The following is a 43,080-nucleotide window of genomic DNA, read 5'->3' on the forward strand; positions in this document are numbered from 1 at the left end:
ACGGAACACTATTCCACGGAAATCCTTACACTACCGAACACCGTTGGAAGTATTTTTGAGTTACTTAGATGAAGCAGTTTTGTCTAGCTTAATTTGACAAATCAAATAATATGATTACTAGACTAATTTTGAGGTGATTTTTATTAAACGCTTTCTACTATTAACATCAATACTCGCGACTCTCATGCCTTATATAAATTCCTATATGCCAAACACGGCAGTACTTGCTCAAGATACTTCGTCAGTACAGGAAAGAAACAGAGTAGACGAGGACGAAACAGAAAAAGATAATGAAGATGACAGCCTGAAACCCGAAGATATTGAAGGTGCGGTCATTCATGAACCAGTTTTACCAACTGACTACGATGAAGAGGAAATCGAATCCTTGCCAGAAGATGGGACAGAAGCAGGCTAAACTGAAGAAAGCTTGAGTGTGAATGGTTATGAGTTTTCTTTTAAAGATATGCGTGGAAACGAAGGCTTCGGAGATGATTTTGATGAATTAAATGAAGTCCTGAATGAAAACCGTGTAGCCTATGTTGGTCAAAATGACATCAATACTTTTTTTGGTCATTATTATGACTTAACGGGTACGGGTGTTTTTAATCCATTAGCGGATCAAGATCTGTTAGAGGTTGGAACAGAAGTAGTCATTACAGACGAAGATGGTTTAAGTAAAGGTTATGAAATTACTCAAACGATTGAATTTCTACATGAAAATCAACAAAAGCAATTTTACGGTGATGATTATATGCCTGATTTAGCTTACTACGGTAATGGTGATGATATGGTATATATTCAATATTGTCGTTGGGATATTCAGACTGGCCTATTAATCACAAATATTGGCTACCGCATTTGGTAATATTGTCATAACCAATATCAGAGGAATGAATCATGTTTTATAACGTGATTGATTTCTTTTTGTAATTCATTATCAATGTGAGACATTGAAATATTTAATTTAAAGTAGGGATATAGATGCATGTACATGTCTTGACAATCACCTTTATAATTAATGATGCTTATTCTTTAAAAGATAAACGCCGCATCGTCAAAAGTATCATTCAAAAGAGTCAAGGTCGATTTAAAGTTTCAGCAGCAGAAGTTGCATTTCATGATATATTAAATCAAAGTGAACTTGCTTTCGGGATTGTTACAAGCGATGCAAAGTTAGGCAAGAAGCGTTTAGAAGATATATTTGCCTTTATAGAGAGTACTTATCCAATTATGGTTACTGAATATAATATTGCAGAAATGTAATTTTTTAGGAGGAAGAATATGGAATACAAAAAATATTTTACTTTATTACAAGATGAGATTGGTGCAGCTGTTTTTTCAACAGTGGACAACGAAGGATTGCCGCAAGCACGTTATATTAATGTAGGCGTAGGGAATGAAAAAGGAATCTTCTTCATGACATCCCCTAAAACTGACTTTTACCAGCAATTAGAAGCGAAACCTGAAGTATCAATTACGGGAATGGCTAAATCTGATAAAGGTATTGAAGTTATTCGAGTCAGTGGATCAATCCGAAAAGTTGGAAAAGAGCATTTAAAAGAAATTCTAAAGGATAATCCATATGTTAATGATGTGTATCCAGATGAAGCAGACCAACAATCTGTTCAAGCATTCCAATTATTTAAAGGACATGGTAAATATCAACATCTACAAAATAAAATCGTCGAACATTTTGAATTTGATGTAAAAGATTAGCTATTCAGGGCGTCACTTTTTAACGAGAGTGACGCCTTTAATATTATAAATTTATGTGGAATAATTAACTTGAATCCATCGACAAAATTCTGTATAGTTTCATAGGTGCGTCTAAGACAATTTTTAATATTTACTTGATAACACAATATATAGTGTTATAATTTGTAAATAGACACAACATGTTGTTGCATGGAATAAAGGAGAGGAGTCGATGGCGATTATAGTTGTTGGTGGAATGATTGGTGCTGGAAAGACAAGTGTAGCAAAATTAATTGGTAATGCACTTGGTTCAGATATTTTTTATGAAAATGTGGATGACAATGAAATACTTCCATTATTTTATACCGCATCAGAGGAAGAACAAGAATTAAAAAGATATTCATTTTTATTACAGTTAGAATTTTTAAGTAGCCGTTTTTATAGTATTAAGGAGGCACTTGTTCACCGTAATAACGTATTAGATCGTTCAATCTATGAAGATTGGTACTTCGCGAAAGTAAACAACGACTTAGGTCGTATTTCAAATCTTGAGTTTAGTATTTACGAAAAGCTTTTGACAAATATGCTTGAAGAATTGGATGAACTACCTAAAAAATCTCCCGATTTAATGATTTATTTAACAGGCTCATTCGATACAATCTTAAAGAGAATCGGCATTCGTGGTCGTGAATTTGAACAAGATATCAATTTAGTGAACTATTATGAAACACTTTGGAGTGGCTACGATCATTGGGTAGATAATCACTACCACGCATCACAAGTAATCAAAATTGATATTGATAAATACGATGTCGTTAATAACCCTGCTGATGCAGAAGTGGTTATTGAGCTAGTAAAAAATAAACTTGTTGAGATGGGTCAATTAGAACCTGCGACAAAATAAATACATAAAAAATCACCTTAAAGAGTTAATCTTTGAGGTGATTTCTTTGTTTAAGGATGAAGTATTAATCAAAAATTTTACCTGGATTTAATCGATTGTCAGGATCAAATGCCAATTTAATTTGTTTTAAGTAATGCAAATATTCGCTACTCATCACTTGTTTAAAGTATGGCTTTTTAACTAAACCAATACCATGTTCTGCAGAAGGTAAACCACCGACTTCAGAGACATAAGCATATAAATTCGTCAGTATTTCATGTTTTTTCTCTTGCCATTCATCTTGGGTTAAGTCGCCTCGTAAGATAGAAGAGTGAATATTACCATCTCCTGCATGCCCAAAACTAATGAAATTTAAACCACTATTTGCTTCGACTTCATGTGTATATTTGAAAAAATTCACAAATTCATTCACAGGAACGGAATAATCTAGAGGCTCTTGTTCAGAAATTGTTAGTATTCCTGCTAATATATTATCGCGTAAATCCCATGCAGTTAAACTATCTTCTTCAGAAAGCACTAAAAACTCAACTGCATTATGATCATGAGTAATTTTTTCTAATCGCTGAGCTTCTTCTTGAATGACCGCTTCTTGCATCCCATCAAAGGTCATTAATAAGTAGGCAACTCCTTTTTCACTTGGGAATGTTTTATTCAAGAGTTGTTCACTATATGCGATGGCACGACGTTCGAAAAACTCAACAGCCGTGATATCCAAACCATTCCGCAAGATAGAAAGTACTGCTTCCGCCGCATCGTCTAAAGAAGGGAAGGCGGTGATATAGGATTGTTTAAACTTAGGTAAGGGAATCACTTTTAAGTAGACTTTAGTAATGATTCCTAAAGTTCCTTCCGAACCAATAAATAGATGATTTAAGTTATAACCTGAACTGTTCTTAATTGCTACACTACCTGTCTCAATAACGTCACCGTTAGCAAGGACGATTTCCATCTTACGAACGTATTCACGGGTTGTACCATATTTAACCGCGCGCATACCACCAGCATTTGTAGCTACATTACCACCGATCGAACCGTGTTTTGCTCCAGGATCAGGTGGGTAGAAATAGCCTTTGGACTCTACATATTGTTGGACGTCACCGTTTGTGACACCAGGTTCTACCACTAAAGTTAATGTATCTAAATCGAAGTCAATAATCTGATTCATCTTGCTGAGATCGATGATTAACTCACCTCCGAACGCTGAAGTCGCTTCAGCTAAACCAGTATTAGCGCCATAAGTAATTATGGCTAAGTCATTTTGGTTGGCATATTTAACTAAGTCGACGACTTCTTGAGTATTTAATGGATATGCCACCGCATGAAGATTAACTTTTATACTGTGCTCATTCACCGAATAGGCTTCAGGAATGCGACTTCCTTGTAGAATGCGTGATGGCTCTGATATAATATTATCTAATTTCATAATTGCCTCCTTTGAAAAGCTTTTCAATACAATAAGAATAACAAATTAGTTAAATATTGTCATCAAAACTACAATGATAAACTTTATAGAAAGTTGGAAAAAATTGAAAATTATTGTAAGAAAAAGAATGATTGGAACCATTCCAGTATTTGAAGTTGTTGAAGATACCGACCAAAATAACCCATTACCAATCATCGTATATTATCATGGTTGGCAAATTAATAAGACATTAGTAATTACCCAAGGTCGCAAGTTAGCGGCTAAAGGCTTTCGCGTTGTGTTACCAGATGCGGAGAACCACGGTGAACGCATCCAAACGGTTTCAACGATACCTTCATTGACCTTTTTTAATAGTATTCATACAAATTTATTTGAATTTGGCTATATTATTGATTATTTCAAAAAACGACATTTAACCACTAATTTCATTGGTGTAGGTGGTTTGTCGATGGGTGGAATGACAACTTGCGCCTTAATGACACATAATCCAGAAATTAATGCTGCTGCTTGTATCATGGGAACGCCCGCATTAACTGATTATAGAAACATGATTCATCGTCATGCGACCAGTCGCAATATTTATTTGCCTCAGGACTATTTTTATCTAACATCTTGGATTCCTAAGTATGATCTATCCCGTCAACCCGAATTATTAGGCGACAGACCTTTCTTTATCTGGCATGGGGATGAAGATGAAAAAGTTCCTTTTAGCCAAACAAAGGCCTTTGTAGAAGAGAATCCAGAGCTGAATATGGAAGTTATCTTCGAACATACTGGTCACCTTGTACAAACACAGACGATGGATCGAATTGCTGACTTTTTTGAACGTAGCCATAATGACCATTTAGAAGAGTTACACAAATGACGCTTGATGAGTTATTACAACAAGCACTCAATTTGCCGGTTAAAAAAAGAAAAAGATTGCTACAGAGTAAACAAGTAACATGTGATGGAAAAATCGTTACAGATAGAATGCTTACGATTGATTCTGGCCTATTTGATATTAGAGTAAAAGGTAAGCGTATAGGTGAAAATCTAGGACATACTTATATCGCTTTGAACAAACCCAAGGGGGTCTTGAGTGCTAAAAAAGATTTGGAATTCACTACCGTTTTAGAATTATTAAAAGAACAAGATTTTGATGAGAGTTTATCAATTGTAGGTAGATTAGACCGCGATTCAACCGGTTTAGTCTTTCTCACAAACAATGGTCAACTTCATTATTTATTTGAACAAGCGCGTTTTGCTAAAGAAAAGCAATATCATGTCACAGTGAATGGCAAGATGGACCAGAAAATGGTGGAGGCATTTGAAAAAGGCTTGCTATTAGAAGGCGGAATTCAACTCAAACCAGCTGAATTACGCATCTTAAATCAATCGATGAGTGAAAGTACTGGGGTAGTTACTTTAACTGAGGGGAAAAGACATCAAATTAAACGTATGTTTTTACAATGTGGGGTTAAAGTCATAGGCTTACATCGCATCATGATTGGTCCCATTTATTTGGACAAGACAACGCAAAGTGGTCAATACCGACATTTATATAAAGAAGAGTTACAAGAAGTAAAAGAAATGATGCAAGAATTAAAACGATCATAATTTGAATATTTATTTAGTACCTAATGAAAAAAATGAAATAAATTTACTGTGATAAAGTTATATTCTTCGTAAATTACGTGTAAAATGGTATGATTAAACCACATAAGATTAGAGGTGAATAGTCATTGCAATTTTTTCAACCAATATTAGATAATTTTTTTAAATTTGATTTTTTAATTATTATTATAGCGATTGGTGCAGCGTTTCTTTATTACAAATGCTTAGAAAGCTGTAAGCAATTATTTAATATTTTAATCCCACGGGGAAATGTGGCTCTAGGTAAAGAAAATCAAAAAAGTATGAACAAACATTACGAGTTATATTTTGATTCAGATGGTGAGCAAGAAATTCTCCAAAAGCGTCAGAAAAGTAATAGTCTCTATGTATTATTTACAAACGTCTGTGCGATATTCCCCTTGATGGGTTTATTAGGAACAGTCATTTCATTAATACCGATGGTTGGTGAATTAGATACAAGTTTATTCTTTATGGCATTGACTTCAACATTTTGGGGGATTGTATTCGCCATTATCTTCAAAGCTTTAAACGGTTATTTACAAGCGAGGGTGGAGGAGAATAATGAATTAGTCCAAACATATTTATTAAGAAAAGATGCGATTGTCGAACGACATGCGCGTCGAAATGACGAGGCCCCTTACGATGAAATTTAAAGAAATGATTGTTGACTTAACTCCTTTGCTTGATGTGATATTAATATTATTATTTATGGTATTAGCGACACAGTCTCAATCAACAGCGGAGACGATTACAGAATTAGAAGAAGAGGTTACCCATTTAGAACAAACACAAATGCCTCAAACGCATTCAGAACAAATTTGGTATCAAACGTATCAACAATCGATTGGGAAAGTAAATATTGTCTTTCCATCCAGCTTGGATAATGATCCCATGTATTTAGTTTTGGAAGATGGATCGGAAGTTCAAAAACCTGAAACTCAAGACTTATATTCATGGCTTTCCTCTCAAATCGAGACAATTGAACAAGAAGTTATCATTGTTTCGTTTACTTATAATAATGAGGAAATATTTTTAAGAGATTATCGAAATATTCTATCAGCAATAACACAAATAGATCAAAATTCGAATAGTACAGTTGTGTATCAGGAACAGTTAATCGATCAAAGTAATAAAATTGAATAAGGAGTGGTAATGATGGCTAGAAAAGACAATAAGAAAAAAAGTAAATTCGGTATTTGGGGTTGGCTTGTAGCAACCTTAGTATTAGTAGGTGGAGGCTTCGGAGTCACGCAAGGTGGCTGGTTAGATGGTGGTTTAGGCGACGGAACCGAAACGACAGAGACTACGATAAATGAAACCAGCAGTGTTGGTGAAGGGAATGAGGAAGCGAAACACGTAAATATAACGATTTCTCAATCTGATATTTTTTGGGATAATGAAGCTGTGACAGAAGATGAAGTAGAATCACGTGTGAGCGATGAGGAAGACTCTACTACTTATACTGTGACAGATGATAATGCGATTAAAGCTACTTATGATTCAGTCATTGAAACTTTAACTGATTCTCAAGTTGATTTCCAAGAAGCTGAGGAACAATCTTAATATAACTAAAATATAGAGAAATCTAGATTCATCAGAATCTTGGCTCTCTATTTGTTTATTCGTTATAATGTCAATATAGAAAACGCTTTATAATCTTAATAATGAAAGAAATTAAACAAAGAAATTACTTAGTTACAGTCATAAAGATTCAAGCCATGTAGGTTTACTTACACCAGATGGTGTTCTTTCACTTGATATCCTTAGTAAATACACGGATAAAGAGCCAAAAGGCTCACTCGAATCATTCATTGAGGAGAAACAATTTCCGTTAATTAAACAAATTATTGAAGAAAATAAAGCATCTTTTATTGAATCTGATTATTTAAAATACGAAGATTTACATATTTTACCGTCAGTAAGTCGACCTGAAAAAATTATTTGTGTCGGTTTAAACTATTTAGACCATGTCTCAGAAGGTCCAGACTTAGATGTACCTGAAGAACCGGTCTTATTTAGTAAATTTAACAACGCTCTTTTTGCGGATGGGGAAGTTATACCTAAATCATTAGAAGGCGAACAAATTGATTATGAATGTGATTTAGTTGTGATTATGGGAGAAACTGCCAAAGACGTGTCTGAAGAAGAAGCGTTGGATTATGTATTTGGTTATACGATTGGGAACGATTTGTCAGTACGAGACTTACAATTTAGATCAGGCCAATGGTTACTTGGTAAAACCCCAGACAAATTTGCGCCCATTGGCCCAGTAGTTGTGACGTCAGACAGTATAAATCCTAATCAATTAAATATTTCTACTACGCGCAAGGGTAAAATCGTTCAACAATCAAATACAGATAAAATGATTTTTAACTGTGCTAAAATTATTTCTTATATATCAAAATATATGACGCTTAAACCCGGTGATTTAATATTTACAGGGACACCCGAAGGTGTTATCTTAGGCTATGATGAAACAGAACAAGAGTGGTTAGACTCTGGTGACGAGATACAAATCGCAATAGAAGGTATTGGAACACTTACGAATCGTATTAGTTAAGGAGTGATTAACGATGTGTGGGCAATATAGTTTTTTAGAGAATAAAAAAGCATTACTGGATCGTTATGAAGGTACAGAATTAGATGCGAACTTACCTGAAGATGAGAGAGAAGTGTACTATCCAAGTCAAAATAACCTCATTTTACTTCCAAATAATAAATTTTATGCGATTAAATGGGGATTTACGCCTAGTTTCGCTAAGAGACCTCTGATTAATGCACGTTTAGAATCAATATTGGAAAAGCAGACATTTATTGAACCTTTTAAACGTAAACGTTGTTTGATTCCGGCCACTTCGTTTTATGAATTTAAGGAAGTTGATTCACAAGAGAAGAAAGAGCGTTGGCAAATTGCCGTAACAGATTTAGATATCTTCTCAATTGCAGGGATTTGTGAGCGTTACGACAATGAAGATGGTTCAAGTACATTGACCTACTCGATGTTAACGAAAGATTCAGTGGGGCAAATGGCTGACATTCATCACAGAGTTCCCGTCATTTTAGATAAGAAAACAGAGAAGGAGTATTTGAATTTAAATACTGATCCAAATCAGCTCCAAGAAATACTTCTCACATTAACTATAGATTTAACCTTTAAACAAGTAACAAATTAAAAGCAAGCTTATGGACTGTTCTTAAACAGTTTATAAGCTTGCTTTTTTAAGAGTTTAATTATTTACGTCTTCAATAAAGAATGTTTCGATGGCAGTAACTTTAGAATCGATGTTTCCACGAGTCGCTTTTGAATAAGCGCAATCACCGTGCGCTTGGTCAGCGATTTCTTGCACTTCTGTTAACGATAAGCCTTCAATACCAACTTCGATATTAGCCACTAGTTTAAAACCGCCGAATTCAGGGTCAGTATTAAGTCCAATTTCAACGCCAACTTTTGACTCACCTTCTGCACCAAACGTCTTCTTGTGGCGTTCTAAAGCTGAATGGAAGCAAGCACTCCAACCTAAAGCGAATAACTGCTCGGGATTGACAGCTTCTCCTGGGCCACCCATTTCTTTAGGCATTGCAACATCCACTTCAAAACTACCATCTACTAAACGACTAATTCCATGACGTCCACCAGTATTCACTGCCATAGTCGTATAACGTCTTTTTTCTGTCATTAATTATCATCCTTCATAAGTTCTATATATATAGGTTACCAATAATTATTTGGGATGCAACTTTTCTGTACTAATATAGTGTGATATCTCAATGTGTATGATTTTACAGTTAAGAGAGATATTGTTACAATTAATGTATTACAAGAAAGAAAGGGGTTTCACTATGATTAAATTAACTGCCTTTCCGGCGAAAGAGTTAGAGAAGGTTGATAAGTTATTCGTGACAATTGCTATGGAGTTGCATGCAACATCTGTCAGCTCTGATCAAGATCGTATTCAATTGAATAATCTTTTAGAAGAGGCTAAAAAGAGAGTTGAAGCAGAATGCGACAAAGAAGTTTCAAACAAGTTTCAAGAACAGATTGAAAGAGCGAAAGTCAATGACGTTGAGTTAGTAACTTATCGAGGAGGACTCGCATTATATATTACAGAAGACGAAGTCTACTATTACCACCTAGGTATTCCGGTTGCTAATTTAGTTAATGTAGGTAAAGCACCAAATTTAACACCACTGATTGAAAATTATCAGTACACGAACCAATATCATGTATTAATTCTAAATCGTGAGGATATTCGTTTATTCGAAGGGGATGCTACTTCTGTTAAAGAAATTGACTTTGAAGATGATGATGCACCAAGAACATTAAATGATGCTCTAGGTTCAGAATTAACTGGTGGAGGAGCCAATTCAGGTGCGTATAGTGCGACAGGTGGAGGAGAACAAGGCTATCATGGTCATAATGATACAAGTCATGAAAAAGACATAGATCGTGAGAATTACTTCCGAGAAGTTGACAATTACATTCATGAAAATTATTCTTCAGCTCGTGACTTACCACTCATTCTATATGCTTTGTCAGAAAATCAAGCTGTATTTCGTGAATTATCAAAAAACCCATACTTAATTGATGGGCGAATTGAAGAGTCAGGTGCAAATGCGAATTTCAATACTGTTCAAGAAAAAGCATTGAACAAAAATATTGAAATTGTTAAAAAAGAACAAGAGACCATGTTCAATCGCTTTAGAGAAACAGCGCCTAAGTTTAGAGTTGATAATCAATTAGATGATTTATCCATGAGTGCTATAGAAGGGCGAATTGAAGAGTTATTAGTAAATAAAGGTTATAGCCAATCCGGGACAATCACTGATAATGGTAGTTTTGAAGAATCAGACAAAGACTTCTTAAAACAACTCATAACAAAAGTGGCAACTGCTAAAGGAAAGATTTATATTGTTCCAGACGATGATATGCCAGAAGGAATTAATGTCTCTGCAAGATTGCGCTATTAAGCATTAGAATATTAAAGTAAAAATCACACCCCATTAGGATTATTTCCTAAAGGGGTGTGATTCTTAAAATGATTAATTTTATTCAAATACGCCTTCTAACCAAGAATCCACAGTTTCGCGATTCTCATCAATCCAGTTCTGGGCTGCTGTACGGTTATCCGTACCATTTTGCATTGCTAATGTCACATTTTCCATGTCATCGATTTTCCAAAAGAAACGATCAACAATTTCGTTAGCTTCAGGATGATCTTCCGCAAAGCCTAAGCGAGTGAAAGTATAAATATCTTCAGCTTCACCATATACGAAATCAGGATCTTCTAACATCTTAATATCATACTCTAAGAACATCCAGTGGGGAGTCCAAGCAACAAAGACAAATTCTTCTTCATTTTGAATTGCTCCATCTAGTGAAGCTAACATTGCTCCAGTAGATGGTGCTTCTAATTCCCAATCCCTTATATTGTCATAATGGCTCATTGCTTCTTCTGTTTGAATCATGGCACCTGCACCAGGCTCGATACCAATAATGGTTTGGTCTGCTTGCGAATCTAAATCAGTAATCGAATCAACGTCCATATAACTTGGAACACCAATTCCTGAAGAAGCACCTTCTAAGTTTGGGCCTAAATCAACCATGTCGTCTTCATATTCTTCAATAATGGTCCCATGTGTTGTAGGTAACCAAGCAGCAGTCATAACATCTGATTCTCCAGTAGAGATAGATTCGAACATGATGGCATTATCAACCGATACAAGATTTACATTGTATCCAACTTCTTCTAAAACTAAGGCTAAAACAGTTGAGGACGCAATTTCTGTATCCCAAGGGTTATGAACTATTTGGATAGTCTCTCCCGTTGAACGTGTTGCAAGTTCAGTATTGTTAACACTATATACAATTTCACCTACGAACAGAACAGCTAGAATGGCTCCGATTATTCTATGTATTGTTTTCTTATTCAAAAATATTCTCCTTTCCGTTCTTAGTCTACGCGACTTTTATTTGAGCTTTGTAAGATACGATCAATAACAATGGCTAGGACAACTAAAGCGAAACCTGAAACAAATCCAGCTCCAACTTGACCACGTTGTAATGCAGTTAATACGTTCGTACCAAGACCTGGTGCACCAATCATTGAAGCAGTTACAACCATTGAAAGTGCAAGAAGAACGGTTTGGTTTGTACCAGCCATAATCGTTGATTTGGCATTTGGTAATTCGACTTTATAAAGTTTTTGCCATCCCGTACTACCAAATGAATCAGCTGCTTCAACTAATTCTTCAGGAACTTGTCTAATACCTAAGTTAGTGAAACGAACAATAGGTGGTAGGGCGAAGATTACTGAAGCAAACACACCAGGCACCATCCCAATCCCAAAGAAAGAAACAGCTGGAATTAAGTAAACAAAGGCTGGCATTGTTTGCATAAAGTCTAGAATAGGTTGAATGATTTTTTCAGCAAGTGAGCTCTTAGCCATCAGAATACCTAAAGGTATTCCAACGATGATTGAGATTAAACTTGCAACAATAATTAATGTTAGGGTGTTCATCATATTACCCCATAGGTTCTGGTTGTGAATATATATTAATCCAATACCAGCAAAAATTGATAGGCCCATTTTTCTATTTGAAACGAAATAGGCAACTAACATCACAATTATGATAAAAGCAAGTGGTGGAATTAACATTAACATACGTGTCATCCATTCCATTGAACTTGTACCAACATTGTTTAATGAATCAAATAACACATTGAAATTGGCAGTTATCCAATCAATAAAGTTAGAAACCCATTCTGAGACAGGCAACTGTGGAAACATATCTAATAAACTACTCATGGTCTAATTCCTCCTTATTAGAATCTTTAATTTCTGTATCATCCTCATTGTTTTCAATAACATCGTATTGAGTGTCAGTTGTCATGGCACCAATAACGTTACTACGGACGATAACACCTTCTAATTCACCTTTATTGCTTGTAACAGCAATTGGCGTTTCAGAATCATGAATTACATCGAATAAGTCATCAATTAAAGCACCAGATTCAACTTCTGGAACATCTGATTGAACAGCACTTGATATATCATCATGACCTTGGTGTAGTAATGATTCCACTTCTTCGCGGGTTACATATCCAATTAATTGCTCATCTTTATCTACAACAAGAATGTTACTCATGCCTTCATCTACCATAATACGTAGTGCTTCTGAAGGTGTCTCTAATTGAGTTGTAACAGCTGTTGGTTCTTCCATAATATGTTGCGCTGTATATATTTTAGTACGATCAATATCTTCTACGAAGCGTTTAACATAATCATTCGCAGGTTTTGATAAGATTTCTTCACCCGTACCAACTTGGACAACTTCACCATCTTTCATGATTGCAATACGATTACCAAGTCTTAATGACTCGTTTAAATCATGCGTGATGAAGATAATTGTTTTGTTTAATGTTTTTTGCATTTCAATTAACTCATCTTGCATATCACGACGGATTAGTGGATCTAAAGCAGAAAAGGCTTCATCCATTAATAAAATATCTGGGTCGTTAGCAAGCGCTCTTGCAAGTCCAACACGTTGTTGCATTCCTCCAGATAACTGATCAGGGAATTGATCCTTATATGGAAGTAAGCCAGCGTTATCTAATGCTTGTTCCGCTTTTTTTTGACGTTCCGCTCTCGGTACGCCTTGTACTTCTAAACCATACTCAGTATTCTCTAGAATAGTACGGTGAGGGAAGAGACCAAAATTTTGAAACACCATACTAATTTTTTTACGACGGATATCTCGTAAATCATTTTTATTCATTGGTGATACATTTGCTTCATCAATATATACATTACCGTTTGTCGGTTCAATAAGACGATTTAACATACGAACAAGTGTAGATTTACCACTTCCTGATAAGCCCATAATAACGAAAATTTCTCCAGCTTTTACATCAAAAGTAGCTTGATTCACTCCAATTGTTGCACCTGTAGCTGCTAATATTTCTTCTTTAGTTTTTCCTTGATTCATTAAGTCTAATGCTTCTTTTTCATTGTCTCCGAAAATCTTTGTTAAGTTTTCGACTCTTAATTTACTCACTAATTTTACCTCTTTTCAATGTAATCTTTTTGTAATAATCACGTTTTTCACAATAACATAGATAATTATGCATGTAAAATGAGACGAAAAGATGAATCTACTTACTAAATTAGATTATCGCTTACAATGCAATGATTTAGCTATCCTAATATTATGATTAGAATTTTCTCATTTTGTATTTTTGTATATAAATCATATAAAATTTCATGGTTCCTAATGTATATATATTCATAGAAACAAACTGAGAATCCTTCTATGGTAATTTTTATTTAAACTAGTTGGTAAGTTCAAGTGATAGATTGACGGATATAATGTAAGGTAAATTTCGTGCGATTTAATAAGTGTAGCGTTATAATATACTATAAGTATTAGAATAAATATAACGATAGGAGATATAAGATGGAAACAATAAAAATGCAACTTCAAGAAAATAGTCCTTTTCCCAATAACAAACTGCCTGTCGTCATATATAAAAAGGCATTAGATGAGATTTTTAAACAAAATGACTATTCTAGAGAGGACGTTCTAGGTTTTCTAGAGAAACATCATTATTCAAATGGTTGGATAAATGGAATTTTATCTAAGCATCACTTTCATTCAATTGCCCATGAGGTGTTAGCATGTATTTCCGGATCAGCGAGGGTACAATTGGGAGGTCCTGAGTCAAAAATTATTACCTTTACTCAAGGGGATGTCGTATTCCTACCAGCCGGAACAGCGCATAAAAAGATGGATTCAACTGAAGACTTCATAATTGTAGGCGCATATCCGAATGGAGATTCATACGACATGCGCTATGGAGAAATAAGTGAGTATGATAAAGTAAAAGAGAACATTATACAAGTTCCCAAGCCGGAACTTGACCCTGTCACGGGACAATCGTTTTTAAAGGATTGATTTCGTATAAATGAAAGTGAGATGTATACTATGAACACAGCAAGCAAATCAGAAAATATCGAAGCCCTAATAGACGAAATTATGCCAGAAAGCCAAATAGATAAAAATTATATTTATGGTTACACACAACCAGGTTTAATGGCTTCAATAATGTATAATAAGTTTCAATTTTTAGTAGCTTCAGATTATTACATTGTGTATTTTACTCCTGACAATCTACTATTTTTATCCGTTACAACTTTAGGAGACTTAAGTGGAGAGTATGCAATTATTCCAACCGAAGATATTGAATTTTTCAAAGCGAAAAAAGGATTAATTCAATATAAAATCACAATCAAATTTTATGGTGAACAAAAGAGCATGATTTTAAAGTGCAATAAGGCTATTCTCAATATGAAATGGCAAAAAGAAAATATAAATCATTTGCTTGAGACCAAATGGAATGGCTTTGTAAAATAAATCTAAAATAAACGCATTAAACTGACTAATTGTTTAATGCGTCTTTTGTTATGAAGCGTATTTACGTCTTAAGGCGGATGGTTTTTATACTAAATTTGTTAAAATATAACTATACTAAAAAATAAAAAACAAAATCAATCTGTAATAAATGAGAGGATAGATTTAATGAATTTAAATACACAATTTTGGGGTGAAGTATTTTCAACAGGAGTTAGAAATATTTGGCTATTTGCAAAAGCTGAAGTAAAAGTCATTGGTATTGTAATATTACTACTCTTTCTAGGCTTTTGGGGAATTGGCTATGAACCTGGTCATGCTATTGCATTTGCGATTGGGATTAGTCTATTAGATTTAATTCCCGTCGTCGGTGCGGGCATTGCATTCATACCTTGGGTAATCATTGAATGGATATTTGGTGATCCAAGTCAAGGGTGGTTATTACTCTTCCTATACATTGGAGTCGAAATTATCGAACAATTAATTGAACCATTTTTCTTAGGAAAAGACTTAGAACTACCATTCTGGTTACCAGCAGTCATTATGATCATATGTGCGGTTATATTTAATGTGCTTGGGATTGTAGTTGCATCTGTATTAATACCATTCATAGCAGCATATCGCCAAGTCCGTAATAAATACCGTAGAGAAGGACAGCTAAACAATTATTATGATTAAATAATAAAGGATCGCAGAATATCTGTGCTCCTTTTGTGTTTTGAGTTTAAAAAATTCTAGTCTAGATGCGCATACAATTGTGGATAATTATTACAGAGAGGGATACGTGGTTTACAGATTTCTCTTCCAAAGTTTATCATTGCTTGGTGGGCATGTCCCCATTTCTCAGGGGGCAGGATCTCTGTTACACGCTTTTCTATATCTTGAGCTGTCGCATCATCGTCAACAATGTTGTGATGCTTACATATTCGCGTTACATGGGTATCAACTGCAAAAGCAGCTTCGCCATACGCGACACTCAAGATAATATTGGCAGACTTCGGACCAATACCGGTTAAGGATGTTAATTCTTTACGTGTAGATGGAACCTCTCCTCCAAAGTTATCTAATAACTGCTGGCTACTCATAAAAATATAGCGCGCTTTATTATGATATAAGCCAATCGTATTTATATACGTTTCAATCTCTTCAATACTCGATTCGACGACCGCTTCAGGCGAAGGATATCGTTCAAATAATTTGTCCTGAATTTTTTCAATGGAAGCATCTGTTGCTTGCGCACTCAAAATGACAACCATTAATAATTGAAAGGCATTCTCATATCGCATGGTAGGTCTTGCATCTGGATATAAATTCATAATTTCATTAAGTACGATTTTGGCATCTGTTCTACTTAGCATCTTATCATTCCTACTATAAGTTTTAATTATATTATAGTATATAATTAAATATTTTACAGGAATAACAAGTTTGAAATTTACTTTTTAACTGTTTCTAACATATTTTTATAGGCTTCGATCATAATTGTAACATCCATTGAGCAAGTAACAGCATCAAAGCCATAGTCTATATAATTTTTAGCTTGATCAGTATTTGCCCCAAAAATTAAAGTGAATTTATTGTTATCACGACATGCTTTATAAATACGAGCCAGAGCCTCTTTAAAAATAGGGTGATCAAATTGAGCGGGAATACCTAAGGCAATCGTTAAATCAAAAGGACCAACAAAGATACCGTCAACACCATCGATCGCACAAATTTCTTCGATATTCTCTAAACATTCAGGTGTTTCACATTGTGGGATGATTAACGTTTCTTGATTACGCTCTTTAAAGTAGGCTGGTAAATTGGAAACTTTATCACTAAAACCAAAATCAGTGACACGAGATAGGGAAAATCCACGGTTACCAATGGGTGCGTACTTCCCCCAATCAACCACTTGTTTAACTTCATCAACAGTTCGAATATTTGGAATAATTAACCCTTGAACACCAACATTTAATGGACGTAATACATTCGATCGACGAATATCTTTTATTCTCATTAAAGTAGACATATCACGTAATTCAGCTGTATGAACAATTTCCAACAGTGATTCCGTGGTAAATGTACTGTGTTCAATATCAACAATGAAAAAATTTAATCCCGTAATACCTAAATATTCTACGATAGAAGTTCCAAACATTTCAAAGAACATGCCAACTACTTGTTCGCCTGCCTGCATTTTCTTTAATATCATATTTTCTTTCATTATTATCCCCCTTAATTCTATGTTAACTGTATCATAAAGGTAATGGGAGCACATTCATCAAAGCCATATAGTGCAACAAACTGTATAATAGGGTATAAAGAATTGAAAATAAAACAACCCACTTCAATTGCATATATAAATAAGCAAAGAACTCTCGAATAAAAGCATTCGCATTGAATACCCAGTTCTTACCTGATTCAGCACCATAGCTCACAGATTTTAAACCTAGTTTTTTAGCAATCAATTCAGCTCTAAACAAATGATACATTGTACTGATAATTGCAAATGAAGCATCTTCAGAGGCAAAGTGCTGACTTGAGAATAAAATATTTTCATATGTATTTACAGATTGATCTTCAATAATAATATGATTTTTTGGGACACCTTGGCTTATTGCATAATTAGCCATGGCTAGTCCCTCTGGAATCATCTCATCATCACCTTGGCCACCAGACATAATTAATATTAAATCAGGGGCTTCTTTGTATACTTGAATTGCTTTATCAATTCGTTTGGCAAGTAAAGGAGTCACTTTTTCTTTATTCAATCCAGCGCCTAGAACGATGAGATAATCTACGCTTGGTTTCTCTTTACTAAATAAATTCATCAGAGCCGAAAGAAGATAGCTGTTAACGACTAGTATACCCAAACAAATACCACAAACAAAGTAACCAATTCCCCATGTAATTAAAGGGAGTTGAAGTATTTCGATGACATTAATTTCGTTCAGATACAATAGAAGAGAAATGATAATACCGACAAACAAACTAATTATTAAGCATTTGAACAATTTTCTATGTTTGCTTAAGAAACCTATAGTCAAAACCACAGGTATAATTAAGAATAGAATAACTAATATTATACCCATAATTAGCGCCAAATTATTAAAGTTAAAAATCAGAAACATAACAACACTTTGAATTGCGACTAAAATCATGACCAGACCTAAAAAAATAGTTCTAGGTTCATATTTATAAATAACAAAACAAAGTACGAATAAAAGAATAAAAACTAACAATGACATTGCCATTTGATCCTCCGGGTGCATTTATTATACGAATTCAAGAAATAATGGTAACATAATCATATCAAGTTTAGGAGGAAATATGTATGACACAATTAAAAGAAGTATTTACATTTTCAAACGGTTTAGAAATCCCTGCGATTGGATTGGGAACATGGCAAATGAGCCCAGAAGAAGCAGAACAAATGACAGCTTATGCGTTAAATAATGGCTATATACATATCGATACTGCCCGCACTTATGGAAATGAAGAGGGTGTCGGTAAAGGGATGAAAGCTTCAGGAGTGAACCGAGAAGACTTTTTCCTAACTACTAAAGTAAGTGCTTTTTCAAAAACTTATGATGAAGCTAAAAAAGACATTGAAGACTCATTAACGGCTTTAGATACTGAGTATCTTGATTTAGTGATTATTCATGCTCCTCGTCCTTGGGACAAAATGCATTCCGATGGACCCATTGAGAGATTATATTTTGAAGAGAATCTGCAAGTATGGAGAGCATTGGAAGAAGCATATGAAGCAGGTAAAGTAAAAGCCATTGGTGTTTCAAACTTTGAAATTGATGACTTAGTAAAACTGCTAGTGAATGTAAAAATCAAACCAATGTTAAATCAAATTAAATACCATATTGGTTTCCGCGATGAGCAGTTAGTTCAATATTGCCAAGAAAATGACATTATTGTAGAAGCTTACTCTCCAATTGGAACAGGAAAATTATTAAATAATCCGGACATTCAAACGATTGCAGATAAATACAATAAATCAACAGCTCAAATTGCGATTCGTTATTGTTACCAAAAAGACTTAGTTGTATTACCAAAATCAGTTCACGAAGAATATGTGGATAATAATGCGGACCTTGATTTTGAGATTTTAGCAACTGACATGGATTACTTAAATCGTTTAGTTATAAACTAATATATATAGAAACAGACTCCAGTAAAAACTGGAGTCTGTTTTTTTGTTATTCACATCCAATGCCGTCGTTATCACGATCTAAATGTGATGCATAGCCAGGTTCACCGCGGTAAATTGGTGCCGCGCCGGCTTCTCGTACAGCAGTACAATTTTTATATGAGACATATTCTTCTACAGGAGCTTCTGTTGCTACTTCAGCAAAACCAGCAGGTTCTATCTCACCTTGACCTTCAGTCGCATCGGAATTGACCGGTTGATTCGAAGAAGAGCTGTTCACAATCGCATTCCCAGTAAAGTATAAAGTAGTGCCAGGGTGATCATTGTTCGCTGGCGCTGTGGTTGCTGTTTGCTCAATATATTCCCCGTCATGCTGACCAGTTCCATAATCAAGCTGAACATTTTTCTGTCTATTTGGAATATAGATGTTAAATTGAAGGGTTTCGCCGCTATCATCAATGGAGAAACCTTCCATAAATGCACCTGAAGCAAGTAAGTTCCCATCTTCAAAGTAGGGTGTCACTCGGTAACGAACGGTCAGCAAATCATTTTCAATGGTACTTGCGACAAAGTTCTCAAAAGGTAACATACCATCCATATTAAACCATCGTGTTCCGGTCATTAGATTTAATTCTGGTACACCTTCACCAATCAATTGATGTCCTATTAAGTGTGATCGATTATAAAGCCAACCCCCACTATCAATTTGCTTGTACTTACCTTGATGCCAACCAGTAGGGTGGATGGCCGAGATATCGTTTCTTGACTCTTGCTCAGCAGGTAAGGTATCTACAGAAAGAACTGCGTTAGCAGCACCCACGCGACCTAAGTCATCTAATTGACTAAATTCCACCCATGTTTTTGTTGCGGTAATATCTTTGTTAGTAAAGTAAGGGATATTATTATTAATCTCGACATAAGTCTCACCTTCAGGCACATTTGGTGCACTTTTCGGCAATTCTGGTGTAATCGAGAAGCCACTGCTATCAATAAATTGTTCGTTAGCATCTGCGGACTTATGATCAATGGGAAATACAAGTAGCGTCAATATAAAGAATATTGACAGTTTATGAAATACATTCTTATTTATCTTCAAATTAAATTCTCCTAATCCAAAGTTTATCCTTATTATATTAATAATTAATTTATTTACAAGGCCTTTATAATATTTAATTATACATATTCAATATATATTAGCGATGTAATATTTTAAATCGATTAAATAAATAATAAATATATAAAATTTTATATAAACGCTTGATATTAATATTAGTTATATGTATAATAAAAACATTCAATAGTGAATGTAATCACAATGTGTGAAAAAGTGGTTTGAGGGGTGATATCATAAACATAGAAAGATTTATCGAAGTTAGAAAGCAAAAGGGCTTAGTTCAAAGTGATCTTGCTGAAGGTATCTGCACCCAAGCAACTTTAAGTCGTTTTGAAAACAACGGTCAGGTACCGAGTTTAAAAATACTTATTAAATTATGCAACCGGTTAGAATTACCACTTAGTGAATTATTTCCTAAAGTTGGAGTAAAATATTCTAAGTTAAAAGAGTTAATGGAAGAAGCCGAATTCTCACTCATCTTAAGTGAGTATGAGAAAGCGGGGAATTTGCTGGAAAAGATCGATTTAAACCTGATTGATAACTCAGAATTAACAATGCGATATCATTATTTAAAGGCATTTGTGATGATTTATAATAAGCATTCAACTATTGATACGTTGTATGAGTTGGATCAGATATTACTTGATAATCTTATCAACGAGTATGAACTATATAAATTACTCGCTTATACAGGCAGTGGTATTATCTTTAAGCAAATAGGCGAGTTAGAAAAAGCAGAGTTTTACTTTGCGAAAGTCTTAAATCGAATTTATGATTTTCCGACTCATCATATGGAAGAAGTTTGGCGTGTGTTACACATCGTCTTTGAATGCAGTAAGTTTTATGCACATATTGATGAGATAGATATTAGTAATGCTTTAGCTGAACATGCCGTTTCTATTTGCTCAGATAACCATGTGACATATTATCTAGCAAGGGCGGCAATCCAGTTAGCAAAAAATGCAATTACCATAAAAGAATCTAAAGATACAATTTTAGCTTTAATTTATGACGCCCGGGCCTATTCAAAAATTAATCGAAATAAAATTGCCTTAAGAGAACTTGATGCAATGGAAAAATATATAAAAAATGAATATTAAATAAGAGGGGATATTTAAATGAAGAAATTATTAGGAATTGTTGGGACTAACTCAAATAATTCAACTAACCGTAAGTTACTACAATATATGGAAACACATTTTTCTGATAAAGTCGATATTGAATTAGTTGAGATTAAAGAATTACCAATGTTTGTCAAAGATAAAAGTATTGAATTACCAGAGAGTGTTAAAGAGTTATCAGATAAAGTTGAACAAGCTGATGGAGTAATCATTAGTACACCTGAATATGATCATTCGGTACCTGCGGCATTAATGAATGCTTTAAGTTGGTTATCATTTAAAACGCATCCATTCGTAGATAAGCCTGTTATGGTTGTAGGTGCATCATATGGAACATTAGGCTCATCACGTGCTCAAATGCATGCCCGTCAAATTCTGGATTCACCTGAATTAAAAGCTAGAATTATGCCAAGTTCAGAATACTTATTAGATCATTCATTACAAGCATTTGATGAACAAGGGCAATTAATTTCAAAAGAAAAAATTGAATTACTTGAGGGCTTATTCTCAGATTTCTTAACTTTCGTTGAGATTACTGGGCAATTAATGGAAGCACATGCTGTTAATGTTAGAGAAGCAGATGACTATACTTGGGAAGATTAATAAAGGAGATAAGATAATATGAAATTAGTAGGAATCGTTGGATCAAATGCTGTTGAATCGTATAACCGTTTATTATTACAGTTTATCCAAAAACATTTTAACAAATTAATTGATTTAGATATTGTTGAGATTGATCAAGTGCCATTATTTAACCAAAGTGATGACCAAACTCAATCACCCGTCATTCAAGATATTGCTAAAAGAATTGAAGCGTCTGATGGTGTGATTATCGCAACGCCAGAACATAATCATACTATTCCAGCAGCTCTAAAAAGCTTAATTGAGTGGCTATCATTTAAAATTCATCCATTCGAAAATAAACCTGTCATGATTGTCGGTGCATCGTACTTCTCACAAGGATCTTCACGTGCTCAACTTTCATTAAGACAAATCTTAGACTCACCAGGTGTCAATGCGATTGTACTACCGGGGAATGAGTTCTTATTAGGGAATGTGAAAGAAGCATTTGACGAAGAGAATAATTTAAAAGACCAAGGAACAATAAACTTCTTAGCATCTTGCTTAGAAAAATTCATCCGATTTATTAAAGTCGTTTCAGAATTAGAAGGTAAAGGGGGAGCAACTGAAGTGGTAAAACCAATCGAGGAAGATTTATTTGCTAATGGAAAGATTGACACAACAATTGAAGGTGTAGAGATGACGGCTCCAGACTGGGTAGAACAAGCAGCTGAAAAAGTAAACCCAGCGACAGGAAATGACTATGTCAAACTTAATAGAGGTATCCTAACAGTGAACCAAATTGATCAATTCTTAAGATCAATGCCAATGGAATTAACGTTTGCTGATAGTAACAACCAATTCTTATACTATAACAGCGTTCTACCTTCAGAAGAAATGTTCGCCAAACGTTATCCAGAACAACCAGGAAACCCTCTTGGTGCATGTCACCCAGACCGTACACACAAAAATGTGAAATGGGTTATCTCACAATTACGTTCAGGAAAACAAGATATTGTCCGTGTTCACGTACCAACACATGGGCCAGATAAATTTGTGGTTCACAACTATCAAGCAATTCGTGATGATGAAGGTAATTACATGGGAATTAATGAATATATTATGGATATTAAACCAACAGTTGATTGGTACTTACAACAAACTGGTCAAGAATTAGTTGGAGGAAAAGATACAGTATCAGGCGCTTCACAAAGCGATAATAAACAAGCTGACACAGTTTCAGGTGCATCACAAAGCAATGCAGCAGAACCAGAAGTGGATACAGTATCAGGTGCATCTTCACATTAATATGATATAATTTAGTAAAAGTTCGGAGGTAAATCTTCGAACTTTTTTGGCTAAATAATGATTTAAGGGGTTTTAAATATGGAAAGTATTACTTTTAAAGCAATGGGTACGACGATTAATTTACAAATCGAACATGAATTTTCGCACTATTTGTTAAACGAAGCTAAAAAACGATTGTTAGATTACGAAAATCGTTTTAGCGCGAATGATGCGAACAGTTTATTGATGAAGGTCAATCAATTTGCTGGTATCAAAGCTGTTGCTGTTGACCCTGATATATTTGAACTCATTAAGATAGGCAAAGTCTATAGTGTAGATTTATCGAATACATTAAATATTGCGATTGGCCCCTTAATCAAACTATGGAAGATAGGTTTTTCTGATGCAAAAGTTCCAACTCAAGCCGAGATAGACGAACGCTTAACACTCATTGACCCTAATTTGATTCAGTTAAATGACGAGAAACAAAGTGTTTATTTAGAAAGAAAAGGGATGGAAATTGACTTAGGTGCATTAGCTAAAGGCTTTTTTGCTGATCAAATCAAACACTTCTTGAAAAAAGCAGGCGTTAAAAAGGGGATCATTGACTTAGGCGGTAATGTCTTATTACTGGGAAGTCATCCAACAAATCCAGACACGTTATGGCGAGTTGGGGTTCAAAATCCTTTCATGACAAGGAATAATTTAGTTGGATTATTGAAGGTTAAAGATAAATCGGTTGTTACTTCAGGTATTTATGAGCGAACATTTGTCTATAATGGCGAAGAATATCATCATATATTTGATAGTAAGACAGGTTATCCAGTCAAAAATAATATCGCAAGTTTAACAATAGTCTCTAAAGAATCTTTAACAGGGGAACTCTATACAACGATGTATTATAAAGCCGAAGCGCATGATATTATAAAACAAATAAATCAAATACAAGATGTAGAAGCGGTTGTTATTACAAAAGACAGTGAAATTTTAATCACACATGGATTAGTGAATGATGTTATAAAAATAGACTAAGTGTACAGCTCTTGCTCTCAAGTAGGAGCTGTTTTTGAATTTTGAAATAATTATGAATGCGATCATTTTATTTTGAGGAGTGTTTAAACGTAACGATAACTAGCTATCATTAGATGAGTCAACTATACTTTAGATAAGATAATAATAAATGACGGTGGAGGTGAATGAGATGACAATGAAGATGATTATGGATTTAGACACGGGTGTGGATGATGCTTTAGCTTTAGCGTATGCACTTAGTTTTGATAAAGTAGAACTTATTGGCGTCACTACAAGTTTTGGTAATGTCACTTTAGAAAACGCAACAAAGAATACAATAAACTTACTTGATTTACTAGGTCATAGTCATATTCCAGTTTTTGAAGGTGCGAGTTCGCCTTGGGGTGAGACGAGCTATGAACCTCAACCACATCTATTACATATCCATGGAGAGAATGGTATCGGAAACGTTGAATTAGGTGAACCGAAAAGACAACCTAGTAAACAAAGTGCAGTGGATTTCATCATTGAATCTGCAAATACATTTGGGGAAGAGTTAATATTATATACGGCTGGACCTATGAACAATTTAGCTGATGCAATTAAAAAAGATAAAGAAGCCATTGAAAAGATTGGTAAAATTGTAAGTATGGGGAGTGCACTAACAGTACCTGGGAATGTTTCACCATATGCCGAAGCAAATATTCATAGAGATTCTAAATCTGCTCAATATGTCTTCGCTAGTGATATTCCAATGACATTAGTTGGTCTGGATGTAACACTCAAGACAATGATTAAAGGGACAGATATCTCGTCTTGGCATCCAATAGGTACAAAAGCAAGCGAGGCTATGGTTGAAATGGCTAATTACTACTATACTAATGAATTTGATAATGCTGAGATTGGTGGCGCTATGCATGATCCTTTAGCAGTGGAAGTCGCACTGAACCCTTCAATTGTTACTCAAACAACAAAAATTAATCTTAAAGTAGAAACTGAAGGTGATGCGAAGGGAAGAACCATTGGAAATCTAGACTTATTAAATCGACCATATAAGTCTATGACAGTGTGTTTAGATGTAGATAGTGAACTTTTTACTCGGCGATTTATTGAAAGAGTCCAGCATGTTTTAAGACAAGTAGATTAAGCCTTTGCATTGTAACCTTATTCAGTTATAATAAAGTATAATTAAATATGACAGTTCGTAACCATCCTGTCATTAAACAAAACTAGGGCTAATTTTAAGTTAAAACTCTAGAGATGTTATATAGACATCTCTATTTTTGTTGCTTTCAATTTGCCGAAAAGGAGAGAAAAAATGCAAGGTAGAAGTAATGAAGACATGGGTAATGTGAGTTTGTTGGGGAATCAAGGAACTAAATATTTGGATAATTATGCGCCAGAAATTTTAGAATCGTTTCCAAATAAGCATTTGGATAATGATTATTTTGTTAAATTTAATTGTCCCGAGTTTACGTCTTTATGTCCAATGACAGGGCAACCAGATTTTGCGACTATTTACATTAGCTATGTTCCAGGGGAGAAAATGGTTGAAAGTAAGTCATTAAAACTTTACTTATTCAGTTTCCGTAATCATGGTGACTTTCATGAAGATTGTATGAATATCATTATGAAAGACCTCATTAAGCTGATGGAACCAAAATATATTGAAGTATGGGGTAAATTCACACCTCGTGGTGGAATCTCGATCGATCCATATTGTAATTATGGTCAACCCGGAACAAAGTGGGAAGATATGGCTTGGGAACGACTTAAAAATCATGATTTATATCCTGAGAAAGTGGATAACCGTTAGGTTAAAGGGGGTATAATGATGAAATTAGTTTTATTAAGTGGTGGAGTTGATAGCTCTACGGCCTTAGCTCTTGCTAAAGCAACCGATCCAGATATATTAGCAATTACTTTTACGTATAATCAACAACATGAACAAATGGAATTACTAGCCGCTCAAAAAGTCAGTGAATATTATCAAGTCAGACATAAAATTATGGATTTAAGTTCAATTTTTTCAGATAGTCAATCTGCCTTGAGTTTAAATAACGATATCCCAATTGCTGAGGGAGCATATGGAGAATCAAATGAACTTAATACAGAAGTAGAGTTTCGAAATGGTGTCTTTTTAGCAATATTAGCTTCATTGGCTAAACAGTATCGAGCTGATGAAATTTACTTCGGTGCACATCAAGACGAGTCAGGAACAGTTTATCCTGACTGTTCGCCTGAATTTATTCAAACAATGAATCAAGCGATTCAGCTTGGTACAAATAATTCTGTATCAATAAAAGCTCCCTTCATGACTAGGTTAAAAAAAGATATTGTAGCCACAGGGATTGAATTGGAGGTACCTTATGAGCTAACTTACAGCTGTTACAAAGGGACTGACCCTGCTTGTGGAGTTTGTGGTACGTGTATTGACCGCAAAAAAGCTTTTGAAGCGAATGGACTGGAGGTAGCATAAAATGCAAAGTATAAAAACAAAAAAATTAGTTAATAATGCGTTGTTAGCATCATTATACGTGGCCTTGACTTTAATTAACCCTATCTCTAGTGGGATATTTCAGTTTAGAGTGTCAACATTATTAGTACCAGTTCCATTTTATCAACCTAAATTAGCACCAGGAATACTTTTTGGTGTGATGATCAGTAATATTTTTAGTCCGTTAGGGCCAATTGATATATTATCGGGTTTTCTAATTCAATCCGTGACTCTTTATGTGTTTAACCGATTATTCAAATCCGCTTACATTAAAAGTATAGCTTATGGAATATGGTGTGGCATCGTGGTTGGGGCGACCTTGCATTATGCAGCGGGCGCACCGTTTTGGGTAAGTGTCATCAGTGTTGCGATATCTAACATTATCGTAGCTTTAATAGGTACATTTGTTGTAGAGAGATATCTCTCTTCTTTCATAAAACAAATGGCACATTAAATGTATTAATTTAATTCATCAATGAGCAGAAATCTAAATAGATTTCTGCTTTTTTTGTTATTTTTGAATTGCAAACACCTCAAATTTAAAAAACAAGTTTTATGCATGAATTAAAAAATAGTAAATCGAACAATCGACTGAATCCTTATACGGAACACTGCTATTGGTAATTCCAGTACAAAAAAATTAATTGCTTTCTAATACGAAAAGATAACCAGGTAAATTGCCTGGGTTTTTGCTTATATATACCGCTTTCTATGTTGATATAGTACAATAAAAATATGGAGAAAAATTACAAGTTTAGAGGAGTCAAATTTATGTATAAAGATAACGAATTGATTATCCGCACGTTGAAAGAACAAGATTTAAATCAATTGTGGGAATTTATATTCAAGGAAGATAATCCAGAATGGAAACAATGGGATGCGCCTTACTACCCACATGCATCAAAGTCATATGAGAATTTTCTAAAGGATTCTAATCAATGGGTTGATCAAGTTGATCGATGGGCAATTGAATATAAAGGAAAGTTGATTGGAACTGTCTCCTATTATTGGGAGCACGAACCATCGCTTTGGTTAGAAACTGGTATTGTGATTTATGATGCATCCAATAGAGGACAACATATTGGTAGGCGTGCATTATCTCTTTGGATTAGTCATTTATTTAATACATTACCCTTAGTTCGTGTGGGGTTGACGACTTGGTCTGGAAATGAACCGATGATCAAAGTTGCTGAGAATTTAGGCATGCAGATGGAAGCGCGAATACGTAAAGTAAGACTATATAATGATTATTTTTATGACTCAATTCGTATGGGGATTTTACGTGAGGAATGGGATAAATTAAATAAATTTACATTGGAGTAGCTAATTTGCTGCTCCTTTTTTTATAAATATATATGTTATTCGTAAAAATTCAACTGTTAGATAAAAACCCTTAAGAATAACTTTACAAGTCTTATGTAAATTTAAATGTTATTTTAAGCCGAACGTTCGACTATAAAGCTTCTGAATTGTTCTCATAAAGATTGTTTCAAATTTTTATAAGGTGTAACTTAAATATGACAAAAAAAGTTTTTTATATAAATATACGAATGGGAGTGGAATGCTTGATGAGAACGATTGAAGGAATGAGCTCAGTAGGAGCGAATTTCCGAGGCATCGATAGTGTCGTAGAGTCTGGTGGATTATTTGGTATTTGGAGTCATCCCTTAGCTAATAAAATCACCTATTTTGGACTTCATGCTTTACAACACCGGGGGCAAACGAGTGCTGGGATAGTAACAAAAGATGAGAACACTTTTACGAGTTTTCGCGGTCGAGGATTAATTTCACATATTTTTGATACAGAAGATAAATTAGAGAAGTTAGTAGGGAACAGCGCCATTGGTCAGGTTCGTTCTGCCACTGTTAGCGATCAGGCAGATGATTCGAATATTCAACCGTTATTATTTCACTTCAATAATCAATCGATAGCCATCACTCATAATGGAAATTTAACTGAAGCCTTGTCTTTACGTCAACAATTAGAGGACGAGGGGGCCGTATTTTCCACAAACTCTGCGGCTGAAATTTTAATTCATTTGATTCGACGTTCAAAGAAGAATAATTTTACAGATGCTTTTCAATCATCCATCGAACAATTAAATGGTGGGTTTAATTTTTGTTTATTAACGGATGATGCGTTGTATGGAGCCGTGGATAAACATGGATTTAGACCACTAGTCATCGGACAGTTTTCTAATGGTGCTTATATCTTAGCTAGCGAAACATGTGTGTTATCAAGTGTTGGGGCAAAATACGTCACAGAAGTGCAGGCTGGGCAATATGTAGTTATAAATGATGAAGGTTATCATATCACAAACTACACTAACTCACAGAAAGCAACACTTGAACCAATGGAATTTATATATTTTTCACGACCTGATTCTGATATTTCAGGAATTAATGTTCATACTGCACGAAAAGAGATGGGGCGCCGTTTAGCTAAAGAACGGCCAACACACGGGGCAGATTTAGTGATTGGCGTACCTAACTCATCACTTTCTTCTGCAAGTGGTTACGCCGAAGAACATAGTTTGCCTTATGAGATCGGATTAATTAAACATCAATATATTGGTAGAACATTTATCCAACCCAATCAAGAATTACGGGAACAAGGAGTTCGGTATAAACTTTCTGTTGTTGAAAGTCTAATACGTAATAAATCAATTGTCCTTGTTGATGACTCGATAGTGCGGGGGACGACAGTGCGCCACTTAGTTGAGTTACTTAAAGGGGCTGGAGCGAAAGAAGTTCATTTAAGAATTGCCAGTCCGCCTATTCGATTCCCAAACTATTACGGCATTAATACAACACATACAGAGGAATTAATTGCTGCGAACTACACAATTAAAGAGTTAAATGAATTGTTTGGTAGTGATTCACTTGGCTACCTGTCAGTTAAAGGCTTAGTTGATAGTATTAATTTTGATAAGAATATCCCGGATCAGGGAGTTAGTTTAGACGCCTATACCGGTCAATACCCTTCAGATATAGGAGATTATCAGAATGAATTTCAAGAAAGTTTAACCCCATTACAAAAGAAAATTATAAAAGGAGAATTTAGTGATGAGTAATGCATATCAACAATCAGGTGTCGATATTGAAAAAGGATACGATGCAGTTGAACGAATGAAAAAGCACGTTAACAGAACAATGCGTCCAGAAGTTATGAACCAATTAGGAAGTTTTGGAGCATTGTTTAAGTTGGACACGAAGCAATACAAAAATCCAGTATTAGTTAGTGGTACGGATGGTGTTGGGACAAAAATATTACTTGCTCAACAGTCAGGTAAATTAAACACCATCGGTATCGATGCAGTGGCCATGTGTGTCAATGATACCTTAGCCCAAGGTGCTCAGCCTTTATTCTTTTTAGATTATCTTGCTGTAGGCAGTACAGTTCCAGAAGATATTGAACAAATCGTTTCAGGTGTAGCGGAAGGTTGTGTTCAAGCCAATGCTGCACTTGTTGGGGGCGAAACAGCTGAGATGCCTGATTTATATGCAAATGGTGAGTTTGATTTAGCGGGATTCTGTGTCGGAGTTGCTGATGAAGCAAATATTCTAGACGGTTCTAAAGTTAAGGCTGGGGATGTGCTCATTGGTTTACCGAGTTCAGGCATTCACTCAAATGGTTATTCATTAGTACGCAAAATATTCTTCAAAGACCATGAAATGAACTTTGAAGATCAACTATCAGATGGACATACATTGATTGATCATTTGTTAACCCCGACTAAGATATATGTCAAAGAAGTCATGCCGTTTGTCGATTCACAAAGTATTAATGGTATAGCGCATATTACCGGCGGTGGCTTCTTTGAGAATCTACCGCGCATGTTCTCAAAGAGTTTGACGGCAGTGGTAGATGTTCATACGTGGACAATCCCAACTATATTTAATGAATTACAGAAATTTGGAGAATTAGACCTTGAGGAAATGTTTAACGTTTTTAACATGGGTATCGGGATGGTCTTAGCAGTTGAAGAAACAAAAGTAGAAACAATTCTCTCAAGTATCAATGAAAGTATGGTTATTGGACGCATCGAGGATCAAAAGAATGAGGGCGAAACTGTTCGTCTAAATATAGATAAGGAGTAGTACTTGACTATGAATCTAGCACTATTCGCTTCAGGAAATGGAACAAATGTACAAGCCATCATTGATGCAGTCAAAGCAGGAGAGATAGCGGGAAATATTAATTGTTTAGTCTGTGACAATCCTAAAGCTTATGTGGTTAAACGGGCAAAGGATGTAGGGATTGATACTTTAATCTTAAGTCCCAAAGACTGCCAAAGTCGCCAAGCATGGGAGCTTGAAATTATTAAATATTTAGAGGCTCATCAAGTTGATTTAATCATTCTAGCTGGCTTTATGCGAATTATTGGAGCGGACATACTCAATCACTATCCGAAAAAAATTATTAATATCCATCCATCACTCTTACCGGCGTTCCCTGGTCGTAAAGGCATACAAGACGCATATAATGCTGGTGTAAAAGAGAGTGGAGTCACAGTCCATTATGTTGATGCAGGGATTGACACAGGAGAAATTATTGCTCAGGAAAGACTTCAAATTCAACCGGAATGGACATTAGAAAAATTAGAAAATAAAATTCATCAAATCGAACACTCTTTATATCCGAAAGTGATTCAACAATTGGCAAAAGAGTTCAATGAGAAAGGAATCAATGTAAAATGACAAAATATGCACTACTTAGCGTATCTGATAAGACTGGAATCATCGAAGTAGCTCAAACGCTTGTAAATAATGGAATTGAATTATTATCAACAGGAGGCTCCTTTAAGACTATCGAAGAAGCGGGTATTCCGGTAACTGCCGTGGAAGATTATACAGAATTTCCAGAAATGATGGATGGACGTGTAAAAACGTTACATCCCAAAATACATGGTGGCTTATTAGGGTTACGCGATAATAATGAGCATATACAAGCTATGAATGACCACGGTATTTCAACGATTGATTATGTCATTGTTAATCTATATCCGTTCAAAGAAACAATTACTAAACCTGATGTCACATTGGCAGATGCGATTGAAAATATCGATATCGGTGGTCCGTCAATGCTACGTAGTGCAGCAAAGAACTATCAATCAGTCACCGTTGTTACAGATCCCGCAGATTACCCAACATTAATTCAACAACTTACAGATAATAATGAAAGTACTTATGAATTTAGACAGTATTTAGCTGGTAAAGTGTTTCAATTGACCTCTCATTATGATGCATTAATTTCAGATTACTTAGATCAGTTTAACAAGAAAGAACAAAACTTTGAAGTTAACCAGTGGTCCCACAAGACCTTAACTTATTCAGAAAAGCAATCTTTACGTTACGGGGAGAATAGTCATCAATCGGCTACCTTCTATAAAGAACTCAATGCACCGAAATCTTCCATTGCAGCAGCCATTCAATTGAATGGTAAAGAATTATCTTACAATAATCTAAAGGATGCGGATGCAGCGATTAAGATTGCAAGAGAGTTTACAGAACCAGTAGCCGTAGCAGTTAAACATATGAATCCATGTGGTGTGGCGATAGCAGATACAATTGAATTAGCCTTTGAACGTTGTCAACAAGCGGACCCTGTTTCAATATATGGTGGAATTGTGGTCGTGAATCGGGAAGTATCATTGGAATTAGCTAATGCTTTAGGGAAAATATTCTTAGAAATTATAGTAGCACCAAGCTTTAGTCCAGAAGCATTGGAAAGATTAACTAAAAAGAAAAACTTACGTCTTTTAACTATCGATTTTGATGAAGAATCAAATATTGATCAAGAAGAATATGTTTCAGTTTCAGGTGGATTATTAGTACAAGCAGTGGATCAATCCAATGAATTGGTGAAAGATTCTTTAACAGACATTCCAAATACATGGGATGTCTCGACAAAACGACAACCGACACTTGAAGAACTAAAAGCGATGAACTTTGGTATGAAAGTTGTAAAACATGTTAAAAGTAATGCAATAGTAGTGACAAATGATTATATGACCTTAGGAATTGGAGCAGGGCAGATGAACCGTGTTGGTTCTGCTGAGATTGCACTAAAACAAGCCGAAGAGAAAGATGCAACTTTAAGACAGACATATGTGATGTCAAGTGATGCATTTTTACCAATGTCAGATACTGCAAAATTAGCACATCGTCGAGGTATCACAGCGATTGCTCAACCAGGAGGGTCGAAATATGATCAAGACTCTGTTCAAGTTTGTGATGACAATGACGTTGCTATGGTTATGACTGGTTACCGCCATTTCAGACACTAAAATATATTAATTAGGAGAGAACCCAATGAAAGATATCTTAATTATTGGATCGGGCGGACGTGAGCATGCCTTGGCACTTGCTTTTGCCCGCAGTCCTCAAGTAGAGCAAGTATATGTTGCCCCGGGTAATCCAGGTATGATTATGACTAATCATAATATAGAATGTGTAAATATTCCGGTAACAGAAATCGAACGTTTAGCGGAGTTTGTAGAAAGTTCAGCGATTGACCTGACATTTGTTGGTCCCGAACAACCTTTGGAGTTGGGCATTGTTGATTATTTTATAAGTCTCAATTTACCTATCATAGGGCCAACAAAAGCAGCTGCACGATTAGAAAACTCAAAAAATTTCGCTAAAGATATAATGTCACTTGCAAAAGTTAATACTGCTAAACATCGTTTCTTTAAAGCCGGAGAATGTCTAGAAGCGATTGAATATGCAGAAGCCTTAGGGTTACCATTTGTTATCAAAGCAGATGGCCTAATGAGTGGTAAAGGTGTCGTTATTCCAGAAACGATGGAGGAAGCTGTGAGTTCCCTCGAGTTGATGATGGATAAGAGTAATAAAGAAGTGCTCATTGAAGAATTCTTAACTGGAACAGAATTTTCTCACTTTAGTTTAGTTAATGGAGATCATATTATATCGCTTGGTACGGCGTGTGATTATAAGCGTGCGTTTGATAATGATTTAGGATTGAATACGGGAGGCATGGGTTCTTTCGCTCCAGTTCCTTGGTTTGATGAAGAAGCAGAACACCGTGTGTTGACGGAGATTGTTCATTCCATTGCCAATCAAATGATCGAGAACGAAACACCGTTCACTGGTATTCTTTATACTGGAATTATCTGGACGAGTGAGGGGCCAAAAGTGATTGAATTTAATACTCGCTTGGGAGATCCAGAGACTCAAGTTTTACTTACGTTGTTAGAGAATGACTTCTATGAAGTTGCTCAAGCTCATTTAGAACAATCACCTATAGATATTCGTTTTAAAAAGCAATTTAATCTAGGAGTTGTACTTGCAGCCGAAGGCTATCCAAGTCTGCCAAAAGCAAATATTCCTTTAAATATTCCAAAGACAATTGAAGACAATGTTTACTTTGCAGGGGTGGATGGTAGTCCTGAGAAAGGACTCCAATCAAGTGGCGGGCGAATCTTAATGGTTACTTCTAGTGGCGATACTATTGAAGAAGCTAGGGAAAAAGTTTATAACGATATGAAACAATTTGATATTCAAGATACATTCTACCGAACAGACATTGGTTTACATCGAAATAAGGAGGCGTAAAGCATGACAGAACAAACAGATATTGCTGTAGTCATGGGCAGTATTTCTGATTGGGAACAAATGCAACATTGTTGTCAATTTTTAGATACACTAAATTTAACTTACGATACAAAGGTAATCTCGGCTCATCGTATGCCTACGGAGATGATTTCTTTTGCAGAAAATGCTAAGAGCAATGGTTATAAGGTGATCATCGCAGGTGCTGGAGGAGCTGCTCACTTACCAGGTATGATTGCTTCAAGTACTACATTGCCCGTTATTGGTATACCGATAAAATCAAGCGCACTAAGTGGGATGGATTCACTCCTTTCAATCGTCCAAATGCCAGCTGGTGTACCAGTCGCAACGATGGCAATCGGACCAGCAGGAGCCAAAAATGCTGGATTAATGGCAGCAAGAATTCTTGCTGTGACTGACAAAATAGTTGAGAATTCTTTAAAAGAATTTCAAGTGAATCAACGACAAGCTGCTCTGGAGAGTACTGGTGAGTTGAATGACTAAGGTGATTCAACCGGGCGCAACGATTGGTATTATTGGTGCTGGACAACTTGGAAAGATGTTAGCTCAATCTGCCCAAAAGATGGGCTATAAAGTAGCGATGTATGATCCTAACCCAACTTCTTGCGGCTTTGCTGTTGCCCATTCAACAACAGTAGCGGATTTTACGAACAGGGAAGCTTTATTGAAATTTGTTCAAAGCGTTGATGTAGTCACATATGAGTTTGAAAATATTGATGGTGACCTACTTAAAGAACTGGAAAGTGAAAGTTATTTACCACAAGGGACAAGCTTATTACTGAACTCACAAGATCGAATTAAAGAAAAGGATTGGCTGAATCAACAAGGCATACCTACGACTGACTTTACTGAAGTGAATAGTTGGACAGATTTAACAGATGCAATAAAAGCAATCAATTTACCAGCGTTTTTAAAAACAACACGTTTTGGTTACGACGGTAAAGGACAAGTTTTCTTAACTGACAAATCAGATTTAGAAACGAAGCGATCAGATATTGAAGCCTTGTTAGAAGAGCAATCATTAATTTTAGAGGCATTTTGTGACTTTAAATATGAAGTGTCAGTCATCGTTTCTCAGGATTTATATGGCAATATTGAAATATTTCCAATAAGTCAAAATCAACATATCAATGGTGTCTTATACTCCAGTATTGTTGGAGCGAATTACTCTGAGGACTTGACTGATCAAATATATGACATTGCTGAGAAGATTGCTAAAGCAGGGAAGCTTATTGGTGTATGTGGGATTGAATTCTTTATTACTGAGGATGAAGAAGTATTTGTTAACGAAATTGCTCCCAGACCTCATAATACTGGGCATTATACAATCGAAGCGACTAACGTATCTCAATTTGATCAACATATTCTTGGAATAACAGGTCGTTCACTGATTAATATTCGCTTGTTTGAACCAGGATTAATGATTAATATTTTAGGTCAACATTTACCTTATGTTGAAAAAGTTAGTCAACAATATTCCGAAGCGATTTATCACATATATGACAAAGGGGAAGCTAAAAAACAACGCAAGATGGGGCACTTTACACTTACAAAACCTGACTATAATCAGTTAGAAACGATGCTCTATCAATCAACAAGCCTAAAGGCATGGCAAGACTTATTCTGATAAAGAAAAGGGGACAGACATGGAATTACTCTATCAAGGGAAAACTAAAGATATTTATCAAGGATTGAATCAGTCGATGATTCTAAAGTTTAAAGATGATGTGACGGGGACAGACGGTAAGTTTGATCCTGGTGCGAATCAAATTGGTTTATCTATTGAAGGTATGGGAAATTTAAACTTAAGATTAACAACATTATTCTTTCAATTACTTAACCAGTCTGGTATTCCTACTCATTTTATTGATTCAAATCTTAATGAAAATACAATGACAGTGAAGTCTGCAAGTGTATTCGGTAAAGGGTTAGAAGTCATTACTCGATTTAAGGCAACGGGTTCATTTATTCGTCGATACGGGGAATATATTGAAGATGGAGCAAAACTAAATAATTATGTCGAATTTACGTTAAAAGACGATAAAAGACAAGATCCATTAGTGACTAAAGATGGGCTAATTACCTTAAATATATTAACGAATAAACAATATGAGATATTAATTGATTTAAATATTCAAATAGCACAGATCATCCAGAAAAAACTAGCTGAACATGGGTTTGATTTATACGATATAAAATTAGAGTTCGGTTATGTTAATCATCCAGATAATATTATTCTTATCGATGAAATTTCTGGGGGAAATATGCGCGTTTACAAGGAAGGGCAACTTGTTGACCCTATTGAATTAGCACAATATTTTAATGATTTATAAGGAAAGGACAATTTAATGAGCAAATTTATTGTAGTACCAGCGCCAGATTCTTCATTCTTATTAAAAGAAGCGCATCATTTCTTGAAATTAACAAACTTGCAAGCAGTAAAGCAATATGACGTTTTTGAAACTTCGGATGAAGGTGATTTAACATTAGTAGAGCCTTTATTTGAACAAGGTCTTATTTACGAAAACTTAGAGTCATTTAACATTTCCACTGCTTTTCGTTATCGCCAAGTATTGGGGCAATATGATGAGGTCGAAGAGATGACTAACCGTATTATACAAAATATTAAAGGGCATGATCTTTCTTTACATCATTCAAGAATTATTGATTTAAAAGGTTTAACTGAAGTCGAAGTAAAAACTTTCAAAACATATTATATTAATGAAACAGAAACTGAACTCGTTTCTTTTAATGCTTTAAATTATGATATGGGAGTCAGCCAAGGCTTAGATTTACAAGGAATAGAAGGTTTTAATGATTTAGATACGGCTGGCTTACAAGAGTTAATTAAAGATTATTCAATGGACCTTGCTGATATTGAAGTCGTTCAAGCGTATTTTCAATCAGAAGCAGTTAATCCAACTGTCTTCCAATTAAAAGTCATCGATACATACTGGTCAGATCACTGTCGCCATACGACATTTTTAACTGAATTAACAGACATATCCGTGACTGAAGGTAAATACCAAGAAGCCATTGAAGCTACTATCGCAGAGTATAATGACGTGCGTGATTCAGTCTATGCTAATCGTCCTAAAGTTAAGCCAGTTACATTAATGGATCTTGCAACGATTAATGCAAAACATGCAAAACAATTAGGTCTGTTAGATAACTTAGATGAATCTGATGAAGTGAATGCTTGTTGTATTCGCATTAAAGTGGATGTTGAGGGTGTTGAAGAAGATTATTTACTCTACTTTAAAAATGAAACTCACAATCACCCAACTGAGATTGAACCTTTCGGAGGGGCGGCTACATGTATTGGTGGGGGGATTCGTGATCCGCTTTCAGGTCGTAGTTACGTTCATCAAGCGATGCGAATTACTGGAGCTAAAAACCCGAATGCGTCATATGAATCAACACGAGATGGTAAATTACCACAACGTATCATCTCACAACGTGCTGCTATGGGATATAGTGACTACAGTAACCAAATCGGACAAAGTGCTGGTTACGTGCGCGAATATTACCATGACGCCTTTGAAGCTAAGAGAATGGAATTAGGTGCCTTAGTTGCTGCTGCTCCAGTTGATAACGTTGTACGTATCAAACCAGAACCTACGGATTTAATTATTTTACTTGGTGGACGTACTGGACGTGACGGATTAGGTGCAGCAGTTGGATCTTCAATGGTTCAAACTGAGAAATCAATCGAACTACAAGGGGCAGAAGTCCAAAAAGGGAGCCCGACCATCGAACGAAAGATTATTCGCTTATTCCGTAATCCAGAAGCTACGCGCTTAATTAAGAAATCGAATGACTTTGGTGCTGGGGGTGTATCAGTAGCTATTGGTGAACTAGCTGATGGCTTGACCATTGAATTAGATAAAGTTCCGACTAAATATGAAGGAATGGATCCTAGCGAAATCGCCTTATCAGAGTCTCAAGAACGAATGGCTGTTGTCGTTTCTAAAGATGATGTTGATAAATTTATTACTCTATCAGAAGCTGAGGACTTAGAAGCGACAGTTGTGGCAGAAGTGACTGATTCATCTTATATGGTGATGCGTTATAACGGTGAAGAGGTTTTCCGCATAAAACGTTCATTCTTAGAATCGAATGGTGGAGCCAAAGCAGCTGATGCTATCATTAATTATTCTGATGTAAGTCAATTCTTTTCTGATTCACGACATGTATTAACTCAGTTACAATCGATTGAAAATGCGAGTCAAAAAGCATTATCACAAAACTTTGATTTTACAATTGGGAAAAATACAGTTCTTGCACCATTAGGTGGGGAGAAGCAAATAACTCCTCAAGAAGGAATGGTCGCAAAAATACCTGTCTTAGGCCAAGATACTTCAACTGCTTCAGTCATGACTGTTTCATTCAAACCTGATCTAGCAACGCTCTCACCATACCACGGTGCTTATTATGCCGTTGTTAATTCAGTAGCTAAAGCTGTGGCCTTAGGTGTTCCTTATCAAGAAACTCGCTTAACATTACAAGAATTCTTTGAGAGTATGGTGAATGAGAATAGTTGGGGAAAACCGACTGCTGCCTTACTTGGAGCCTTTAAATCAATGAAACAATTAGGTTTAGCTGCCATTGGCGGTAAGGACAGTATGAGTGGTACCTTCGAAGATATTGAAGTCCCACCATCACTTATTAGCTTTGCCGTTGCAACAACAGACTTTACAAAAGTCAATTCGCGAGAATTTAAATCTATAGACTCAAAAATTGTTTTATTAGAAGCTAGATTAAATGCAGATGATTTACTAGATACTGATGAAATTAAAGCTACCTTTGAAACGATTACGAACTTAATTAACGAGAATAAAGTTCGTTCAATCTCAACCATGGACGATAAGACGATTGAAATGAATCTGATTGAAATGGCTCTAGGTAATGCGATCGGTTTTGAAATGAAAGCAGAATACTTACATAAAAAATCTGCCTTAGGATTCTTAGTAGAAGTCGCTTCTGATGTTGAAGTTGAAGGTGGGGTCATAGTTGCTCAAACGAATAGCAGTGATGAAGCAAAATTTGATCAAACATACTCTTTAGAAGAATTGGCTCGTCTTTATGCAGAACCATTAGCTGATGTATTCTCAGACATTGAATTGGTATCTAATTCTGAAGATGTAAAACCTGCATTAGAGATTCCAGAAATATCATCGAATGCCAAAGTGTTAATCCCAGTCATAACGGGAGTGCATGGTGAATATGATCTGTATGAATCATTTAAACGATATACTGAACATGTTGATTTCTTTATCATCAAAGAGGAATTAGGTTACAAAGAATCAGTCAAAGAATTTGCAAGTAAATTATCTGACTATGATGTCTTAGCTTTCTCTGATGGCTCAATACTATCTAATCGTCTACAGTATGGACAAGCGATTAAACTACTAATTAAAGACATCAAAGCCGAATTAGAAGCATTTGCCAAAGATAAGTATATTCTAGCTATTGGCGCATCATTTGCTGGCTTTGTCCGCAGTGGTTTAATAGAATTTGGCCGTGTTCAACAAGGAACACAAATTGACTTTAAGGTAAATCCATTTGAAAAATTTTTTTCAACTTTAGTAAATGCTGAAGTCATTAAAGAAACAGAATACGCGAAAGCGGGTAGTTATACGACAGCTTTGGCAGGCTATCATTTAAGTGTTGAATTGGATGAAAATAAATTTAAAGACCAAATCATCTCCAAATATACAACGTTCTTTGCAGAAGAAGTCGGTGTTGATGCAATGGTTGATCCTACAGGACATATTATAGGGGTAAATGGAAACTTTGAACGCATGAATATTGATGGCTTTGCCAATGTTGATACAGTAGAGGCACCATTTATTGCAAATATTCTAAAGAAAGCAAATATTTAATAACTCACATAGATAAGTTAATCGGTTTTACTTAATAAATCATAACGAGCATTGAGACTGACTTGTTTGCAAGTATGTTCAGTTTTAATGCTCTTTTTTAGTACATTCATGTATGTGTGTAATCGCTATTTCGAATGTTTTTCTTGTATTAGTGATACTATTTTAATAGTAAGGAGGGCAGAGCCAGACAAATAAGGATGCATAGTATTTTAACTATGGAGTTTACAAAATGAAAGTTGTACCTTACTTAAATTTTAGACAATCTAAACCAGTTCTAGCTTTCTTTGAAAAGTAAGGTGCTTAAAAAAATATTGAGATAGTAGTAGCATCTGATGAAATGTTCAGCGGTGAAAATTTTTGATTTGTATAAAAAGCCATATCTGAAAGTTGGAATACTCAATTATAATTTCGACTTGCAGATTATTTTTGTGAAACTGGAATTTGTTAATTTAGTATTTTAATTTGAGAAGATGAGTATGTCTAACAAGTGTATTCATTGAATTGTTTCTATGAAATCATTAAACTAAATAGTATGGAGCGGTTACATGACTTATTTTTGAGGAGGTACTAATTATTATGAAAGCAAAATTTCACGGACATGCTGTGGTTAGTATAAAAACACAAGATGGCACAAAAATATTAATTGATCCTTTTATTACTGGGAATGGATTGACTGATTTACATGCGAATACGGTGGAAGCAGATGTTATCTTAGTGACCCATGGACATTCGGATCACATTGGAGATACTATGGCTCTCGCTAAAAGAACTGGCGCATTGGTTGTATCCACTGTTGAAGTTGTTGGCTATTTAAATTCATTAGGTTTAGAGAATTTACACGGTATGCAACCTGGTGGTGCTCATGACTTTAACTTTGGGCGGGTTAAGTTAACACCAGCTATTCATGGATCATCAATTGAAATAGATGGAAAACCTTTTACACTTGGCTTAGCCACTGGGATTTTGATAACAGCTGATGAGCAAACATTTTATCACGTTGGTGACACAGCCTTATATTCAGATATGAAATTAATTGGCGAGTTCAATGATATTGATTTAGCATTTATTCCAATTGGTGATAATTTTACGATGGGACCAGAAGATGCAGCCGTTGCAGCCAAATGGTTAAATGCAAAGAAAGTTGTACCAATTCACTATAATACTTTCCCATTAATTGAACAAGATCCGGCACAATTTACCAAATTATTAGCTAATGGGGTGGGTTATGTTCCAGTAATTGGTGAGACAATAGAGTTATAAAGTAAAAAACAGAAGTGAGATAGGTATTCTATCCACTTCTATTTTTTATACTAATTTAATATTTAAGTTGATATTATTGCCTTTGCTTAAAATACTTGAAACTTTACAATGGCGGTGAATAAAACGTTCTAACCCAGCTAATTGATCCTCATTCAATATAGCATCAGTTACAAGTTCAACAGATGCATCTAATCGCCACTCTCTGTTCTCATCAATAAAATCACCTGCCACACGAGCAGTTAATTGTGAAAATTCTATCTTTTTCATATTCAAGTATGATACTGCTGTCATCAAATGACACCCAGATAAAGAAACTAATAATAGTCCAGTTGGTGAAGTACCCTGACTAGTAAATTCAGGCATTCGTTCAGTATAATCCATAGTATATGAAAAACCTTCGATATCAGCTTGCACAATATAACGATCAATTACCTTTGCTTTTGTCTCTTTCTCTGCCATGATGCATTCCTTCTTTCATTGAGAATAATTAGATGATAAGCGAATTCTTTGATAGTATAAATTATATCACAGAATTTAATTCATACTAATGAAAGGAATTATCGCTTTATATACAAGGGGGATATCTAATGCTAATACACCATAGATTCATTTTGTTTAAAATAAGCAATTATAAAAATAATACGTTATAACAATTAAACAGCATCCTATTGCCTTTTTATTTTTCCATGTTAGGATAGATACATTATATTTATAGGAGGGTATTATGAATGTGCCAATTTTGTACGAAGATAACCATCTTTTAGTTATTGAGAAGCCGGTTAATGTTCCTGTACAAGAAGATAGTAGTAAAGATTTAGATGTACTCAATCATCTAAAGCAATTTATAAAAGTCAGAGATAAGAAGCCAGCTAATGTTTACTTAGGACTAGTGCATCGGCTTGATAGACCTGTCGGGGGTGCGATGGTATTTGCCAAGACATCAAAAGCGGGATCCAGATTATCTAATACATTAAGAAAACATGACTTGAAAAGATATTATCTGGCCGTAGTAATGGGGAAGTTACCTAGGATGAAGGGGACATTGACACATTACCTCTGGAAGAATCGTAAAACGAATCAAGTTTACACTGTTGATAAAAATCATAACCAGGCTAAAAAGGCTTACTTAAGTTATGAAGTTCTAGCTTATCAGCACGGTATGTCATTAGTACGAGTTCAATTGCATACTGGCCGATCACATCAGATTCGGGTACAGTTTCAAGCAATTGGCTCACCTTTATATGGTGATCAAAAATATGGAGATCATCGAATAAAGCCTCACAGCCAAATTGCATTATGGGTAACATTAATATTGTGAGATTGACTACATTTCAATTATAATACCCTGCGTATCAAGTAATTGGTGCGTACTCCACTTTAATTGCTAAGAATACCTAAAGCCTTATGACCAAAGCGGAATTTTAAAAATTTGATTTGTCAAATTAAGCTAGACAAAACTGCTTCATCTAAGTAACTCAAAAATACTTCCAACGGTGTTCGGTAGTGTAAGGATTTCCGTGGAATCGTGTTCCGTTTGTGTGCAATCGATGACAC

45 protein-coding genes and 3 pseudogenes are annotated in these 43,080 nt (G+C 35.2%); 38 read left to right on the top strand and 10 right to left on the bottom strand.

Features of this window, described 5'->3' with window-relative positions; translation table 11 throughout:
• The 6 genes and pseudogenes from ACEN3Z_RS05620 to ACEN3Z_RS05645 all read left to right on the top strand — a co-directional run.
• Positions 1 to 97: pseudogene (locus ACEN3Z_RS05620) on the top strand (IS30 family transposase); the annotation flags it as partial.
• Positions 98 to 205: 108 nt separating this feature from the next.
• Positions 206 to 415 (top strand): hypothetical protein, encoded by a 210-nt coding sequence (locus tag ACEN3Z_RS05625; protein WP_407090002.1) that lies wholly within the window; start codon positions 206 to 208, stop codon positions 413 to 415.
• A gap of 48 nt (positions 416 to 463) precedes the next feature.
• On the top strand, positions 464 to 865 hold the full coding sequence (locus ACEN3Z_RS05630) for a hypothetical protein (protein ID WP_407090003.1): 402 nt from the start codon (positions 464 to 466) through the stop codon (positions 863 to 865).
• A 131-nt stretch (positions 866 to 996) separates the two neighbouring features.
• The gene (locus ACEN3Z_RS05635) at positions 997 to 1,263 is read left to right on the top strand and encodes a DUF503 domain-containing protein (RefSeq protein WP_407090004.1); all 267 of its coding nucleotides are present in this window, start codon (positions 997 to 999) and stop codon (positions 1,261 to 1,263) included.
• Positions 1,264 to 1,281: 18 nt separating this feature from the next.
• Positions 1,282 to 1,716 (top strand): pyridoxamine 5'-phosphate oxidase family protein, encoded by a 435-nt coding sequence (locus ACEN3Z_RS05640; RefSeq protein WP_407090005.1) that lies wholly within the window; start codon positions 1,282 to 1,284, stop codon positions 1,714 to 1,716.
• A 211-nt stretch (positions 1,717 to 1,927) separates the two neighbouring features.
• A complete protein-coding gene (locus ACEN3Z_RS05645; RefSeq protein ID WP_407090006.1) occupies positions 1,928 to 2,599 on the top strand; it encodes a deoxynucleoside kinase in 672 nt (223 codons plus the stop codon).
• Between the two features lie 64 nt (positions 2,600 to 2,663).
• Here ACEN3Z_RS05645 and ACEN3Z_RS05650 read toward each other — a convergent pair whose 3' ends face one another.
• The gene (locus ACEN3Z_RS05650; protein ID WP_407090007.1) at positions 2,664 to 4,022 is read right to left on the bottom strand and encodes an FAD-binding oxidoreductase; all 1,359 of its coding nucleotides are present in this window, start codon (positions 4,020 to 4,022) and stop codon (positions 2,664 to 2,666) included.
• A gap of 103 nt (positions 4,023 to 4,125) precedes the next feature.
• Between ACEN3Z_RS05650 and ACEN3Z_RS05655 the strand changes: the two genes are divergently transcribed.
• From ACEN3Z_RS05655 to ACEN3Z_RS05685, 7 genes are all read left to right on the top strand, one after another.
• Positions 4,126 to 4,887 (top strand): alpha/beta fold hydrolase, encoded by a 762-nt coding sequence (locus ACEN3Z_RS05655; protein ID WP_407090008.1) that lies wholly within the window; start codon positions 4,126 to 4,128, stop codon positions 4,885 to 4,887.
• The gene (locus ACEN3Z_RS05660) at positions 4,884 to 5,621 is read left to right on the top strand and encodes a pseudouridine synthase (RefSeq protein ID WP_407090009.1); all 738 of its coding nucleotides are present in this window, start codon (positions 4,884 to 4,886) and stop codon (positions 5,619 to 5,621) included. The genes ACEN3Z_RS05655 and ACEN3Z_RS05660 overlap by 4 nt, the downstream gene beginning before the upstream one ends.
• 125 nt (positions 5,622 to 5,746) lie before the next feature.
• The gene (locus tag ACEN3Z_RS05665; protein WP_138403338.1) at positions 5,747 to 6,292 is read left to right on the top strand and encodes a MotA/TolQ/ExbB proton channel family protein; all 546 of its coding nucleotides are present in this window, start codon (positions 5,747 to 5,749) and stop codon (positions 6,290 to 6,292) included.
• Positions 6,282 to 6,782: a hypothetical protein gene (locus ACEN3Z_RS05670; RefSeq protein ID WP_407090010.1), complete on the top strand. Its 501-nt coding sequence runs from the start codon at positions 6,282 to 6,284 to the stop codon at positions 6,780 to 6,782. The genes ACEN3Z_RS05665 and ACEN3Z_RS05670 overlap by 11 nt, the downstream gene beginning before the upstream one ends.
• A gap of 9 nt (positions 6,783 to 6,791) precedes the next feature.
• A complete protein-coding gene (locus ACEN3Z_RS05675; protein WP_407090011.1) occupies positions 6,792 to 7,202 on the top strand; it encodes a hypothetical protein in 411 nt (136 codons plus the stop codon).
• Positions 7,203 to 7,578: 376 nt separating this feature from the next.
• Positions 7,579 to 8,199, top strand: a complete 621-nt coding sequence (locus ACEN3Z_RS05680; RefSeq protein ID WP_407090047.1) for a fumarylacetoacetate hydrolase family protein — start codon at positions 7,579 to 7,581, stop codon at positions 8,197 to 8,199.
• 13 nt (positions 8,200 to 8,212) lie between these two features.
• On the top strand, positions 8,213 to 8,812 hold the full coding sequence (locus ACEN3Z_RS05685) for an SOS response-associated peptidase (protein WP_407090012.1): 600 nt from the start codon (positions 8,213 to 8,215) through the stop codon (positions 8,810 to 8,812).
• A 54-nt stretch (positions 8,813 to 8,866) separates the two neighbouring features.
• Here ACEN3Z_RS05685 and ACEN3Z_RS05690 read toward each other — a convergent pair whose 3' ends face one another.
• The gene (locus ACEN3Z_RS05690) at positions 8,867 to 9,316 is read right to left on the bottom strand and encodes an Ohr family peroxiredoxin (RefSeq protein WP_197103390.1); all 450 of its coding nucleotides are present in this window, start codon (positions 9,314 to 9,316) and stop codon (positions 8,867 to 8,869) included.
• A gap of 163 nt (positions 9,317 to 9,479) precedes the next feature.
• Between ACEN3Z_RS05690 and ACEN3Z_RS05695 the strand changes: the two genes are divergently transcribed.
• Positions 9,480 to 10,607 carry a hypothetical protein gene (locus ACEN3Z_RS05695; RefSeq protein ID WP_407090013.1) on the top strand — a complete coding sequence of 376 codons (1,128 nt, stop codon included), beginning with the start codon at positions 9,480 to 9,482 and terminating at the stop codon, positions 10,605 to 10,607.
• Between the two features lie 78 nt (positions 10,608 to 10,685).
• On the opposite strand, the pseudogene ACEN3Z_RS05700 reads toward ACEN3Z_RS05695, so the two are convergent.
• Positions 10,686 to 12,445, bottom strand: a pseudogene (locus ACEN3Z_RS05700) (ABC transporter permease/substrate binding protein).
• On the bottom strand, positions 12,438 to 13,694 hold the full coding sequence (locus ACEN3Z_RS05705; protein WP_407090014.1) for a glycine betaine/L-proline ABC transporter ATP-binding protein: 1,257 nt from the start codon (positions 13,692 to 13,694) through the stop codon (positions 12,438 to 12,440). The pseudogene ACEN3Z_RS05700 and the gene ACEN3Z_RS05705 overlap by 8 nt, the downstream one beginning before the upstream one ends.
• A gap of 399 nt (positions 13,695 to 14,093) precedes the next feature.
• Between ACEN3Z_RS05705 and ACEN3Z_RS05710 the strand changes: the two genes are divergently transcribed.
• The 3 genes from ACEN3Z_RS05710 to ACEN3Z_RS05720 all read left to right on the top strand — a co-directional run bounded on the left by ACEN3Z_RS05710 (position 14,094) and on the right by ACEN3Z_RS05720 (position 15,725).
• On the top strand, positions 14,094 to 14,591 hold the full coding sequence (locus ACEN3Z_RS05710) for a cupin domain-containing protein (RefSeq protein WP_407090015.1): 498 nt from the start codon (positions 14,094 to 14,096) through the stop codon (positions 14,589 to 14,591).
• Positions 14,592 to 14,621: 30 nt separating this feature from the next.
• Positions 14,622 to 15,050, top strand: a complete 429-nt coding sequence (locus tag ACEN3Z_RS05715) for a hypothetical protein (protein WP_407090017.1) — start codon at positions 14,622 to 14,624, stop codon at positions 15,048 to 15,050.
• 165 nt (positions 15,051 to 15,215) lie between these two features.
• Entirely contained in the window at positions 15,216 to 15,725 is a 510-nt protein-coding gene (locus ACEN3Z_RS05720; RefSeq protein WP_407090018.1) for an AI-2E family transporter, read from the top strand.
• Between the two features lie 56 nt (positions 15,726 to 15,781).
• On the opposite strand, the gene nth is transcribed toward ACEN3Z_RS05720, so the two are convergent.
• The 3 genes from nth to ACEN3Z_RS05735 all read right to left on the bottom strand — a co-directional run bounded on the left by nth (position 15,782) and on the right by ACEN3Z_RS05735 (position 17,863).
• On the bottom strand, positions 15,782 to 16,405 hold the full coding sequence (gene nth / locus ACEN3Z_RS05725) for an endonuclease III domain-containing protein (RefSeq protein ID WP_407090019.1): 624 nt from the start codon (positions 16,403 to 16,405) through the stop codon (positions 15,782 to 15,784).
• A 77-nt stretch (positions 16,406 to 16,482) separates the two neighbouring features.
• Positions 16,483 to 17,256, bottom strand: a complete 774-nt coding sequence (locus ACEN3Z_RS05730; RefSeq protein ID WP_407090021.1) for an HpcH/HpaI aldolase family protein — start codon at positions 17,254 to 17,256, stop codon at positions 16,483 to 16,485.
• 31 nt (positions 17,257 to 17,287) lie between these two features.
• A complete protein-coding gene (locus ACEN3Z_RS05735) occupies positions 17,288 to 17,863 on the bottom strand; it encodes a YdcF family protein (protein ID WP_407090022.1) in 576 nt (191 codons plus the stop codon).
• Positions 17,864 to 18,366: 503 nt separating this feature from the next.
• Here ACEN3Z_RS05735 and ACEN3Z_RS05740 point away from each other — a divergent pair.
• Complete coding sequence (locus tag ACEN3Z_RS05740; protein WP_407090024.1) at positions 18,367 to 19,197, top strand: aldo/keto reductase; 831 nt, start codon at positions 18,367 to 18,369, stop codon at positions 19,195 to 19,197.
• 46 nt (positions 19,198 to 19,243) lie between these two features.
• Here the strand turns inward: ACEN3Z_RS05740 and ACEN3Z_RS05745 are convergent, their stop codons facing one another.
• On the bottom strand, positions 19,244 to 20,290 hold the full coding sequence (locus tag ACEN3Z_RS05745; protein ID WP_407090025.1) for a DNA/RNA non-specific endonuclease: 1,047 nt from the start codon (positions 20,288 to 20,290) through the stop codon (positions 19,244 to 19,246).
• A gap of 236 nt (positions 20,291 to 20,526) precedes the next feature.
• On the opposite strand from ACEN3Z_RS05745, the gene ACEN3Z_RS05750 reads away from it, so the two are divergent.
• The 19 genes from ACEN3Z_RS05750 (at position 20,527) to ACEN3Z_RS05840 (ending at position 41,526) form a co-directional block, all read left to right on the top strand.
• On the top strand, positions 20,527 to 21,408 hold the full coding sequence (locus tag ACEN3Z_RS05750; protein ID WP_407090026.1) for a helix-turn-helix domain-containing protein: 882 nt from the start codon (positions 20,527 to 20,529) through the stop codon (positions 21,406 to 21,408).
• An 18-nt stretch (positions 21,409 to 21,426) separates the two neighbouring features.
• The gene (locus tag ACEN3Z_RS05755; protein WP_407090027.1) at positions 21,427 to 22,032 is read left to right on the top strand and encodes an NADPH-dependent FMN reductase; all 606 of its coding nucleotides are present in this window, start codon (positions 21,427 to 21,429) and stop codon (positions 22,030 to 22,032) included.
• A gap of 18 nt (positions 22,033 to 22,050) precedes the next feature.
• Positions 22,051 to 23,298 carry an NAD(P)H-dependent oxidoreductase gene (locus ACEN3Z_RS05760; RefSeq protein ID WP_407090028.1) on the top strand — a complete coding sequence of 416 codons (1,248 nt, stop codon included), beginning with the start codon at positions 22,051 to 22,053 and terminating at the stop codon, positions 23,296 to 23,298.
• Between the two features lie 78 nt (positions 23,299 to 23,376).
• The gene (locus tag ACEN3Z_RS05765; protein ID WP_407090029.1) at positions 23,377 to 24,309 is read left to right on the top strand and encodes an FAD:protein FMN transferase; all 933 of its coding nucleotides are present in this window, start codon (positions 23,377 to 23,379) and stop codon (positions 24,307 to 24,309) included.
• Between the two features lie 169 nt (positions 24,310 to 24,478).
• Entirely contained in the window at positions 24,479 to 25,435 is a 957-nt protein-coding gene (locus ACEN3Z_RS05770) for a nucleoside hydrolase (protein WP_407090030.1), read from the top strand.
• Between the two features lie 171 nt (positions 25,436 to 25,606).
• Entirely contained in the window at positions 25,607 to 26,104 is a 498-nt protein-coding gene (queF, locus tag ACEN3Z_RS05775) for a preQ(1) synthase (RefSeq protein ID WP_338488864.1), read from the top strand.
• A gap of 15 nt (positions 26,105 to 26,119) precedes the next feature.
• Positions 26,120 to 26,767: a 7-cyano-7-deazaguanine synthase QueC gene (queC, locus tag ACEN3Z_RS05780; RefSeq protein ID WP_407090031.1), complete on the top strand. Its 648-nt coding sequence runs from the start codon at positions 26,120 to 26,122 to the stop codon at positions 26,765 to 26,767.
• A 1-nt stretch (position 26,768) separates the two neighbouring features.
• Positions 26,769 to 27,239, top strand: coding sequence for a QueT transporter family protein (locus ACEN3Z_RS05785; RefSeq protein ID WP_407090032.1), 471 nt, complete (start codon positions 26,769 to 26,771; stop codon positions 27,237 to 27,239).
• Between the two features lie 317 nt (positions 27,240 to 27,556).
• Complete coding sequence (locus ACEN3Z_RS05790; RefSeq protein WP_407090033.1) at positions 27,557 to 28,108, top strand: GNAT family N-acetyltransferase; 552 nt, start codon at positions 27,557 to 27,559, stop codon at positions 28,106 to 28,108.
• A gap of 263 nt (positions 28,109 to 28,371) precedes the next feature.
• Positions 28,372 to 29,859: an amidophosphoribosyltransferase gene (purF, locus tag ACEN3Z_RS05795; protein WP_407090049.1), complete on the top strand. Its 1,488-nt coding sequence runs from the start codon at positions 28,372 to 28,374 to the stop codon at positions 29,857 to 29,859.
• Entirely contained in the window at positions 29,852 to 30,886 is a 1,035-nt protein-coding gene (gene purM / locus ACEN3Z_RS05800) for a phosphoribosylformylglycinamidine cyclo-ligase (protein ID WP_407090034.1), read from the top strand. Before purF ends, purM begins: the two co-directional genes overlap by 8 nt.
• A 9-nt stretch (positions 30,887 to 30,895) precedes the next feature.
• The gene (gene purN / locus ACEN3Z_RS05805; RefSeq protein WP_338488892.1) at positions 30,896 to 31,486 is read left to right on the top strand and encodes a phosphoribosylglycinamide formyltransferase; all 591 of its coding nucleotides are present in this window, start codon (positions 30,896 to 30,898) and stop codon (positions 31,484 to 31,486) included.
• The gene (gene purH, locus ACEN3Z_RS05810; protein WP_407090035.1) at positions 31,483 to 33,075 is read left to right on the top strand and encodes a bifunctional phosphoribosylaminoimidazolecarboxamide formyltransferase/IMP cyclohydrolase; all 1,593 of its coding nucleotides are present in this window, start codon (positions 31,483 to 31,485) and stop codon (positions 33,073 to 33,075) included. Before purN ends, purH begins: the two co-directional genes overlap by 4 nt.
• Positions 33,076 to 33,100: 25 nt before the next feature.
• Entirely contained in the window at positions 33,101 to 34,363 is a 1,263-nt protein-coding gene (gene purD, locus ACEN3Z_RS05815; RefSeq protein WP_407090036.1) for a phosphoribosylamine--glycine ligase, read from the top strand.
• 3 nt (positions 34,364 to 34,366) lie between these two features.
• Positions 34,367 to 34,864, top strand: a complete 498-nt coding sequence (gene purE / locus ACEN3Z_RS05820; protein ID WP_407090037.1) for a 5-(carboxyamino)imidazole ribonucleotide mutase — start codon at positions 34,367 to 34,369, stop codon at positions 34,862 to 34,864.
• Positions 34,857 to 36,008: a 5-(carboxyamino)imidazole ribonucleotide synthase gene (gene purK / locus ACEN3Z_RS05825; RefSeq protein WP_407090038.1), complete on the top strand. Its 1,152-nt coding sequence runs from the start codon at positions 34,857 to 34,859 to the stop codon at positions 36,006 to 36,008. Before purE ends, purK begins: the two co-directional genes overlap by 8 nt.
• A gap of 19 nt (positions 36,009 to 36,027) precedes the next feature.
• Positions 36,028 to 36,714, top strand: coding sequence for a phosphoribosylaminoimidazolesuccinocarboxamide synthase (locus ACEN3Z_RS05830; protein WP_407090040.1), 687 nt, complete (start codon positions 36,028 to 36,030; stop codon positions 36,712 to 36,714).
• A gap of 15 nt (positions 36,715 to 36,729) precedes the next feature.
• On the top strand, positions 36,730 to 40,266 hold the full coding sequence (locus tag ACEN3Z_RS05835) for a phosphoribosylformylglycinamidine synthase (RefSeq protein WP_407090041.1): 3,537 nt from the start codon (positions 36,730 to 36,732) through the stop codon (positions 40,264 to 40,266).
• A gap of 576 nt (positions 40,267 to 40,842) precedes the next feature.
• The gene (locus tag ACEN3Z_RS05840) at positions 40,843 to 41,526 is read left to right on the top strand and encodes a metal-dependent hydrolase (RefSeq protein WP_407090043.1); all 684 of its coding nucleotides are present in this window, start codon (positions 40,843 to 40,845) and stop codon (positions 41,524 to 41,526) included.
• 45 nt (positions 41,527 to 41,571) lie between these two features.
• Here ACEN3Z_RS05840 and ACEN3Z_RS05845 read toward each other — a convergent pair whose 3' ends face one another.
• Entirely contained in the window at positions 41,572 to 41,985 is a 414-nt protein-coding gene (locus tag ACEN3Z_RS05845; protein ID WP_407090044.1) for an OsmC family protein, read from the bottom strand.
• 265 nt (positions 41,986 to 42,250) lie between these two features.
• Between ACEN3Z_RS05845 and ACEN3Z_RS05850 the strand changes: the two genes are divergently transcribed.
• A complete protein-coding gene (locus ACEN3Z_RS05850) occupies positions 42,251 to 42,844 on the top strand; it encodes an RluA family pseudouridine synthase (RefSeq protein WP_407090046.1) in 594 nt (197 codons plus the stop codon).
• Positions 42,845 to 42,963: 119 nt separating this feature from the next.
• Here ACEN3Z_RS05850 and ACEN3Z_RS05855 read toward each other — a convergent pair.
• Positions 42,964 to 43,080: pseudogene (locus ACEN3Z_RS05855) on the bottom strand (IS30 family transposase); the annotation flags it as partial.

This window comes from Ruoffia sp. FAM 26254, assembly GCF_045528545.1.
GTDB lineage: Bacteria > Bacillota > Bacilli > Lactobacillales > Aerococcaceae > Ruoffia > Ruoffia halotolerans.

What these genes read in the sequence shown, in the direction of transcription:
- ACEN3Z_RS05755 (WP_407090027.1), top strand. Translation starts at nt 21,427, where the DNA reads ATGAAGAAATTATTAGGAATTGTTGGGACTAACTCAAATAATTCAACT.
- purE (WP_407090037.1), top strand. Translation starts at nt 34,367, where the DNA reads ATGACAGAACAAACAGATATTGCTGTAGTCATGGGCAGTATTTCTGAT.
- ACEN3Z_RS05850 (WP_407090046.1), top strand. Translation starts at nt 42,251, where the DNA reads ATGAATGTGCCAATTTTGTACGAAGATAACCATCTTTTAGTTATTGAG.
- ACEN3Z_RS05660 (WP_407090009.1), top strand. Translation starts at nt 4,884, where the DNA reads ATGACGCTTGATGAGTTATTACAACAAGCACTCAATTTGCCGGTTAAA.
- ACEN3Z_RS05625 (WP_407090002.1), top strand. Translation starts at nt 206, where the DNA reads ATGCCAAACACGGCAGTACTTGCTCAAGATACTTCGTCAGTACAGGAA.
- ACEN3Z_RS05765 (WP_407090029.1), top strand. Translation starts at nt 23,377, where the DNA reads ATGGAAAGTATTACTTTTAAAGCAATGGGTACGACGATTAATTTACAA.
- ACEN3Z_RS05690 (WP_197103390.1), bottom strand. Translation starts at nt 9,316, where the DNA reads ATGACAGAAAAAAGACGTTATACGACTATGGCAGTGAATACTGGTGGA.
- ACEN3Z_RS05770 (WP_407090030.1), top strand. Translation starts at nt 24,479, where the DNA reads ATGACAATGAAGATGATTATGGATTTAGACACGGGTGTGGATGATGCT.
- ACEN3Z_RS05790 (WP_407090033.1), top strand. Translation starts at nt 27,557, where the DNA reads ATGTATAAAGATAACGAATTGATTATCCGCACGTTGAAAGAACAAGAT.
- purH (WP_407090035.1), top strand. Translation starts at nt 31,483, where the DNA reads ATGACAAAATATGCACTACTTAGCGTATCTGATAAGACTGGAATCATC.
- ACEN3Z_RS05630 (WP_407090003.1), top strand. Translation starts at nt 464, where the DNA reads ATGCGTGGAAACGAAGGCTTCGGAGATGATTTTGATGAATTAAATGAA.
- queF (WP_338488864.1), top strand. Translation starts at nt 25,607, where the DNA reads ATGCAAGGTAGAAGTAATGAAGACATGGGTAATGTGAGTTTGTTGGGG.
- ACEN3Z_RS05845 (WP_407090044.1), bottom strand. Translation starts at nt 41,985, where the DNA reads ATGGCAGAGAAAGAGACAAAAGCAAAGGTAATTGATCGTTATATTGTG.
- ACEN3Z_RS05785 (WP_407090032.1), top strand. Translation starts at nt 26,769, where the DNA reads ATGCAAAGTATAAAAACAAAAAAATTAGTTAATAATGCGTTGTTAGCA.
- ACEN3Z_RS05640 (WP_407090005.1), top strand. Translation starts at nt 1,282, where the DNA reads ATGGAATACAAAAAATATTTTACTTTATTACAAGATGAGATTGGTGCA.
- purK (WP_407090038.1), top strand. Translation starts at nt 34,857, where the DNA reads ATGACTAAGGTGATTCAACCGGGCGCAACGATTGGTATTATTGGTGCT.
- purF (WP_407090049.1), top strand. Translation starts at nt 28,372, where the DNA reads ATGAGCTCAGTAGGAGCGAATTTCCGAGGCATCGATAGTGTCGTAGAG.
- ACEN3Z_RS05840 (WP_407090043.1), top strand. Translation starts at nt 40,843, where the DNA reads ATGAAAGCAAAATTTCACGGACATGCTGTGGTTAGTATAAAAACACAA.
- ACEN3Z_RS05740 (WP_407090024.1), top strand. Translation starts at nt 18,367, where the DNA reads ATGACACAATTAAAAGAAGTATTTACATTTTCAAACGGTTTAGAAATC.
- ACEN3Z_RS05715 (WP_407090017.1), top strand. Translation starts at nt 14,622, where the DNA reads ATGAACACAGCAAGCAAATCAGAAAATATCGAAGCCCTAATAGACGAA.
- purD (WP_407090036.1), top strand. Translation starts at nt 33,101, where the DNA reads ATGAAAGATATCTTAATTATTGGATCGGGCGGACGTGAGCATGCCTTG.
- ACEN3Z_RS05650 (WP_407090007.1), bottom strand. Translation starts at nt 4,022, where the DNA reads ATGAAATTAGATAATATTATATCAGAGCCATCACGCATTCTACAAGGA.
- ACEN3Z_RS05685 (WP_407090012.1), top strand. Translation starts at nt 8,213, where the DNA reads ATGTGTGGGCAATATAGTTTTTTAGAGAATAAAAAAGCATTACTGGAT.
- purN (WP_338488892.1), top strand. Translation starts at nt 30,896, where the DNA reads ATGAATCTAGCACTATTCGCTTCAGGAAATGGAACAAATGTACAAGCC.
- queC (WP_407090031.1), top strand. Translation starts at nt 26,120, where the DNA reads ATGATGAAATTAGTTTTATTAAGTGGTGGAGTTGATAGCTCTACGGCC.
- ACEN3Z_RS05720 (WP_407090018.1), top strand. Translation starts at nt 15,216, where the DNA reads ATGAATTTAAATACACAATTTTGGGGTGAAGTATTTTCAACAGGAGTT.
- purM (WP_407090034.1), top strand. Translation starts at nt 29,852, where the DNA reads ATGAGTAATGCATATCAACAATCAGGTGTCGATATTGAAAAAGGATAC.
- ACEN3Z_RS05670 (WP_407090010.1), top strand. Translation starts at nt 6,282, where the DNA reads ATGAAATTTAAAGAAATGATTGTTGACTTAACTCCTTTGCTTGATGTG.
- ACEN3Z_RS05695 (WP_407090013.1), top strand. Translation starts at nt 9,480, where the DNA reads ATGATTAAATTAACTGCCTTTCCGGCGAAAGAGTTAGAGAAGGTTGAT.
- ACEN3Z_RS05710 (WP_407090015.1), top strand. Translation starts at nt 14,094, where the DNA reads ATGGAAACAATAAAAATGCAACTTCAAGAAAATAGTCCTTTTCCCAAT.
- ACEN3Z_RS05675 (WP_407090011.1), top strand. Translation starts at nt 6,792, where the DNA reads ATGATGGCTAGAAAAGACAATAAGAAAAAAAGTAAATTCGGTATTTGG.
- ACEN3Z_RS05735 (WP_407090022.1), bottom strand. Translation starts at nt 17,863, where the DNA reads ATGAATTTATTTAGTAAAGAGAAACCAAGCGTAGATTATCTCATCGTT.
- nth (WP_407090019.1), bottom strand. Translation starts at nt 16,405, where the DNA reads ATGCTAAGTAGAACAGATGCCAAAATCGTACTTAATGAAATTATGAAT.
- ACEN3Z_RS05760 (WP_407090028.1), top strand. Translation starts at nt 22,051, where the DNA reads ATGAAATTAGTAGGAATCGTTGGATCAAATGCTGTTGAATCGTATAAC.
- ACEN3Z_RS05645 (WP_407090006.1), top strand. Translation starts at nt 1,928, where the DNA reads ATGGCGATTATAGTTGTTGGTGGAATGATTGGTGCTGGAAAGACAAGT.
- ACEN3Z_RS05730 (WP_407090021.1), bottom strand. Translation starts at nt 17,256, where the DNA reads ATGAAAGAAAATATGATATTAAAGAAAATGCAGGCAGGCGAACAAGTA.
- ACEN3Z_RS05830 (WP_407090040.1), top strand. Translation starts at nt 36,028, where the DNA reads ATGGAATTACTCTATCAAGGGAAAACTAAAGATATTTATCAAGGATTG.
- ACEN3Z_RS05835 (WP_407090041.1), top strand. Translation starts at nt 36,730, where the DNA reads ATGAGCAAATTTATTGTAGTACCAGCGCCAGATTCTTCATTCTTATTA.